The organism is Corynebacterium doosanense CAU 212 = DSM 45436 (assembly GCF_000767055.1).
GTDB lineage: Bacteria > Actinomycetota > Actinomycetes > Mycobacteriales > Mycobacteriaceae > Corynebacterium > Corynebacterium doosanense.
In genome coordinates this window covers 1-56,537 of the sequence record NZ_CP006764.1, presented here as the reverse complement: position 1 = coordinate 56,537, position 56,537 = coordinate 1, and the positions used below count along the sequence as shown (strand labels likewise).

Here is a 56,537-nt window from a genome sequence, read left to right as displayed (position 1 = left end):
GGTAGACGAGTGGGTACGCACCGGCGCCGCTGCCAGCGACAGACCACACGCGAATGATGGTGGTTCCCTCACTCCTCAGCCGGAAAGTACCCAGTCAAATCGGAAGGAAAGATGATGAGCGCCAGAGAGACCGAACGCCTGGTCAAGTCCAAGCAGCGCGTCGCCGACCATGGCGAGGTCTTCACCCCCTCCTGGATGGTCGAGGACATGCTCAACCTCGTTCGGGAGGAGTCCGAGCGCATCGACTCTCGAGTGCTGGAACCCGCGTGCGGGTCAGGGAACTTTCTCATCCCCGTGCTTACCCGCAAACTCCTGACCGTGGCCGCCAGGCACGGAAAGAGCTACTTCGAGAAGCACCACTACGCACTGTTCGCCCTGATGTGCACCTACGGCATCGAACTCCTGCCCGACAACGCCGCGGAGTGCCGCGACAACCTCGCCACCCTCTTCAACGCCTTCCTCGGTATCGACGTGGACGACGACTGGGCGCGCGCTGCACAGGCAGTGTTGAAGGTGAACATCGTCCAAGGTGACGCTCTGACCATGACCATCCCCAGCGGCAAGCCGATCACGTTCGCCGAATGGGGGTACCTGGGCAAGGGGAAGTTCCAGCGTCGCGACTTCCGCTACGACGAGTTGACCCAACGCTCCGCATGGGGGGCCGAGGGGTCCCTGTTCGGCGACATGGGCACCGACCTCTTCTCCCCCCAGGTGACCTACCCAACAATGACCGTGTCAGACCTGGCCGAGCAGGAGCACACCGCATGAGTAACACCCAGGCCTCATTCGCACTGCGCGGGCACAATCCCGACGTACTGACATGTATCGCAAACCTGTCCAACGACGAGGTCTTCACCCCACCCGAGATGGCCAACGCCATGCTCGACCTGCTCGCCGAACGCTGGTCTGACGCCCACAACGGCGCCGACATCTGGGCCGACCCGAAAGTCACGTTCCTGGACCCGTTCACCAAGTCCGGTGTGTTCCTGCGCGAGATCACCCGCCGCCTCACCGCCGGCCTGGCAGACGTCTTCCCCGACCGGACGGATCGAGTCGACCACATCCTCACCAGACAGGTCTACGGCATCGGCATCACCCAGCTCACCGCGCTGCTGGCCCGTCGGTCCGTGTACTGCTCCAAGTACGCCAACGGCCCACATTCGATCGCCAAGTCCTTCGAGAGCGAGGACGGAAACATCTGGTTCCAGCGCACCGAACACACCTGGGTTAGCGGCCAGCGCGAATACCGCGTCGACCCACTCACCGGAGACGAGCAAGTCGTCCGCACGCACCGCAAGTGCCGCTACTGCAGGGCCGACGAGAACGACTACGGGCGCGGCGACGACCTGGAGACCCACGCCTACGCCTTCATCCACACTGACGACATCAAAGCCCGCATCTGCGAGCTGTTCGGAGACACCATGCTGCAGTTCGACGTCATCATCGGCAACCCGCCCTACCAGCTCTCCGACGGTGGGCACGGAGCTTCAGCCGCCCCGATCTACCAGCACTTCGTGGAGAAGGGTCTCGGCCTTGACCCACGGTTTGCAGTGTTCGTCACCCCCTCTCGCTGGATGGCAGGCGGCAAGGGGCTGGACGAGTACCGCAAGACCATGCTCTCCGACCACCGGATGCACGACATCGTCGACTACCCCAAGCTCTATGAAGCCTTCCCCGGAGTGAAGATCCGCGGCGGCGTCTCCTACTTCCTGTGGGACCGCGACTACAACGGCCCCTGCACCGTTCAGACCATGTGGGACGGGCAGCCCGTCGGTGAACCCGTCGCCCGCTACCTCGACGCCTACGACATCCTCGTCCGGTGGAACGCAGCCGTCCCCATCCTCGACAAGGTGCGAACCAAGCACGATCCAACGCTCGACGCCCGAGTCTCTAGCCGTAAACCATTCGGCTTGGCCACTAACTTCAAAGGCAAGAAGACTTCAGGGCGCATGTCTGATCCCGTGCAGCTGTTTGCTAACCAGCGAACTGAGTGGACGGAACGCTCCGAACTTCCGATCAATGAGTCCTGGGTGGACGACTGGAAGGTCTTGATGACCGCAGTCCAGGGCACCAGTGCAGCAGTGGAGACCAAGTTCCTGTCCAAGCCGATCGTCGCTGGCCCCGGGACGGCCTGCACCGAGACTTACCTGGTCGCAGGCAAGTTCGCCACTGAACTGGAGGCCAAGAGATACGCGATGTACCTGAGTTCTCGGTTCGCACGGTTCCTCGTGTCGTTGCGTAAGTCCACCCAGCACGCCACCCGCGATGTCTACGCGTTCGTTCCTGATGTCCCACTCGATCGGAGCTGGACTGACCAGATGCTTTACGAGCGCTACGGGTTGACTGATGCGGAGATCCAGTTCATCGAGTCCCAAGTCGCACCACACGACAGCACCTTGTTCGACGAGCTCGAGGCCAGCGACACCGATGAGTAGACCTGACGAAGCACTGTTCCCGGAGAAGCTTGCCGCCCGGCTACGGATCTACGCGTGGACCCCGAACGATCCGCCGGCCAACTATGTGGGGTTGATCAAGGTCGGCCAGACGACGAAGTCGGACGTCAACGAACGTATCCGCAAGTCGCAGGGTCAGATGCAGCAGGCCTACACCCTCCATATCGACGAGCCTGCCGAACGCGACGACGGCTCGATCTTCCGTGACAGCGACGTCCGGCGTCGCTTGGTCGCCAAGGGGTTCGTGAACCCGATCTTCGGTTCTGCCCGAGAATGGATGCGCTGCACGCCCGACGACGTGCGCACGGCGATCACGGAGCTGCGCACCGGTACCCGGTTGACCGGGACGCAACACGAGACGTTCGCGATGCGCCCCGAGCAGGCTGAAGCAGTGGAGAAAACGGCCGAGTACTACGACTCGATCTGGGCCGAGGATGCTGACGCGGTGCCGAGGTTTTTGTGGAACGCGAAGATGCGGTTCGGCAAGACCTTCGCTTCCTACCAGTTGGCCAAGAAGATGGGGGCCCGCCGAGTCCTGGTGGTGACGTTCAAGCCTGCCGTGGAGGACGCCTGGCAGACAGACCTTGAATCCCACGCGGACTTCGATGGCTGGCAGTACCTGTCCAAGGCCACCGGCGGCACTCCCGACGAGATGGACCGTGAGCGCCCGCTCGTGTACTTCGGCTCGTTCCAGGACCTGCTGGGCCGAGACAAGAAGACCGGGCTGATCAAAGCAAAGAACGAGTGGGTCCACACCACCCCGTGGGACCTGGTGATCTTCGACGAGTACCACTTCGGGGCTTGGCGGGAGTCGGCGAAGGAACTGTTCGAGGGCGAGGACGAGAAGGTCGCCAAGAAGGAGCTGGCCGCCGAGTACCACGACGGACTCGTCGCGTTCGATGAGGAACTCGACGAGCTGGGCAATGATGAGGACAAGTTCCTGCCCATCACAACCATCGCCTACCTGTACCTGTCGGGTACCCCGTTCAAGGCCCTGGCGACCGGCGAGTTCATTGAGGAGCAGATCTTCAACTGGACCTACACCGACGAGCAACACGCCAAACAGCAGTACACGGCGGATCATCCGGGCGCGTGGAACCCGTACGGGGCGTTGCCGGAGATGCGGCTGTTCACATACCAGATGCCCGATGAGCTGATCTCAGTGGCGAGCCAGGGCGAGTTCGACGAGTTCGACCTGAACGCGTTCTTCGAGGCGACCGGCACCGGTATCATGGCGGAGTTCGTACACAAGACGGACGTGCAGAAGTGGTTGGACATCATCCGTGGCGCCCACATGCCCACGCAGCTCGACGCGATGCGGATGGGCTCCCGCCCGCCGTTCCCGTACTCGGATACCCGGCTGCTGTCCTACCTTCAGCACTCATTCTGGTTCCTGCCCACAGTTGCGTCCTGCCAGGCCATGGAGAACCTGCTGGCCGAGCGTCAGAACGTGTACTGGCAGGACTACACAGTGCTCACCGTCGCCGGCCCCGACGCTGGCATCGGACTGGATGCGCTGCCGCCGGTGCGCGAGGCGATCAAAGATGGGCACGACACAAAGACGATCACCCTGTCGTGCGGAAAGCTGACCACCGGAGTGACGGTCAAGCAGTGGTCGTCGATCCTCATGCTGCGCAACCTCAACTCTCCCGAGACTTACTTCCAGGCCGCGTTCCGCGTCCAGTCCCCGTGGTCGATCAAGAACCCCGACGGAGACGACCCGAGTCAGGAACTGATCCTCAAGCCCGCCTGCTTCGTCTTCGACTTCGCCCCTACCCGGGCGCTGCGGCAGATCTCGGACTACGGGATCGGCCTGTCGCCGGAAGCCGCCAACCCTGAGCATGCCGTCGAGGAGCTGGTGAAGTTCCTGCCGGTGCTGGCCTATGACGGGTCGAACATGACCCAGGTCGATGCGGGCGGCATCCTCGACATCGCCATGTCCGGCACTTCGGCTACCCTTCTGGCCCGTAAGTGGGAGTCTGCGATCCTCGTCAACGTCGATAACGACACGCTTCGCCGCATCATGGGCGACGAGAAGGCCATGAACGCCGTCATGAACATCGAAGGCTTCCGGGCGCTCGGCTCGGCGATCTTCGAGACCGTGGTCAACAAGTCCGATCAGGTCAAAGCCACGAAGAAGGACCGGGGCGAGGATCTCACCCCGAAGGAGAAGAAGGAACTCTCCGCCGAGGAGAAGGAGTACAAGTCCAAGCGGAAGCAGATCCAGGAGAAGCTGATCAAGTTCGCGACCCGCATCCCCGCGTTCATGTACCTGACCGACTTCCGGGAGAACACCCTCCACGACGTCATCACCAAGCTGGAGCCCGACCTGTTCAAGGCGGTCACCGGCCTGACCGTGGCCGATTTCAACCTGCTGGTCAACCTCGGAGTGTTCAACGCCACCCACATGAACCAGGCTGTCTTCGCCTTCCGCCGCTACGAGGACTCCTCCCTGTCCTACACCGGCATCGACTCCCACGAGGGTCTGCGCCACTACGGCCTCTACGACACCGTCATCGCCATCGACCAGGAATGACACCGATGCCTCACACCACCTTCGACAACACCGTGAAGCAGATGCTCGAAGACCTCTTCGGGATGTCAAGCGGCTACGTCATGGACTTCAGCAACGCGAGCTTCGCCTCGTTCGTCGAGCAGTGGATCGGAGTCGATCCCTACGACAGATACCAGGGCTCGAAGGCCGCAATACTGCGCCAGATCTGGACCAACGAGCCTTCCGGAGTCATCGCGCAACTCAACCTGGACCTCGTGGAGCATTGGCAGATCATCGCGCGCCGAGATGGAAGAACGCCGACTGCCTACGAGCAAGAGGCAATCGACACCGCCGCCTCCGTCTTTCAGTCAGCCAGCGTCCCGGTACTGTCCGAAGAGGACGTTGCCTTCCTCAACAAGGACCTCGGCTCTCTCAACCTTGATGCGCTCCCATCCGAACTGACAGCTGGGAAGGTCATCGCCGACCGGATGGGCGAGATCGACCGAGCTCTGGAAGCCGATGCACCGCTGGCTGTGATCTTCCTTGTCGGCAGCACCGTCGAGGGTCTGCTTTCTGAACTCGCGATGAGTCACGGAACCGAGTTCCTCGCATCCCCAGCGTCACCCACGATCAAGGGCAGGACCAAGCCGCTGGACCAATGGAGACTGTCGGAGTTGATCGCCGTCGCGCGGGAACGTGGTGTCCTGAGCGAAGACGTCGCCAGGCACGCCGACCAAGTCCGAAGCTTCCGCAACTACATCCACCCCCGACAACAGCTCAAAGAGGGCTTCGTACCCCGGATCGAGACGGCACGGATCGCCCAACAGGTCCTCAAAGGCGTCCTCGCTGACCTCGAACGACTGAACACCAACCCCACGTCCTGAGCCCCCTCCCCGCTGGACGCCCCAACGCACCGGCCGAGCGCGGGCCGCGAGCCCGCCCCGACAGTTCGTGACCCCCACCGCCCGAAAATCCTCGGGACTCCCGCGCTTCCCCGCCCCAGACGCCGCCGCACGGGACTTCGCCCCGCAACTCCCCCACTGTCAGTTCCCACACCACCCCTCCCCCAACACACGCAAAACCGGAGGTCACAAACCCTTTCGAGTTTGTTACCTCCGGCCGGTTCAGTTCGTGAACCGCTCTCTGTGCCCGGGGGGGGACTTGAACCCCCACGCCCTTTCGGACACTGGCACCTGAAGCCAGCGCGTCTGCCATTCCGCCACCCGGGCTGGGTAACTAGGAAAATATAGCACGCAGCCATATGTCAACGACAAATTCGCAGCTCACACGCACTACAACCCGCTCACTTGCGCACATATCAACAGTCGTCGGCTACGGAAAACGTAGGAGCACCCCTTATACTGTCGACATTCGTACGTCAGTCGTTGCCGCCAGCGGCGCCGGGCGCTCGAAAGCACCTGCTTTTAGCTCACGCTCACGAACTCCTCAAGAAGGGAGGCACGACGATGTCGATCATGGATCGCTTCGCACGGATGGACAGTTCCCTGCAACGTGGCCTGGACAACGGTTTCGCGCTGATCTTCGGGGGCAAGGTCGTGCCGGCAGAGGTAGAGGAGCTGCTCAAGCAGGAGGCGCTGGACAATGTGTCGTCGACAGATGACGGCCGGCTGATCGCCCCCAACGTCTACGCCGTGGGGGTGTCGTCGAAGGATCTGGAGAACCTCTCCCGGGACCAGAACCTGCCGCAGCTCCTAGGCGAGCAGCAGAACCGTTTCGGCCGCAACCAGGGCTGGGACTTCGACGGCCCCGTGGTTGTGCGCATCGCCGAGGAGTCGGGCCTGCACACCGGCCAGCTCCGGGTGTCGTCCTACACCTGGGACGCACCGGAGGATGAGAGCGGCTTTGACGCGATCGACCATGAACCCGTCGCTGGCGGCGCTGATCAAGAGTCTGGAAAGGACATGATGGACGCACAGTATGACCAACACACGCCCACCACGGTGGCGCCCGCCGTCAATGCGGGGAGGGCGACGCCTCAGCAGGCCAACAAACCCAACTCCGACGTTCCGGCCGCCCGCTCGGTGAGCCTGCTGCTGCAGGACGGATCGTCGCGGACGTACCACGTCCACGACGGCTCCAACGTCATCGGACGCAGCAACGACGCGGACTTCCGCCTGCCCGACACGGGTGTCTCCCGCCAGCATGCGGAGATCACGTGGGACGGATCGGATGCGGTTCTCGTTGACCTGCAGTCGACCAACGGCACCATCGTCAACGACAACCCCATCGACAACTGGCTGCTGGCCGACGGCGATGTCATCACGGTCGGTCATTCGCACATTGAGGTGCGGATCATTGACCCGTCCAGGTAGTTACTGAGGAGAGTTCATGGACGCTGCGATCCTGACTTTTGTGCGCATCGCTCTGCTGGTGCTGCTGTGGGTGTTCATCCTGGTGGCGCTCATGGCCATGCGCGCGGACACCAACCGCGTCGCCGGCGTCGGCCGGGCCCGGCCCGGTACCGCCCGCCCCGCGCCGTCCGGCCCGCCGGTCAAGGCCCCCGTGGCCCGGCGCGAGCAGGCACGGGTGCTCACCGTCGTCGACGGGCCACTGACCGGGTCGCACATGGACGTCTCCCAGCTGGAATCGGTCATCCTCGGGCGGAGTCAGGACTGTGACTTCGTGCTTGGCGACGACTATGCGTCCTCCCACCACTCCCGACTCTTCCGGCGCGGCAGCGAATGGTTTGTCGAGGACCTGGAGTCCCGCAACGGCACCTACCTCGGCGGCTACCGCATCGACCAGCCGGAGCGTGTGCAGCTGGGCACCGACATCAAGATGGGCGGAACAACCGTGAGGCTGATGCCATAATGCTGCGTCTGAACTACACCATCGCCTCCGACCGGGGCCTGGTCCGCGGCAACAACGAGGATTCGGCGTACGCCGGGCCCTACCTGCTCGTCCTCGCCGACGGCATGGGCGGCCACGCGGCCGGCGAGGTCGCCAGCGCGCTCATGGTCGAGCACCTTGAGAAACTCGACCGCGATCCGGGCGACAACGACATGCTGGCCCTGCTGGGCGCCTTTGCCGACGACGCCAACGCCTCCATCAACGCCACCGTGGAGAAGAACCCTGAGACCCAGGGCATGGGCACGACGCTCACCGCCGTGATGTTCAACGGGGAGACCTTCGGGCTCATCCACGTGGGCGACTCCCGCGGCTACCGGCTGCGTGACGGCAAGCTGGAGCAGCTCACCATCGACGACACCTTCGTGCAGTCGCTGGTCAACGAGGGCAAGCTCGACCCCGAGGATGTCTCTTCGCACCCCAAGAAGTCGCTCATCCTCAAGGCGTACACAGGCATGCCCGTGGATCCGACCCTGGAGGTTCTCGACGCGCTGCCGGGCGACCGGCTGCTGCTCTGCTCCGACGGCCTCTCCGACCCCGTCACCGCCTCCACCATCGAGGCCGCGCTCGGCGAGGGCACGCCCGAGGTTGCCGCGGCGCGGCTCGTGGAGCTGGCCCTGCGCTCCGGCGGACCGGACAACGTCACCGTCGTTGTCGCTGATGTCCTCGACGAAGAGGCGCTGACGGGCGTCGACAAGCGTCACCTGCCCACCAAACCCGTCGTCGGTGGCGCGCTGGCCGGGGAGCTGGACTCCCAGACCCACCCCAACACCTCCGCCGGACGGGCCGCGGCGCTGCGCAAGATCGTCGCGCCGCAGGTCATCGCCCCCAACCAGCAGCCGCGGGAACCCGAGGCCGCCAAGACCGTTGCCGCCGAGGAAGAGTCCGACGACCGCCCACGACCAGGGCGCTGGATCGCGCTGGCCGTGGCGCTCGTGGTCATCCTCGGGCTCCTCGGTGCCGGCTGGTGGGCATACTCGCGCATCGACGACCAGTACTTCCTCCGCACCGGTGACCAGGAGCAGTTTGTCATCGAACAGGGCGTGGACTACTCCGTGTTCGGTCGCGACCTGCACCACCCCTTCCAGGAGGCCTGCATCAACGAGGCCGGGGAACTGCGGTTCATCGAACCCCGCGGGGCCGCGGCGGACTGCACGCTCTTCGGGTTGAAGGACATCCCCGAGGCGTCGCGAAGCTCCGTCTCCGCCCTGGATCACGGCAGCTACGAGGAGATCGCCGGCCAGCTCCAGCGCTTCGCCTCCGACGCACTCCCGGTGTGCCTGACGGTGGATAAGCCGACCGGAACAACCAACAAACCCAGCGGCGAGGGCGACCTCACCCAGCCGGGCGTCAACTGCCGGGAGGTGTGACTGACATGAAAAAGATCTTCGCCCGCAGCACGGAGCTGTTTTTCCTGCTGCTCGCCACCGCCATCCTCGCGGGCATGCTGGTCAGCCTCGAGCTGTCCCAGGGCAACACCCTGACCACGGAGATGGCCTATCTCATCGGCGGGTTCATCGGCGTCTTCGCCGTCGCCCACCTGGCCATCCGCTTCCTGGCTCCCTGGGCGGACCAGTTCATCCTGCCCATCGCCGCCACGCTTAACGCCATTGGTCTGGTGGTGATCTACCGCCTCGACCTCGCCAACGGCTCCGGCCTGGCCAACCGTCAGGTGCTGTGGACGCTGGTCGGCGTGGTGATGCTCGTGGCCACGCTGCTGGTCGTCCGCGACCATCGCTCGCTGACGCGCTACTCCTACATCCTCGGCCTGCTCGGCCTGGTGCTGCTGGCCATCCCCCTCGTCTGGCCGCAGCCGGCGGGCGCGGAGGCGCGCATCTGGATCTACCTCGGCCCGTTCTCAGTGCAGCCGGGTGAGTTCGCCAAGATCCTATTCATCATGTTCTTCGCCCAGCTGCTCGCGCAGAAGCGCGCGCTGTTCACGGTCGCGGGTTACCGCATTCTCGGCGTCGATCTGCCGCGCCTGCGGGATCTCGCACCCATCCTCGCGGTGTGGGCCATCGCCATCCTCATCATGGCGATCTCCAACGACTTCGGCCCGGCGCTGCTGCTCTTCGCCACCGTGCTGGCCATGCTCTTCATGTCCACGGGCAAGGTGTCCTGGCTGCTCATCGGCACGGTCCTCGTCGCCGTGGGCGGCACGGGCGTGTACATGATCTCCTCGAAGATCCAGGAGCGGGTGACCAACTTCCTCGATCCCATCGCCAACTACGACACCACCGGCTACCAGATCTCCCAGGGTCTGTTCGGCATGTCCTGGGGCGGCGTGACCGGCACCGGCCTGGGCAAGGGACACCCGGACCTCGTGCCCGTCGCCCACACCGACTTCATCCTCGCCGCCGTTGGCGAGGAGCTCGGCCTCATCGGCCTGGCCGGCGTGGTCGTGCTCTTCGGCCTGTTCGTCTCCCGCGGCTTCCGCGCAGCCCTCCAGGTCCGCGACAGCTACGGAAAGCTGCTGGCCGCGGGCCTGGCCACCAACATCATGGTGCAAGTGTTCGTCGTCCTCGGCGGCATCACGGCGCTCATGCCCATGACGGGCCTGACCACGCCGTTCATGTCCGCTGGCGGCTCCGCGCTCATGGCCAACTACATCCTCGTGGCGCTGTTGCTGCGGGTGTCCAACGCCGCCCGTCGCCCGTCCTCGCTTGACGACGCCGCGCCCGCAGCCAGCCTCACCCAGGGACGGCGCGGTGACCTCGCCCCGTCCGACACCGGCTACTTCGCGGTCCAGGAGGCACGCCGATGAACCGATCAATCCGCTGGGGTGCGATCTTCGCGATCCTCCTCACCCTCGTCCTGCTCATCCACATCACCGTGGTCCAGGCCTTCCGCGAAGACGAATACGCACAGAACCCGCTCAACGCGCGTGGCTTCCTCGAGGCGCAGCAGATCCCGCGCGGCAACATCTCCGCCGGCGGGCAGGTGCTCGCCGAGTCCTACCAGGACGCCGACGGCAACTTCCACCGCACGTACCCCAACATGCCCTTCTCCTTCGGGCCCGTGGTCGGCTACCTCTCCCCGCAGTACGGCGCCGCCGGCCTGGAACAGGGTTTCAACGGCGTGCTCTCCGGCACCCAGTCCGCCACCGGATCGCGGGGCCTTCCGATCATCGAGCAGGGTGACCAGCACGGCAACAACATCGAGCTGACCGTCGACCCCAACACGCAGGCCACGGCCTACGAGATGCTGTTCAACAACGGCTACACCGGCGCCGCGGTGGCCATCCGGCCGTCGACGGGCGAGGTACTGGCCATGGCCTCGAACCCGTCCTACGACCCGAACTCCATCGTCGATCCCGCCACCAGCGACGACGCCTGGGCCGCGCTGAGCAGCGACCCCACCCAGCCGCTGGTCAACGGGGCGACCCAGGAGACGCTGCCCCCCGGCTCGATCTTCAAGATCATCACCACCGCCGCGGGCATCCAGAACGGGTACACCCCGAACTCCACGCTCACTGGCGCCTCGGAGATCACGCTGCCCAACACCACAACCACCCTGACCAACTACGCTGGCCAGACCTGCGGCGGCCAGGAGCAGGTGACCCTCTCCACCGCGTTCTCCCTCTCCTGCAACACCGCCTTCGTGGAGATGGGCATCGACGTCGGTGCGGACGCCGTGCGCTCGGCGGCCGAAGCCTTCGGCGTCGGTGAGACTTACGACCTGGGCCTGCCCATGTCACCCGGCTCCCTCGGCGATCTCGCTGACGACGCCTCGCTCGGGCAGTCCGCCATCGGCCAGCGCGACGTCACCATGTCCGCACTCCAAGCCGCGATCATGGGCGCCACCGTCGCCAACGACGGCAAGCGCATGGATCCCTACCTCGTCTCCCGCGTCACCCGGGCCGACCTCACCGAGGTCAGCTCGACTGAGCCGACCCAGGTGACACAAGCCATCTCCCCCGAAGAGGCGGGCACCCTCGAGGGGCTCATGCTCGCCGCCGAGCGCAGCACCGCCACCTACGACGGCAACAACTTCGCCTCTAAGACCGGCACCGCCGAGCACGGAGAGGGCCTGCCCCCGCACGTCTGGTACGTCGCCTACGACCCGGACAACGACGTCGCCGTCGCGGTCGTGGTCGAGAACGGCGGCGGCTTCGGTGAATCCGCCACGGGCGGTCAGGTCGCCGGCCCCGTCGGCCGCGCCATCCTGCGGGCCGCACCCCAGGGAGGTGGGGCATAGATGAACAACGACAACAGAGAGCAGCTGCAGTCGCTCATCGGTGACGACTACGAGCTGCAGTGGACCATCGGCCATGGCGGAATGTCCACCGTGTGGCTCGCGGATGACGTGCGGGGGCGTCGAGAAGTGGCCATCAAGTTCCTCCGGCCGGAGTTCTCGAACAACGACGAGTTCCTCGAGCGCTTCCGCTATGAGGCCACCGCCGCGGAGGACATCGACTCCGACAACGTCGTGGCCACCTACGACTACCGCGAGATCCCCGACCCCGCCGGGCACACCAACTGCTTCATCGCCATGGAGTACGTGCGTGGCGAGTCCCTCGCTGACCTGCTCGCCCGCGAGGGCTCGCTCGGGGAGGACCTGGCCCTCGACGTTATCGAACAAGCGGCCCACGGGCTGTCCGTCATCCACCGCATGGGCCTGATCCACCGTGACATCAAACCCGGCAACCTGCTCATCACGCAGAATGGGCAGGTGAAGATCACCGACTTCGGTATCGCCAAGGCCGCGGCCGCCGTGCCGCTGACCCGCACCGGCATGGTCGTGGGCACCGCCCAGTACGTCTCCCCGGAGCAGGCGCAGGGATTCGAGGTGACCCCGTCCACGGACGTCTACTCCCTCGGCGTGGTCGGCTACGAGATGCTCGCCGGTCACCGGCCCTTCACCGGTGACTCCGGTGTCTCCGTGGCGTTGGCGCACGTCAACAACGCCCCGCCGCCGTTGTCCACCGAGATCAGCGCCGAGGCCCGCGAGCTCATCGGGATCGCCCTGCGCAAGAACGCCGACACCCGCTTCGCCGACGGCAACGAGTTCGCCATCGCGGCCTCGCGGGTCCGCTTCGGCGAGCGACCCCCGCAGCCCGCCTCCTCGGCGATGAACCAGCTGGCGCCGGAGCCCTCCCCCACGCAGTCGACCCAGATGCTCGGCCGGGTCGCCCAGCCCACCACCGTGCGCCCGGAACAGCGGGTGCCCCGCGCCGGCGCCGCTCCGGTGGCCCAGGCCGCGCCCCGCAAGCAGGGTAGCGGCGGCTTCGGCATCGGCATGCTCGTCGCCGGCATCGTCGTCGTCGGCGGTGGGATGGGTCTCTGGGGGCTCAACCAGGCCGGGGTGTTCGAGCCCGGGGGCAGCACCCCCACGACCTCGGAGACCCCGGCCATCGTGACGGAGTGGGTCACGCCGACGGAGGAGGAGCAGCCCACGACGGAGATCCTCACCACCACCGTCGAACCCTCGCCGGCGCAGAGGCCCACCTCCGAGCGCCAGACGCTCGAACCCACCGAGGCACCGAGCACCCCGGCACCGGCTCCGACCCCGGCTCCCGCGCCGGCGAGTACCCCGGCACCGGCACCGGTGCCGAGCACCGCGCCGCAGCCGGGAATCTCCCTGCCCCAACTCGACGGCTTGGACGCGCAGGCTCCCACCACCGTCGCCGAATCCCCCGGAGTAACCCCATGACGCTCATCGCGGACAGGTACCGGCTGGGCGCGCCCATCGGCACGGGAGGCATGTCCAACGTCTACGGCGCCGACGACGCCCTGCTCGGACGTGATGTGGCCGTGAAGATGCTCAAGCTCGACATGGCCCGCGACGACAACTTCCGCGAGCGTTTCCGCCGCGAGGCGCAGAACTCGGCCAAACTCAACCACCCCAACATCGTCTCGGTGTTCGACACCGGTGAAGCCGACGTCGAGGGAGTGTCGGTCCCGTACATCGTCATGGAGCGGATCTACGGACGCACCCTGCGCGACATCGTCCGCGAGGACGGCCCGCTGACCCCCGAGCAGGCCGCGGAGTTCATGATCCCGGTCAGCCACGCGCTGCAGGCCAGCCACGACGCCGGCATCATCCACCGCGACATCAAGCCGGCCAACATCATGGTCACCAACACCGGCTCGGTGAAGGTGATGGACTTCGGCATTGCCCGTGCGCTCGACGACTCCACCTCGGCGATGACCCAGACCTCCGCGGTCATCGGCACCGCCCAGTACCTCTCCCCCGAGCAGGCGCGGGGCAAACAGGCCGACGCCCGTTCCGACATCTACGCCGCCGGTTGTGTGCTCTACGAGGCCGTCACCGGCACCGCCCCCTTCGAGGGTGAGACCCCTTTCGCGGTCGCGTACCAGCACGTTCAGGAGGATCCGCAGCCGCCGTCCGAACGCATCACCACCCACGACCTCTCCCCCACGGAGGCGGTCAACATCGACGCGGTGGTGCTCACCGCCATGGCGAAACACCCGGCCGACCGGTACCAGACCGCCACGGAGCTTGCCGACGACCTCACGCTCCTCCAGCGCGGCTCCGTCACCTCCGCGGCCCGGGCCCACGTGCAGCCCGCCCGGCAGGAGTCCGTCCCCACGACGGCGACGCGGGTGGTCGCGGCAGACGCCACCCACGCGGCCCCGGCGCCTGCTCCTGCTCCCGCTCCGGTGCCGCAGTCCATCGGCGCCCACGCCGCCGCGCCCGCGAAGGGCAACAACCGCCTGGCCAAATGGCTGGCCGGCATCCTCGCCCTGCTCGTTCTGGCCGGGATCATCCTCTTTGCCACCCAGGTCCTGCGCGACACCTCGGGCACGACCGGCGCGCCCACGGACGAGGCCAGCGCCGCCCCGGAGGCCAGTGACATGGTCAGCGTCCCCGATCTCGCCGGCCAGCACCGCGACTCGGCGGCCAGCCAGCTGGAACAGCTCGGCCTGGTGGTGGAGCAGGACGAGACCCCTAACCCCGATGTTCCCGCCGACCACGTCATCAGCTCCAATCCGACGGCGGGTTCGCAGCTGCGCGCCGGCACGACCGTGCGTCTGAGCATTTCCACGGGTGAGGAACTGACCAAGGTCCCCGACGTCACCGGGGCGACCCCCTCGGCGGCCACGGACACCCTGACCCGCGCCGGCCTGCGGCTCAACCCCCAGGTGCAGCAGACCAGCTCGGACACCGTGCCGGAGGGTTCCATCGTCAGCCAGTCCCCGGCGGCCCAGTCCGAGGCTGCCCGGGGCACCGCCGTGACCATCACGGTCTCCACCGGCCCGGACCAGGTCCGGGTCCCGTCGCTGACGGGCATGAGCTGGGAGGAGGCCCGGGACACGCTCTCCTCGCTGGGCTTCACACCCACCCCTGACTACGTCGACTCCCTGGAGCCCGACGGCCAGGTCCTGGCCGTCGGCGGTTCCGGCACCGAGGCCGACCGCGGCACCGAGGTGGTCGTGCGGGTTTCCAACGGCATGCTCTTCACCATGCCCGACATCACCCGCATGGACCCCGCCGAGGCCAACAGCGCCCTGCACTCCGCCGGTTGGACCGGCTCGCAGGTGCGGGTCGCGCCGGAGCGCCCGGGCACGGGCGCGCTCATCGACAACGGTCTCATCGCCGCCACGGACCCCTCCCCGGGTGCCACGCTGCGTAAGGACGCGGAGGTCACCGTCTTCCTCTGGGAGTTCAGCCTCCGCAACCTGGCCCCCTAGATCCGCCCGTGCGGCTGCTACAGTCGTGCTCAACTACCACCCAACGAAGAAGGTTTCGTCTCATGCCTAAGGCAAAGGTCACGGACAATTCGGTGCCCACCACGAGCCCGTCGGTCAGCCGGACCCCGGTGAAGATCAACACCGGCGGCACCCCGACCTGGTACAAGGTCATCATGTTCGGGCTCATGCTGCTCGGCCTGGCCTGGATCGTCGTGTTCTACCTCGCCGCCAGCTACATCCCGTTCATGGTCGAGCTCGGCCCATGGAACTACGCCATCGGTTTCAGCCTGCTGGTCGTGGGCCTGCTCATGAGCATGGGCTGGCGCTAGCCGCCCAGCCGACCAAGCCGACAAAGCCCGGTACTCCCTCCCAGGGGTGCCGGGCTTCGTCGTGCCCACGGCCGCACGGGTACTGGTCCCCGTCCGGCACCATCTGCAGCGCGGCGCGCTTTAGGCTCAGACAGGTAGGTACCCCTCCCAGACATTAAGGATGTTTACCATGAACCGGGTTTCCCGACGCCTGATCGGCGCCACCTTCGCAGTTGCCGCCGCCACCGCCACCATCGGCGACGCCCCCGCGCAGGCCCAGGATCTCTCCTCCCAGCTCAGCTCCTCGTTCCTGTCCGGCTTGGGCACCCAGCCGGCGCCCTCGTAGCCGGGCACGGGCACCCAGGCGGACTACAGCGCGGACCTCACCGCGCAGGTCAACGCCCACCGCGCCGCCAACAACCTGCCGCCAGTCCAGCGCTCTGCGGCTCTCGACGCCAGCGCCCAGGAATGGGCGGACTACCTCGCCCGCACCGGCAAGTTCGAGCACGGTGAGATGACGTGCCAGAACGGCTCCTGCCTGTCCGAGAACATCGCCATCACCACCGGCAACCCGTCGCAGGCGTTCGGACTCTGGCGCAATTCCCCGGGCCACAACGCCAACATGTTGGGCGCGAACGCCGTCCGGGTCGGTCACGGATCCGCCATCATGCAGTCCGGCAAGTTCGCCGGTCAGCCCGTGGTGGTGCAGCAGTTCCACAACTTTTAACAGCCGCGGAGTTATCCACAACCTGGGGACAGGTCTGTGGACGACGGCGTGTCGCAGCCGCCTCCCCAGCCTGTGGACAACCGTGTTCCCCGGTCAGCCCGGGGTAGTGACTTTTCGAACCGCACCACCCTGAACGCCCGTATAGCCTGGTCGCAGCTGTTCGAACGCTATTGTGTACGGATAATTACACGAATGTGTTTATCCACACTGTGGATAACTCCTGTGCATAACTCGGGGCGGTGTATAACTGCCCCGATTTGTCCACCGGTTATCCCCAGCCGTGGGCGGCGAGCACGTTACGACGCGCCTCCACCATGTTCTCCAGGCTGGCCTTCGTCTCCTCGTAACCACGCGTCTTCAGCCCGCAGTCCGGGTTGATCCACAGCCGCTCGGCCGGAACATGGGTGAGCGCAGCCTCGATGAGCGAGGTGAGCTCCTCCACGGACGGGACTCGCGGGGAGTGGATGTCCCAGATGCCCGGGCCGATCTCCGAGTGGAAGTTCTCGTTGAGGTCCACGAGCAGCTCCATGCGCGAGCGGGCCGCCTCGATGGAGGTGACGTCGGCGTCCAGGGCGGCGACGGCGTCGATGATCTGGCCGAACTCCGAGTAGCAGAGGTGGGTGTGGATCTGCGTCTCCGGCTTCGCGTCCAGGGCGACGAGGCGGAAGGAACGGATGGACCAGTCGAGGTAGGCGGGGCGGTCGTCCTCGCGCAGCGGCAGCAGCTCGCGCAGGGCGGGCTCGTCGATCTGGATGATGGAGATGCCGGCCTCGGCGAGGTCGTTGACCTCGTCGGCAAGCGCCAGGGCGATCTGATCCGCGGAGACTGCGAGGGGGACGTCGTCACGCACGAAGGACCACGCGAGGATGGTCACCGGTCCGGTGAGCATGCCCTTGACCGGGCGGTCGGAGAGGGACTGCGCGTAGCGCGCCCACTCCACTGTCATGGCCTCGGGGCGGGAGACGTCGCCGACGACGATCGGCGGGCGGGTGCAGCGGGAGCCGTAGGACTGGACCCAGCCGTTCTGCGTGACCACGAACCCGTCGAGCAGTTCCGCGAAGTACTGCACCATGTCGTTGCGCTCGGGCTCGCCGTGCACGAGGACGTCGATGCCGAGCTCCTCCTGCAGGGTGATCACGTCGGCGACCTCCTGGCGAAGGGCCTCGGTGTACTGCTCGTCGGTGAGTGCACCGGAGCGGTGGTCGGCACGTGCCTTGCGGATCTCCGTGGTCTGGGGGAAGGAACCGATGGTGGTGGTCGGCAGCGTCGGCAGGCCGAGCGCCTTCTGGGCCTCCTGGCGGCCGGCGAAGTCCGGGGTGCGCGCGACCTCGCCGTCGGGAAGCGCGGCGGTGCGGTTCTGCACGGCCTCGACGCGGGTGCGGGCGGATTCGCGGCGGGTGCGCACGGCACGCTCCGAGCGCGCCGCGGCCTCCTCGTCGCCGCCCGCCAGGGCCGCGGCCTCGGCGATCTTCTCGTCCGCGAAGGCCAGCCAGGACACGACGTCCACGGGCAGGTCAGTCTCGGCGGCGACGGTGTGCGGGACGTGCTGGAGGGAGACCGAGGTGGAGACGGAGACCTCGCGGTCGCCGAGGCTGGACAGCACCTCGGAGCGCTCGGCGAGGTCGGCGGCCCAGACGTTTCGTCCGTCGATAAGCCCGGCGACCAGCTGGGTGTCGGCCGGGACGGCCGCGGCGACGCGCTGGGGGTAGTCGGAGTCGAGGACCAGGGTGGCCGGGGCGAGGTCGACGTGCAGGGCCTCGGGCGCGGCGGCGGCGAGGACATCCAGCCCGGCGCGCAGGGAGCCGTAGGGAGTGCTGACCAGGATGTTGGGGCGGGACTCACCGACGGCGGGCTCGAGCAGGCGGGTGTAGGTCTCGCGGGCGAGCTCGGCGAGGCGGGCGTCGCCCGGGCCGAGGTCGGCGACCAGGGCGGGCTCGGAGAGCTGGATCCAGTCGATGCCGGCCTCGGCGAGCTCGGTGAGGATGGCGGCGTAGGCGTCGGTGAGCTCGCTCAGGCGCTCGAGCGGGTCGCCGGCTCCCTCGGCGGCCTTGGCGAGGGCGAGCAGGGTGACGGGTCCGACGAGGTAGGGGCGCACGGTGTAACCGGCGTCGCGGGCCTCCTCGACGATGCGCAGGATGCGGGCGGCGCGGGGCGTGATGGCGTCGGTGCCGACCTCGGGTACAAGGTAGTGGTAGTTGGTGTCGAACCACTTGGTCATCTCGAGCGGGGCCTTCTCGGAGTTGCCGCGGGCGAGCGCGAACTCCTCGTCGAGGGAGATCTCGGAGCCGCCGCCGATGAGGCCGACGGTCAGGGCGGTCTCCAGCACCTGGTCGTAGTAGGCGACGTCGGCCGGGATGGCGTAGTCCTCGGAAAGGCCCAGGTCGCGCAGGCGGGCGTAGGTGTCCACGCGCAGGCTGTGGGCCGCGCTGGTGAAGTCGTCGGCGCTGATGCGACCGGCCCAGTAGGACTCGAGGGCTTTCTTCAGCTCTCGGTTGGCGCCGACGCGCGGGTAGCCCTCGATGGTGACGTGCGGGAAAGAAGACATGGTGAGTCCTTTGAGTTGGTGCGCTCAGGTCTCGGGGGCTCCCGGTTGAAGCGCAGAGAAAGGGAAGTTTTCAGGCTCTGCGGGGGTGTGGCGCGGCGGGCGTGACCCCGACCTGGTCGAGCAGGTCGCGGGTGACGTCCATGTCGTTGTGCGTGTACACGTGCAGCCCGCCCGCACCGCCGGCCAGGATGTCCCTGGTCAGCTGGGCGGTGAGCGCCAGTCCGGCCTCTCGCTCGGCGAGGGGTCCGTTCTCGGCGGCCTCCGCCATCTGGCGGCGGAGGTGCTCGGGCACGCTCAACCCGGCCAGCTTGCCCATGCGTTCCAGCCTGGCGGCCGAAGTCATGGGCATGATGCCCGGAATGAGCGGGATGGTGACGCCGGCCAGGCGTGCCTTCTCGGCGAAACGCAGGTAGTCGTCGGCGTCGAAGAAGAGCTGGGTGATGGCGAAGTCCGCCCCGAGGCGCTGCTTGGCCAGCAGGACGTCGTAGTCCTCGTCCTCGTTGGCTGCCTCGGCGTGGCCGGAGGGGTAACAGGCCACGCCCACGGCGAGAGATCCGGCGGCGAACCGCGCCGCCTGTCGCTTCTCGACGGCGCGGATCACCCGGATGAGGTCCGTGGCGTGCTGCAGGTAGCCACTGGGCAGCGATTGCTCCCCGGCCGGGAGGTCACCGCGCAGCGCCAGCAGGCCGCGCACGCCGGCGTCGACCAGCTGGTTGATGCCGCGCACGACCTCCTCCTCGGTGCCCGCGGTGCAGGCGAGGTGCGCCAGCGGGCGCAGGCGGGAGTTGTCGGTGATGTACTCGATGACGGCGGCCGTGCCGTCCAGCCACCCGGAGCGGGCGGAGGAGGTGACGGCGACGTAGTCGGGGCGGTAGGTCTGCACCTCGGCGAGCAGCGCGTCGAGTTTGTCACGGTCGCCGGCCTGGTTGATGCGCGGCGGGATGACCTCGAAGGAGAGCGCGAGGCGGTCCCAGGTGGGGTGGGGGGTGTCGGTCTGCTCCTGGGTGTCCACCGGTGCGGAGGCGGATAGACGCGGAGCAGCCTGCGAGCTGACGCTCATGGCGATCAGGTTCCTTTTCGATCAATCGGGGATCAGGACTTGGGTGCAGGGCTCTGCGTTGGTTTTTGAATGTAGGCCCATAACCCGAAATCTCTCATCACCCTCGAAAGATCATCCCATTTTACGCGCGTTGACCTCGTGCTTTAGCATGCGACCAGGTGAATAAAATTACCCTCTTCAGAGCAAACTAGACCGAGCAGTGCACTCAGCGCGACGGCCCCCAGAACCGCGCTCCACCGCACCCGCGGGTCCCCCGAAGTGACCGGCCCCGCGAGGAACAGACCCACCGCCAGACCCCCGAGATGACCCCACAGACTAATGCCCGGCACCAGGAGGGAGTAGGCCACGTTGGCCATCACGAGCACCACCGGAGCACGCAGATCCCCACCCCGGCGGGCCGTCACGCCGATGAGCACGGCCAGCAGGGCGTAGAGCGCGCCGCTCGCCCCCGCCGTGGGGGTCAGCGGGTTCATCCACAGCACCGTGGCCGCGGAACCCAGCAACCCGGCGAGGTAGATCCCCGCGTACAGCAGCGGCCCGGTGAACTTCTCGATCTCCCTGCCGATGAGCAGCAGCATGATCATGTTGATGGCCAGGTGTGTGATGTCCAGGTGCAGGAAACCCGACGTGACCAGGCGCCACGGCTGCTCGGCCGGGCCCCAGAGGATCAGTTCCCGGCCCAGGCGCGACTGCGCCCCGCCGGTGAGCAGGAAGACGATCAGGCACGCGACAATGACACCGAGGGTGACGGGAGCTTCTCGACGGTACTTTCCCAGCCACTGCTGCATCGCGGCCCATCCTCTCCCGGGGCGCTAGCCCCTACTTCTACTGCAATGGCAAAAGCCCGCTCACCCCGAGAGGGGAAAGCGGGCCGCGAGTCCAGGAGACTAGGAGATCTCGACCGACTCGATGACGACGTCCTCGACGGGACGGTCCATGGATCCGGTGCGGACCTGGGCGATCTCGTCGACGACCTTGCGCGACGCCTCGTCGGTGACCTCACCGAAGATGGTGTGGGCGTTGTTGAGGTGCGGGGTCGGGCCCGCGGTGATGAAGAACTGCGAGCCGTTGGTGCCCGGGCCGGCGTTGGCCATGGCCAGCAGGTAGGCGCGGTCGAAGCGCAGCTCGGGGTGGAACTCGTCGGCGAACTGGTAGCCCGGGCCGCCACGGCCGGTGCCGGTGGGGTCACCGCCCTGGATCATGAACCCGTCGATGATGCGGTGGAAGATCGAACCGTCGTAGAACGGGCCGGAGTTTTTGCCCTGGGCGTTCTCCGAGGAGTAGTCCTTCTCGCCGGTGGCGAGGCCGACGAAGTTCTCGACCGTCTTCGGCGCGTGGTTGCCGTAGAGGTCGATGACGACGTCGCCATGGTTGGTGTGCAGAGTTGCGGTAGCTGTCTTCTGGGTCATGGCCACGAGTATAGGAAAACTCCTCTCCGCATGGCCACGTGTTCGCTGTCGGCGTTCGCCCGCCTCAATCCCCGCCACCCCACTAGAGTGGAAGGAGACGCATATAACTTCTCCGTTTAGATGAAGGGCTCCACACACCATGAATCCCCTACTGATCATGCAGGGTCTGAAGATCGTCAACCAGCTCCGTGGCACGCTCTCCAAGGGCGGGAAGAAGCCGGCCGGCGGGTACGACGACCTCCGTGTCACCTCTGCCTCCATTTCCGATCTGCGCACGCAGCTGGAGAACCTGGACCGCAAGGAGCGGGTGAAGCTCTCCGACAAGGAGGCGGAGAAGCGCCGGGAAGCCCGCGCCGAGGCCGGCCCGGTCACGCAGGCGGCGCACGTGCGCCTGGAGAACCGCCGGGCCCGACTCGCCCAGCGCCTGGCCGCGGAGGACGCCTTCGACTTCGAGAAGGCCAAGGACCGCCTGACCGAGACCGCGCAGGAAGCCCGCCAGGGGCTGTTCCGCCGGACGAAGAAGCAGTCCGCCAAGGTGCAGAAGGCCGCGGAAAAGGCCCGGAAGCAGGCCGAGAAGAAGGCACGTCGCCGCCAGCAGAAGAAGGGTCTGCGCGGTGTGGGCATCGGCGCCGCCCTCCTCTCGCTGCTCGCCGCAATCGGCGCCGGCGTCTACTACTTCCTCTTCCTGCGCACGAAGGAGGAGCCGGCGACGACTCCCCCGCGCGTGGAGGAGCACTCCGGTGAGCAGGAGTCGAAGCTCGTCTACCAGACCTCCACGGACAAACCCGCCGGCGATCTGGCCGAGTACCCGGCCGTGCGCGACGAGGAGCTGCTGGGATCCATCGACTCTCAGCTGGAGTCGCACCGCCGTGGCCAGGAGGCCGTCGCCGAGGCCTCGGAAGGCGCCGATCAGGCCGCCGAGCGGCTCCGCCTAGAGCAGGAACGCGTGGAGCGCGAGTTCAACGAGACCCTTCGGCGCGAGGACAACAGCTAGGCACGCATGGCGACGCCGCGCTTCCAGTAGCCCATGAAGGCCACCTGGGAGCGGGCGACCGCCTTGTCCCTGGTCAACGACCTGCGCAGGCCGGTGACCAGGCCGCTCTCCCCCGCTATCCAGTAGTAGCGGGGGATTTCTGCTGCCTCCTCCCCGATCTCCTCTCCCGACCCGGAAAAGACGGGGGTTTCCCACACCAGCTCGGGCGTGGTGTCCACCACGAGCTCGGCGTCGGCGTCTCCCAGCACCGCCTCGCACAGCTGGGCGCCGAACTCCCGCTCGCCGCGGATGAAGTAACGCACCTCGACGCCCGCCGGGCCGTCGATGGGCAGGGCATCGGCCGCCTCGGGTACCTCGATGTACGCGGTGCCCGTGACGTCGGATCCGGCCACCCGCAGGTCCTCGAGGATCCTGGCGATGGCCGGCGCCGCGGTCTCGTCGCCCACCAGCACGATGTCCGTCGCCGCGCCGGGGCGGAACTCAATGCCGCCCATCGGCTCCTCATCCCGGAGCGGGGCGATGAGCAGCACCTCGTCGCCCGGTTGCGCAGCGGCGGCCCAGGTCGCGGCCGGGCCGGTCTCCCCGGGCACGAGGTGCAGCACGAAGTCGACGGCCAGGCGTGTGGAGCCCGGTGCCAGCTCCCACCAGCGGATGGAATACGTGCGCATGTGGCCACGCTCGTCGTCGGGAAGCTCCAGCCAGGAGGGGTAGAAGTTGGCCGGGTCGGCGACCTGCGGGAGACGGCCGCTCGGACCCGGGAAGATCAGCTTGATGCGCTGGTCGTAGGCGGGGGCGTCGGAGCCCACCCGAGCGAGCTCGGATCCGGTGAAGACGACGCGGAGGAAGTTGGGGCTGAGGTGCTCGGCGGATTCGACGACGGCGGTGACGGGGGTGAAGGGCATCAGTGTTCTTTCGCGAAGTGGCGGCCGATGGGCAGCACGAGTGGGGAGCCGGAGACGGGGTCCTCGATGACCCGGCAGTCGAGTCCGAAGACGTCGGACATGGTCTGCTCGGTGACCACCTGTGCGGGATCGCCCGCACTGTAGAGCTTCCCGTTCGAGATGGCCACCAGCTCATCGGAGTAGCGGGCGGCCAGGCCGATGTCGTGCAGCACCATGACGATGGTGGTTCCGTGCTCGCGGTTGAGGTCGATGAGCAGGTCGAGGATCTCCAGCTGGTTGGCGATGTCGAGGTAGGTGGTCGGTTCGTCGAGCAGCAGGATGTCGGTCTCCTGGGCCAGCGCCATGGCGATCCACACCCGCTGGCGCTGTCCGCCGGAGAGCTCGTCGATGCTGCGCTCGGCCAGCTCCGTGGTGTGGGTGAGCTCGAGGGAGCGGGCCACGACCTCGTAGTCGCGCGGGGACCAGCGGCCGGTGAATCCCTGGTGCGGGTGCCGGCCGCGGCCGACGAGGTCGGCGACGACGATGCCCTCCGGGGCGACCGGGGTCTGCGGGAGCAGTCCGACGATCCTGGCCAGCTCCTTGGACGGGCGCTCGTGCAGCGGGCGGGCGTCGAGAAGCACCTCCCCGCTGGTGGGTTTGAGCAGGCGGGACAGGGCACGCAGGAGCGTGGACTTGCCGCAGCCGTTGGGCCCGACGATCGAGGTGATCCTGCCCGGCGCGATGGTGAGGTCCAGGCCGGTGACGACCTGTCGCTCGCCGTATCCCAGGTGCAGGTCGTGGATATCGAGGGTGTGGTCGACGCTCATGCGAGCCTCCTGGTAAGCAGGTAGATGAGGAAGGGTGCACCGAGGGCGCCGGTGACGACACCGACGGGGTAACGCGTGCCCAGGAAGTACTGTCCGATGAGGTCCCCGCCGAGAACGAGGATGGCGCCGACCAGGGCGGAGGGCACGAGCAGCGCGCCGCCGGGGCCGACGATGCGCGCGGCGATCGGGCCCGCCATGAAGGCGACGAAGGCGATGGGCCCGCAGGCGGCGGTGGCCACGGCGACGAGCCCGACCGCGGCGATGACGGCGAGGACCCGCACGCCCTGGACCCGGACGCCGAGACCGGAGGCGGCGTCGTCACCCAGGCGCAGGACCTCCAGCTCGCGGGTGAGCAGCACCAGCAGCGGCAGGCCGAGGACGACGCCCACGGCCACCGGCAGCACCCGCTCCCACGTCGCTCCGTTGAGTGAACCCGTCAGCCAGCGGGTGGCGGTGGGCAGATCCCAGGAATCCGCCTTAGACAGGGCGTAGGTGACCACGGACTGCAGCATGGCGGCGATGCCGATGCCGATGAGGATCAACCGGGTGCCGGAGAAACCGCCGGTGGCCGACAACGCGTAGATGAGCACCGCCACCACCAGCGCGGCGACGAGCGCCAGCAGGGAGACCTGCGCCTGGCTGAGGTCGAAGATGACAATCCCGATCACTCCCGCTGCCGACGCACCGGCGGAGATACCGATGAGATCCGGTGAGGCGAGCTGGTTGCGCAGCATGGTCTGGAAGGTCACGCCCGCGGCCCCGAACGCCAGGCCGACGAGCAGGCCGAGGGTGGCACGCGGGAGGCGCAGCCCCGTGACGGCGTACTCCGCCCCGCCCGGTGCGTCGCCGCCGGTGAGCAGGGCGAAGAGCGCGGCGGGGCCGTAGAAGTGCTCGCCCCACATGAGTGCGAACAGATAGAGCGCGGCGACGATGACCGCCATCGCGGCGGTGACGAGGGCGCGGCGGCGTCGGCGCGCGGCGCGGGCCTGTCGGAGGGTATTCACAGTTCACGCACCTTGGCCCGGCGGACAATCCAGATGAACACCGGCGCGCCGATGAGCGGCATGATGATGCCCACGGCGATCTCGCTGGGGCGGGTGATCACCCGGCCGGCGGTGTCAGCCAGCAGGATGAGCGTGGCCCCGCCGATCGCGGTGGCCGGAACCAGCCAGCGGTGGTCCGGCCCGAAGAGCAGGCGCAGGGCGTGGGGCACGATGAGGCCGACGAAGCCGATGGGGCCGGCAAGGGCCGTCGATACGCCGCAGAGGATCACCGCGCCGATGGAAATGACGCCCCTGGTCAGCGGGACGTTGACGCCGAGGCCGGTGGCCACCTCGTCGCCGAGGGCCAGGGCGTTCATGCCGCGCGCAGAGACGACGCAGATGAGTGCGCCGAGCCCCAGGGCCGGGGCCCCGTAGGCGAGGGTGTGCCACTGCGCGCCGCCGACGCCGCCGATCTGCCAGAAGCGGAAGGAGTCCAGGACGTCCGTGCGCGGCAGGAGCACCGCGCTGACCAGCGACCCGAGGGCCGCGGAGGTGGCGGCGCCGGCCAGGGCGAGCTTGAGCGGGGTCGCCCCGCCGCGCCCGAGGGAGCCGACGGTGTAGACAAACACCGCGGCCAGAGCCGCGCCGAGAACGGCGAGCAGCATCGTGGGCACCGCAGAGGTCAGCCCGAAGAAGGCGATGCCCACGACCACAGCCAGCGACGCGCCGGAGAGCACCCCGAAGATGCCCGGGTCGGCGAGCGGGTTACGGGTCACCGCCTGCATGGCCAGGCCGGCCAGGGATAGCGAGGCGCCGACGAGGATGGCCAGCACGGTGCGCGGGATGCGCGCGGCCGCGGCGGCCTGCTCCGTGGTGTCGGTGTGCCCGAGCAGGGCCGCATAGGCGTCCGACCACTCGATGGAGCGCACGCCGAACATCACGGAGAACACGGCGGCCACGGCAGTCGACGCCAGCAGGACCAGGATCCACAGTGTTCTGGAGGCCTGGCGTGCCTTCGTCGATGGGGCTGACGGAGCGTCGGTACGCGTGGACACCTGTTCTAGAGCGCGTCGTTCAGACGGTCGAGGTACTTCTCGATGCCCCAGGGGATCCCCAGCGGCGCCGGGCTGGCAGCCGCGGAGAGCGGGCCGGTGCCGAGGAACGCGACGTGGCCCTCCTTGATGGCGGGGATGCGGCTGAGCAGCGGGTCGGCCTGCATGGCCTCGAGCGCCTTCTGGTTCTCGGCGTCGTCGTCCGAGCCGTAGGCGATGAAGAGGTCGACGTCGTCGAAGCGCCCCGGGTTCTCGGAGGACAGTTCGACGAAGAACTGATCAGTCTTGGCGGACTCCTCGGTGACCACGGTCGGGTTCTCAAAACCCGCCTCGAGCAGGAAATCCTGGCGGGTGTCGTGGTCGGTGTAGATGGTGATCTTGGACATGTCGGTCGGCTCGATGAAGGCGAAGGCGACCTTCTTGCCCTCGAGGTCGGGGTGAGCGGCCATGGCGTCGGCGACCTCCTTGTCCAGGTCGGAGGAGAGCTTCTCGCCCTCGTCGGCCTGACCCAGCGCGGTGGAGTTCATCTCCACCATCTCGTCGAGCGAGGTGCCCCACGCGGCGTTGGGGTAGGCGACCGTCGGGGCGATCTTGGAGAGCTCGTCGTACTGCTCCTGCGTCAGGCCGGAGTTAGCGGCGAGGATGACGTCGGGCTCGGTGGCAGCGATCTCCTCGTAGGGGATGGCGTCGGTGGTGTCGAAGAGAACCGGGGTCTCGCCACCGAGCTCGTCGATCTTGTACTTGACCCAGGGAAGGATGCCGTCGCCGTCGTCATCCCCAAAGGTGGCCTTGTCCATGCCGACGGGCACCACGCCGAGGGCCAGCGGGGTCTCCTGGTTGCTCCAGCCGACGGTGGCCACGCGCTCCGGGGTGCCCTCGATGACGGTCTCGCCGAAGGCGTGCGTGATGGTGATGGCGTCGGAGTTCTCGGAGGAGGCTGCTGCCGAGGTTCCCGAGGAGCTGGTGCCGGATTCGGAGCAGGCGGTGAGCCCGGTGACGAGGACGGTGGCGGCGACGATCGTGGCCGGAATGCGGCGAAGGCGCATGTGGGGATCTCCAAAGGTGAGGACGGGGGTGTGCCGAACAGCGATATTAGAACACCAATAGACTAAGGCCAGGCTTACCTACAAAGCAAGCGGGCCCCTCATCGTTCTGCACTCCTTCTATGACCGGACGATGGAAAACTCACCGAGATCATCACTGATATGACCGTGGGCCCCAACGACTCCGACTCCGGCCTCTCGGCGTCGGTCTGGGGCACTGACCTGGCCCAGACCCATGAGGTCGCCCGCAGGCTCAAAGCGGGCATGAGCTTCTTCAACGAGGTCTCGGTCACCGCCGCCGGCCTGCCCTTCGGTGGCATCGGGCGCCCCGGTTATGGCCGTGAGCTGGAGCGCTGGGGAGTCGGCGAGTTCGTCAACGACAAACTCATCCACGTCTCCGCCCAGTCCAGCGTTGGGCTGTCCCCGGTGAGGTAGAGTTCAGGCTGTGCCAGAACCGATAGAGGACTTCGGCCAGGCCGCCCATCACGCGGCCCGTCAGGTCATCGCCCAGTATTCCTCCAGCTTCTCGCTGGCCTCGCGCCTACTCACCGAGCCCGCGCGCACTGACATCCGCAATCTCTACGCGGTGGTGCGGATCGCGGATGAGATCGTCGACGGTGCCGCGTCTTCCACGGAGGCACCGACGCTTATCAACGACTATGAGCACCAGATCCGCACCGCCCACCTGCACCTTTTTCACACCGATCCAGTGATCCACGCCTTCGCCATCACGGCGCGCCGCTGCGGTTTTCAGGACGAGCACCTTGAGGCATTCTTCGCCTCCATGCGCCGCGACCTCGATCCCACCCCCCACGACCGAGCCAGCTTCGACCAGTACGTTTACGGCTCCGCCGAGGTCATCGGGCTCCTGTGCCTGGACGTGTTTCTCGCCGGTCAGCCGCGCACTGACCGCCCCGCCCTGGACAGCGCAGCCCAGCGCCTGGGCGCGGCTTTCCAGAAGATCAACTTCCTGCGCGACCGGGACGAGGACGCCGAACGTGGCCGCTCCTATCTGGTCGGCGACCTGCTCCCCGAAGCTCGCGCCGATCTCGCCGCCGCCCGTCAGGCGATTACGCTGCTTCCGCTCAGCGCCCGCGCTGGGGTGCTCGCTGCTACCGACCTGTTCGACGAGCTCATCGACCTGCTCGAACGACCCCATACCGGCCGGGTGAGCGTGCCGCGGCGTCGCAAGCTGGCCATCACTACCCGCGCCGCCGCCCGCGCCCTGCGCCCATGACCCGCACCGCGATTGTCATCGGCGCCGGGGCCGCGGGCCTCGCCACCGCCGGACTACTCGCCCGGGAGGGTTGCCAGGTCACCGTGCTGGAGAAGAACGCCGACTACGGCGGCCGCGCGGGGTCGCTGAGCTCAGGAGGTTTCCGCTGGGACACCGGCCCCTCCTGGTACCTCATGCCCGACGCCTTCGACCGTTTCTTCCAGCTCATGGGCACCTCCACGGCCGCCGAGCTCGACCTCATCCAGCTGAAAGACCCCGCCTACCGCGTCTTCCCCGAGCAACACTCGCCGGTGGACGTCCCCGCCGGCCGGGAAAACGTGGCACGGCTGTTCGAGTCCATCGAGCCCGGCGCGGGCGCCCGCCTGGAGCGCTACCTGGACAGCGCCGAGCTGACCTACCGCACCGCGTTGCGACACTTCCTCTACACCACCTTCTCCTCCCCGCGCCCCTTCCTGCACCGCGACGTCCTCTGCCACCTGGGAAAACTCGCGCGCCTGCTGACGATGTCGCTGGAGGGGTACGTCGAGAAGCGTTTTCACGACACCCGCCTGCGCCAACTCCTCTCCTACCCCGCGGTCTTCCTGTCCACCCGGCCGGAGTCAGCCCCGGCGCTCTATCACCTCATGAGCCACACCGACCTCACCCAGGGCGTCTTCTACCCCGTCGGCGGCTTCCGCGCGGTCATGGAAGCGCTCTACCGCCTGGCCGACGGCGCGGAATTTCGCTTCTCGACGCCCGTTTCAGCCATCACCGTCAAACACGGCCGAGCCGTCGGCGTGCGCATTCCCGGCGGCGAACTGCGCGCGGACCTCGTGGTCAGCTGCGCCGACCTGCACCACACGGAGACCCGGCTGCTGCCGCCCGAGCTGCGCACCTATCCCGAAAAGTGGTTCGCTAAGCGCGACCCCGGCCTGGGGACCGTGCTGGTCATGCTCGGCGTGCGCGGTGCGTTGCCGGAGCTCGCGCACCACAACCTGTTCTTCAGCGAGGACTGGACCCCGGACTTTGACGCGGTGTTCGGCGGGGGCCGGGCGTCCAGGTCGATCTACGTGTCCAAGCCCTCCGCCACCGACCCTTCTGTGGCTCCTGAGGGCTGCGAGAACCTGTTTGTCCTGGTCCCCGTGCAGGCCGATCCCGCCTTCTCGCAGGTAGAGGAGGTCGCCGACGCGGCGGTCGCGCTGGTGGCCGAGCGAGCCGGGATTGCGGACCTTTCCGAGCGGGTGGTGGAACGGCATGTCCGCGGTCCCGCCGATTTCACCGCCGACTTCAACGCCTGGAGCGGCGGGTCGATCGGGCCCGCGCACACGCTGAGACAGTCGGCGTTTCTGCGCGGGAGAAACAAATCCCGCAAGGTCGACGGCCTGTACTACGCCGGGGCGTCCACCGTTCCCGGGGTGGGGGTGCCGCTGTGTCTGATCTCGGCGGAGAATGTTCTCGCCCGACTTGCCCGTCCGGACACCTCCTTGTAGTCTTTGCAGCCGTCGCGCAATTTTGCGCACCCCGTGCAATTATGCGTTCGGCGGGGAAACGATCGTCGATACGCGTCTCTACTGAAAAGGGCTATCACAGTGGCAAAGTTCCTGTACAAGGTAGGTTCCACCGCCTACCGCCTGAAATGGCCGTTCCTGGCCTTCTGGCTCATCCTCCTCATCGCGCTCGGGTTCCTGGCCAGCGCATTCGCCAAGGAACCGTCCACCACTTTCTCCATCCCAGGCCTGCAGGCGATCGAGACGCAGGAGAAGATGCAGGAATTCTTCCCCGACTCCGAGGACGCGACCTCCGCGCCCACCGGCAGCGTCGTCGTCCAGGCGCCCGAGGGCAAGAAGCTCACGGACCCGGACGTCACCGCCGCTGTCGACGAGCTCGTCGCTGACCTGCAGGAACAGGACGTGCTGACGGACACCGAGGCGATCGCCAACCCCGTGCTCGCCGCGCAGGGTCTCGCCGGCCAGCTCACCGAGCAGCTGTCCGCCCAGGGCACGCCGCAGGAGCAGATCGACAAGGACATCGCGGAGATCAGCCCGCTCAGCGCAGACGAGACCACCGGCACGCTGACGCTGACCTTCGACGCCGAGACCGCCATGGACATCGCCGAGGAGGATCTCGACGCCGTCACCGGCACCCTCGAAGAGCACAACGACGACGACCTCACCATCGCCTACAACGGCAACGCGTTCGACTCCTCCTCAGAGATCGGCTTCACCTCTGAGCTCATCGGCCTGGCCGTCGCGGCCATCGTGCTGCTCATCACCTTCGGCTCCGCCGTCGCCGCCGGGCTGCCGCTGATCTCCGCCGTCATCGGCGTGGGCATCGGCCTCATGCTCGTGCAGCTGGGCACCCTCGTCTCCGACGACGTCAACGAGATGACCCCCATTCTCGCCTCGATGATCGGCCTCGCCGTGGGCATCGACTACGCGCTGTTCATCGTCGCCCGCTTCCGCAGTGAGCTGGTCAAACTCGCCTCCGGGCACAACCTCTCGCCCAGGGAGGTCGCGCAGGTGATCAAGGGGCTCTCGCGTGAGCAGCGCGCGCACGCCATGGGCATCGCCACCGGCACCGCCGGCTCCTCGGTCGTCTTCGCCGGCCTGACCGTGCTCATCGCGCTGACCGCGCTGTCGATCATCAACATCCCCTTCCTCACCCTCATGGCGCTCGCCGCCGCGCTCACCGTGGCGCTGGCCGTGCTCATCGCGCTGACCTTCCTCCCCGCGCTGCTCGGCCTGCTGGGCACCCGCGTCTTCGCCGGCCGCATCCCCGGCCCGAACGTTCCGGACCCGGAGGACGAGAAGCCGACCATGGGCCTGAAGTGGGTACGCCAGATCCGCAAGCGCCCCTGGCTCTACGTCCTCGTGCCCGTCATCCTGCTCGGACTGCTGGCCATCCCGGTGTCCAGCATGCGCCTGGCCATGCCCACCGACGGCTCCGCCAACCTCGGCTCCCCGCAGCGCACCGCCTATGAGATGACCTCCGACGCCTTCGGCCCGGGCCGTAACGCCCCGATGATCGCGCTGGTGGACAACACTTCCGTGGACGAGGCTGAGCGCCCGGCGGCCGTCGCCAAGGCCCTCGAGCAGTTCAACAACACCGAAGGCGTGGTCAACGCCCAGGTCGTCACCACCACCGACACGATGGACGCCGCCCAGGTGCTCATCACCCCGTCCGGCGGAGCGACCGACGAGGCCACCTCCGAGACGCTGACCCGCCTGCGCGACGACGTCGGATCCTTCGAGGACGAGACCGGCGCCAGCTACGGCATCACCGGCGTGACCCCGATCTTCGACGACATGTCCCAGCGGCTTGCCGACGTCCTCCCGCCCTACATCGCCATCGTCCTCATCCTCGCCTTCCTGGTGCTCATGCTGGCCTTCCGCTCCATCTGGGTCCCGCTCATCGCAGCCCTGGGATTCGGCCTCTCCGTCCTGGCCACCTTCGGCGTCACCGTGCTCTTCTTCCAGGAGGGCGCACTCGGCCTGGTCAACGACCCGCAGCCGCTGCTGAGCTTCCTGCCCATCATGCTCATCGGCCTCGTCTTCGGCCTGGCCATGGACTACGAGGTCTTCCTGGTCACCCGCATGCGCGAGGGTTTCAAGCACGGCAAGACCGCCGGCGACTCGACCTCCAACGGCTACAAGCACGGCGCCCGCGTGGTCACCGCTGCCGCGCTGATCATGATCTCCGTCTTCGCCGCGTTCACGCTGCAGGACCTGCAGTTCATCAAGACCATGGGCTTCGCCCTGGCCGCCGCGATCTTCTTCGACGCCTTCATCGTGCGCATGACCATCATCCCCGCGACCATGTTCCTCCTCGGCGACAAGGCTTGGTGGATGCCGAAGTGGCTGGATAAGATCCTGCCCAACGTCGACATCGAGGGAGAAGCACTGCAGCATGACCAGCCTGCGCGAGTCTAAGAAGGCCGCCACCCGCTCCGCCCTTGCGCGGGCGGCGGCGGAGCTCGTGCTTCGCGACGGCGCGGAAGGCCTCACCGTCCCCGCCATCACCGCGGCTGCAGGGGTCTCCCCGCGCACCTTCCACAACTACTTCGCCTCGCGCGAGGAGGCGCTGGTCGACTTCATCACGGGGCGCGTCGCCGAGCTCGTCGTCGACTTCGAGTCGTTGCCCGCGGAGCTTGACCTGCTCACCGCCGTCGAACGCATCGTCTCGCAGAACCTGCGCACCGGTGACCTGGAGCTCGACTCCTTCCCCACCCTGTTCAAGCTCTGCGAGGTGGTGGAATCCCTCGCTCCCCAGCACTCCGCCTGCGTCACCCAGCCGATCCTCGACCCGATGATCGTTTCCTTTCGCGAGCGCACGGAAGGCCTCTCCGACTTCCAGCTGTCGACCCTGGTGCGGATCATCGCCGCCGCCATAGGCTCCGCGTTGGAATGGCACTACCGCTCACCCGAGCCGCGCGACCCCGTCGAGGGCGAGAAGCTGCTGCGCGAGGCCGTGGAGCTGATCCGGCCGGTGTAGGTCTCACGCGATGACCCTTGCTGCGTGGTGGTCCAGGAGCGCGCGGGCCTTGACCACCACGCCGAACTCTCCATTGGAGTCCGGGAGCAGGTCCGCCATCCCTACCCGCAGAAACACGTAACCCTCGTTCTGCAGGTACTTCTCGCGCTCGCGCTCTGCGCGCAACACCTCGGCGGTGGTTTCCCCGAAGGTCTCGCCGTCGTATTTGACGGCACCATCGATCTCGATGATCAACCAGCCATCGATTAGCAAGTCAACCCGGTAGTACCTGGACCCATCCGTCCCGCGGATCTCCACCTGCGTCAGGATCTCAACGCCAACGCCGGCCTCAATGAGCAGCGCACGGGCCCAAGATTCCAACGGACTGTCAATGTCGGGTCGGGAGAGGTCGAGCACCCGCCGAACCAGAGCCCGGCCATGGAAGGGCCCCAACCCGAGTGCCGATTCGCGAAGCACAGCGAAGGAAACATTTTGATACCGGTGGCGGGCTGAATCAATGGCGATCACGCCGTCGACAAACCCGTGCCACCTGGTGATATCCGCAACCGTGCGCCCGAGCGTGGTCAGCCGCAGCCCGTTGTCCTCGATGAAGTCCCCAGGGTTGAGATGGGTGCTGCGGTAGCGGACGTTTGGCGGCCAATGTTTAGGTGACTGGGCCTTGGCCTTCATCGTGGTCAGATCCACCGTCGGGTCGTAACCCCGGACACCCAGTCCCCAGAGCCGCGCGGCTGCGACGCCGCTGACCACGGCTTTGTCAGCCGTAAGGCCGGCAGCGGCTGCCCGGGCAGCGAGCTGATCCCACCGTTTCAGCTTCCCGAACGCCACCCTGTCGACGGCCACTTCATCCGTCAGTTTGAGGTAGGTGCCGTTCCTGATTTTGGTGAGCTGTTCGACGTCGCTGAGCGGTAGCTTCCGGATCTCTACCAGGCCGTATCGTTTCGTCCATTTCGACATGACCTGATTGTGCGCGGAGAACCGAGACTGGGCCGGCCTTGAGCATTCCGCCTGTGGATAACCGCGCCGAGCGGGTGCGTTGTCCACAGCGTCTGTTGGTCTTAAGGACGGCTTCTGAAAGCACGCGGTCGTGAGAACGCGCCCTTAAGACCAACAGGCGCCATTTCGGCCACGCGTTGGTCTTGTCGAGACTCCGTGCTTTCAGAAGCCGTCCTTAAGACCAACACCAGCGCCAGGCGCAGACCTACCGCCCGAGCTCGTGCTCCAGCGCGTCGAGCTCCCCGCCGCCCGCCATCTGCAGCGTCAGCTCCTCCAGCGTCACCGCCGAGCGCGGGGCGTCGAGCACCGTGCGCCCCAGCCCGAGCAGGATGAAGTGGTCGCCGACCAGGTAGGCGTGGTGCGGGTTGTGGGTGATGAAGATAACGCCCAGGCCACGGTCGCGGGCCGCGGCGATGAAGCGCAGCACCATGCCGGACTGTTTGACTCCCAGGGCGGCGGTCGGCTCGTCGAGGATGAGCACCTTCGCGCCGAAGTACATGGCACGCGCGATGGCCACCACCTGGCGCTGGCCACCGGAGAGGGATTCCACGTCGACGTCGACGCTGCGCAGCTCGATGCCCATCCCCCGCAGCTCGGCATCAGCCACGCGGCGCATCTCGTCCGCCTTAAGCACCCCGAACGGCCCGGTGATCTCCTGGCCGAGGAAGAAGTTGCGCCACACACTCATCTTTCCCACGACGGCGAGGTCCTGGTAGACCGTGGCGATGCCGGCGTCCAACGCCTGACGCGGCGACCCGAAGGACACCTCCTCCCCATCCAGCAGAATCGACCCGGACGTCGGCGGATGCAGGCCCGCGAGCACCTTGATCAGCGTGGACTTGCCGGCGCCGTTGTCGCCGAGCACGCAGGTCACTTCGCCGGAACGGACTGAGAGGGAGACGTCGTCAAGCGCCGTAAAAGCACCGTATTTTTTGGTGATGTTCTCGAGCTGGATCATGAACGTTCCTTTGCATAGCTTTCGAACCGCATGTTGAACACCACGGCCGCGAGCAGGACCGCGCCGAGGAAGAACTTGAACCAGTCGGGGTTCCAGCCGGCGTAGACGATGCCCTGGTTGGTCATGCCGAAGATGAACGCGCCGATGGCCGTGCCCACGACAGTGCCGCGGCCACCCTTCATGGAACAGCCGCCGATGACGGCCGCGATGATGAAGAGGAACTCGTTGCCCACGCCCTGGCCGGCCTGGATGGAGTCGAAGTTGAAGAGGTTGTGCATGCCCACGAACCAGGCGGCGAGGCCGACGAACATGAAGAGGATGATCTTCACGCGACGCACCGGCACACCCACCGCGCGGGAGGCGTCCTGGTTACCGCCGACGGCGAAGATCCAGTTGCCGAACCGGGTCTTGTACAGCAGCCACGAGCCCACGGCCACGAAGAACAGCCACCAGAACACGGTGATCTGGATGTGCACGCCGAAGATGGGCACGGACGAGGCGAAGACCGCGTGCGCGGAGCCGAAGCCCTCCATGTCGGAGATGATCGGCGTGGCCACCTGGCCGGTGACCAGGCGGGTAATCGCCAGGTTGAGGCCCTGGAGCATGAGGAACATGGCCAGGGTGATGAGGAAGGACGAGATGCGCGTGCGGGTGACCAGGAAGCCGTTGATCGCCCCGATGGCCAGCGAGATCAGCAGCGCCAGCAGCGCGCCGACCCAGGAGTTGAGCCAGAGGTTGTAGTTGAGCATCGTCGCGGCGAGCGCGGCGGTGGTGACGGCGACGCCCGCCGAGAGGTCGTATTCGTCGCCGATCATGAGCAGGCCAACGGCGATGGCCATGATGCCGATCGTCGAGCTGGCGTAGAGCACCGTGGCGAACGCGTCGAAAGACCTGAACGACGGCGCGACCGCGAAGAACAGGGCGAAGACCAGCACTGCGCCGATCGCGCTGGTCAGCTCCGGACGGCGCAGCAACCCGCTCATCGCAATCCCGCCTGGGCGGCGTCGGCAATGCTGTCCACGTTGGACTTGTCGACGAACGCCGGCCCGGTCAGTACCGGCTGGCCGCCACCGATGGTGGAGCCGTTGCGGTGCGCGAGCCACAGCGCGTCGACGGCGAGGTATCCCTGCAGGTAGGGTTGCTGGTCGATGGCCCACTGAATATCGCCGCTGCGGATCGCCTCGACGAGCTGGGCGTTGGTGTCGAACGTCGAGATCTTCGCCTCCGAACCTGCGGCCTTCGCGGAGTCCACGGCCGCGAGCGAGACCGGCGCGACCAGGCCCATGACCCAGTCAATGGACGGATCCTGGGCGAGCTTGGCCTCCAGGGTCGACTGCACCGAGGTGAGGTCCATGCCGTTGACGTAGATGGTGTCCACCTTGCCGGACATGCCCTCGGCCACGCCCTCGCAGCGCGACTCCTGCGAGGAGTTGCCCTGCTCGTGGATGACACAGAGGGCGTGTGTGGCTCCGTCGGCGGCCAGTCGCTCGCCGGCGGACACACCGGCGATGTGCTCGTCCTGGCCGAAGTACCCGGTCAGGCCGTAATCCCGATAGCGGTCCATGCCACCGTTGAGGCCGACGGTGGGGATGCCGGCGTCGACGGCCCGCTGGGCGGCCGGACCGATGGCATCGGGGTTGGGCATGGTCACGGCGAGCCCGTCGACGTCGGAGTCGATGGCGTTCTGGATGAGGTTGGCCTGGTCAGGGGCCTGCGGGGCGGAGGAGTAACGCAGCTCGATGTTGTCTTTCTTCGCGGCGTCCTCGGCACCGCGGCGCACGAGGTCCCAGAAGGTGTCGCCCGGCGCGCCGTGCGAGACCATGGCGACGGTCATGCGCGGCGTATCGACGCCGCCCCCACCCTCTCCGCCTTCGGTGGAGCGCGGCGCTCCCCCGGTGGAGGAACATCCGGCGAGGGCGAACACAGCAGCCGCAGCGGTGGCGGCGACAATCTTTTTAAGTTTCACGTAATACAGTCAACGCAGGTCAGAGGCCTAAGTCAAACCTCTTTATCCATTAAGACCTCATATGCAGGACGTTTCTGTCACCCCCTCGATACACTTCGGTCATGGAAACTGATGCCATCGTCGTGGGCGCCGGCCTCGCCGGGCTCACCGCCGCCGCAGAACTCATCGACGCCGGCAAGAGCGTCACCATCGTCGACCAGGAGAACGAGGCCAACCTCGGCGGCCAGGCCTGGTGGTCCTTCGGCGGCCTGTTCATGGTGGACACCCCGGAGCAGCGCCGGATGGGGGTCAAGGACTCCGTCGAGCTGGCCTGGCAGGACTGGCAGGGCAGCGCGGGCTGGGACCGCACCGACGACGAGGACTCCTGGGCCGAGAAATGGGGCCGGGCGTACGTCGAGTGGGCGGCGGGCGAGAAACGTTCCTGGCTGCGGGAACAGGGCGTGAAGTTCACCCCCATGGTCGGCTGGGCCGAGCGTGGCGACGGCCGCGCGCAAGGCCACGGCAACTCCGTTCCCCGCTTCCACATCGCCTGGGGCACCGGCACCGGCGTGGTGAAACCCTTCGCGGACAAGGCCCGTGCCTCCGCCACACTCAAGTTCCGCCACCGCGTGGATGAGCTCATCGTCGAGGGCGGCGCGGTCGTCGGCGTGCGCGGCAGCATGCTCGCCCCCGAGACCGCCGGCCGGGGCGAGCCCTCCAACAACGAGGTCACCGGGGACTTCGAGCTGCGCGCGCAGGCCGTGATCGTCTCCACCGGCGGCATCGGCGGCAACCACGAGCTGGTGCGCGAGTTCTGGCCGGAGCGCCTCGGCCAGCCGCCGCGCTCGATGATTACCGGGGTGCCCGAATACGTCGACGGCCGCGGCATCGTCATCGCCGAGAACGCCGGCGCGCGACTGGTCAACCGCGACCGCATGTGGCACTACGTGGAGGGCATCCAGAACTGGGATCCGGTGTGGCCGAAACACGCGATCCGTATCCTGCCGGGCCCGTCTCCGTTGTGGTTCGACGCCCTGGGTCGCCTGCTGCCCACGCCGTTCCACCCGGGTCGCGACACCCTGGGCACGCTGAAGTACCTGCGCACGACCCCGGACATCGCGGAGTACGACCACTCCTGGTTCATCGTCACGCAGAAGATGATCGAGAAGGAGTTCGCCCTGTCCGGGTCGGAGCAGAACCCGGACATCACCGGGCGCGATTTCAAGTTGCTGGCCCAGGCCCGACTGGGCAAGGGCGCCCCCGGCCCCGTCGAAGCTTTCAAGCAGCACGGGGCGGACTTTGTGGTGGCAGACGACGTCGAGACGCTCGTGGCAAAGATGAACGAGCTCACCGATACTCCGCTGCTCGACCCCGCCGAGATCACCGCGCAGATCGTCGCCCGCGACCGGGAGATGGACAACCCCTTCACCAAGGACGACCAGATCCAGCTCATCCACAACGCCCGGCGCTACCGCGGTGACCGGTTGGTGCGGGTCGCGTCCCCCCACAAGGTGCTCGACCCCAAGGCCGGCCCGCTCATCGGCGTGAAGCTGCACGTGCTCACCCGAAAATCGCTCGGGGGAATCCAGACCAACCTCGACTCGCAGGCGCTCAATTCCGCAGGTCAACCGATCCCCGGGCTCTTTGCCGCGGGCGAGGCCGCTGGGTTCGGCGGCGGCGGGGTGCACGGGTACAACTCGCTGGAGGGCACGTTCCTCGGGGGGTGCCTGTTCTCCGGGCGGGGGGCCGGAAGGGCTGTCGCCAAACAGATTTAGTTCTACACTCGGACGCATGAGTAGCCACGAGAAAAGCCAGAACCTCACCCGCCTCGCCCTCGGCGCGTTCATGACCTACGCCGGCGTCAGCCACCTGACCACCAACCGCAAAGAGTTCCGGGCCCAGGTGCCCGACTGGTTCCCCGCCAACACCGACCTGGTGGTTCTCGGCTCCGGTGTCGCCGAGATCGCCTTGGGTGCCGGACTGCTGACACTGCCCAAGCACCGCAAGGTCACCGGCACGGCGCTGGCCGCGTTCTACACCGCCATCTTCCCGGGCAACATCGCCCAGTACGCCGAGCGCACTGACGGCTTCGGCCTGAACACCGACGGCAAGCGCCTGGCCCGCCTCTTCGGCCAGCCCCTGCTCATCGGTGCAGCTCTGTGGGCCGCCGGGATCCCGAAGCGCTAATTCCTCCCTACACTCGGGTGGCATGAACACCTACGCCATTGTCGCCACCCGCACCGACACCCAGCACGGCGCCGAGCCCGGCCCGGGCCTCGCGGTCTACGACACCAACGGCTGGAGCCGCGTCAGCGAGCTGCAGACCGAGGGTGTCAGCTACCTCGCCCTGCGCGACGGCCTCCTCATCGGCGGGCACTCCGGCGTCTCGAAGGTGTCCTCGTACCGCTTCGCCGACGGCCAGCTCACCCACCTGAGCACCGTCGACGGCGGCGGCGAAAACCCCGTCTACCTGGTGTTCAGCCCCGACGGCCGCCACGTACTCACGGCGAACTACTCCTCCGGCAGCGTCTCCGTCCTCCCTATTTCGGACGGCGTTCTCGGCGAACCCACCCAGGTGCTCGAACTGCCCGGTGAGCCCGGCCAGCACAAGGGCGACCAGGACGCCTCCCACCCGCACCAAATCCGCTTCGGCCCCGACGGCCTCGTCTACGTCGCCGACAAGGGCCTGGACACCATCTTCCGCTTCGAGCTCAGCAACGAAGGAACGCTTATCGACGCCGGTTCCACCCGTCTGCGTCAAATGAACGGCCCCCGTCACCTGGGCTTTTCCGGGGGCTCGGTGTTCTGTGCGAATGAGCTGAGCAACAGCGTCGTCACGCTCCATGAGATGGAACCCGTGCAGTACCTCCCCACCCTCGCGCCGGAGGACGTCCGCGAGTCCCGCGCGGGCGGCATTGTCGTCACCGGCGAGTACGTCATCGTGTCCAACCGCACCGGCGCGGGTGACGACACCCCACCCGGTCCCGGCACCGACACGCTCGCGGCGTTCCGCATCCGCGATGGACTCCTGGAACCCGTCGGCGTCGTGGATACCGGCTACCTGCGCCCCCGCTTCATCGGCCTCGACCCTAGCGGCGGACTCATCGTCGCGCACGACCACTCCGGCGTGATCCAGCGCTTCACGCTTTCCGACGGCCTCCCCACCTCCCCCGAGGTGATCGCCGAGATCGGGTCGCCGATGTGTGTGGTGTTTGGGTGAGCGGCTAAGGCAAACTACGTCTCCACGAGCGAAAGACCACAGAATGAAACCCCGTTCCATCCTCCTCACCCTCGGCTGCGCATCGACCATTGCTCTCGCAGGATGCAGCGCCGGAGACTACGACAGCACACCGACGGTCACAACCGATGCTGCGACCAGCTCCAGGGAAACCACCACCGAGCCCAGCACACCCAGCTCCTCCCCGGCACCTATCGGTGCAGATACGGCAGAACCAGCTACCGAACCTCAGATTGCATCCCCCGCCGCGCCTACTTTCGTTAGCTGCTGGGAGAACAACGCCGCGCTCATGTCAGACGGTAGCGTGATCGTCGACACCATTAATTGCAGTTTTAGCTCTACTTCGGAGAACGCCCCGGTTGACTACGGTCCTGGGAACCTCCCGCCCACCACCGATCCCTCAGGTCTGCTCGACGGGACCATCAACGGCCAGGTCCACCCGCAGATGTGGTGGAGCCAATGCCTTGCTGTAAATACGCTCGAATACTGCGGGGCAAACGACCCGTATTAACCGGGTTCGACCTCGCTCCGATAGACCGCTCGTCTAGTGCCGGCTGGGAAGAGAAAACGGATCTCCCACGCTTTTGGGGCGGATCTGCGAAACTGTTCAACATGAACCGTATTTGCGCAGGGGTTATCGCGCTTCCCCTCATCCTCGGGCTTGCTGCCTGCTCCCCCGAAAGCTCTGAGGGGGCAGGCGCGGCCAACTCGTCCACGTCCACCTCCGAAGCAACGGACCTCCCTGGGCTCGGCGAGGAGGTCACCGCCCGCGGTGCCACCATGGTTCTCCATGACCTCACGCGCGCTGATGAGATCGAATTCTGTGCCCCTGACTACCAGTGCGGCACCCAGCCCAATGTCATGCGCCAAGCTGACCAGGGCGGAGAGTTCCTCGTCATCAACTCCACGGTCACGAATAACAGCAAAAGCCCGATGGATCTCACATGCTCGGCGCCGATCATCGCCGAAGTTGTGAATAAGAAAGACCAGACCTATTCCACCATCGACTCCCTTTACGAAATCCCCGGGAATCCCGAATGCAACGAAGAGCTACAACCAGGGTTCAGCGACGAGATGCGCTGGGTCTACCTGATCCCTAAGGATTCGGAAATCACCCGCTTCCAATTCAAGGAGATCAACGACGACTTCGACGGCGAGTACAGCTACATCGATCTGTCCAAGGCCACCGCACAGACTTCTGCAGCCCAACCGTCGCCCAGTGACTCCGAACCGACCAACGCAACCGCTGAGCCCGGTTCGAACAATGCTGCCCCGGTTTCGAGCGTTGCACCCACGCCTGCTCCGGCACCTGCGCCCGCGCCCGCACCAGCGCCCGCACCAGCGCCACAGACCCCCGCGCCCGCTGCGCCTGCCGCGCCGGTGATCGGCTACACGGAAGCTCCGGGGATTGCGCAGCCCACCGCTATGAATAAGACCATCCAGTCCTGCGGTGACCCCACCATCCACCAAACAGGCACCACCTTCTTCACCGATGGAACGAGCGGCTGGACTCAGCAGTGCTCGGCGCAGATGGGCGGCTAGCCGACCCATAGGGCGAGGGCCCAACCTCACCCCGCACCGGCGCCACGTTCTACGCACTCACAAACCCCGCAGAAACCCCCCTGATAGCCCCGGGTTGTGAGTGCATAGAACGCCCAGCCACGCACCCACCCAAACAAAAAGACCGCCTCCCCCGGAAACCCGCGGGAAGCGGTCTATCTGTGGAGCATAGGAGAATCGAACTCCTGACCTTCTGCTTGCAAAGCAGATGCTCTACCAATTGAGCTAATGCCCCATGTCCCAAATGGTGGGCCTAGCAAGAATCGAACTTGCGACCTCATCGTTATCAGCGATGCGCTCTAACCGACTGAGCTATAGGCCCTTGGAACGATTGGTAACTTTACCCAGCACCCCGATGACCACCAAATCGCCTGGTCACCGGGGAAACCGGCCAAAGTAGCTCTAGTCCTGGACCACGACCTCGAGGCCGCCGAAGAGGTCAGTCACGCCGTTGTAGATCACGGCCGCCAGCGGCGCCAGGATGGACAGCAGGACCGACATGATCGCGCCCAGGAGAGCCGCGAGCGCCATGACCACACCGAAGGTGATGGCTTGGTCCCCGCCGACGCCGCCGATGAGTTCGTTGACCGAGGCCCACACCCCGGCGACCTGCATGCCGAAGTAGAGCACGGCGACAGCGATGATCCACGCGACCAGCCCGATCAGCGACATCGCCAGTGCGATCTTGAACGCGGAGACCGGGGAGACGTGGCGGACGTTCACGAAACGGCCTTCGCTTGCACTACTCGTCGTCATCGGTGTCCTCTTCGTTCGGCTCGACGAAAGTTTCATCAGACTTTACGCCAGGGAGCTCGGCCATGGCTTCCTCAAGCGTTCTTTCCCCGCGGGCGACGGCGTTGGCCTCGTCCTCACCCTCGTCCTCGACGTTGACGTCGATGGCGAGCAGCTCATTGCCCTCGGCGAGGTCCACGAGGCGCACACCCATGGTCGCGCGTGACGACGGCCGGATCTGGTTGACCTCGGTACGGATCACCCCACCGGCTGCAGTGATGGCGAAGATCTGGTCGTCCTCGTCCACAGCCAGGGCGCCGATAAGTTTGCCGCGCTTGGGTGAGTACTTGAACGTCATCACGCCGAGGCCGCCGCGGCCCTGGGTGGCGTACTCGCCGATCGGGGTGCGTTTGCCGTAACCACCGGAGGTGGCCACAAGCAGGAACTCGCCGTCGCGCACGACGGTCATGGCCAGGAGCTGGTCGTCGTCGCGGAATCGCATGCCCTTGACGCCGGCCGTGGCGCGGCCCATGGGACGGAGCTGTTCGTCGTCCGCCGTGAAGCGGATGGCCTGGCCCTTCTCGGAGACAAGGAGGACGTCGTCGCCGTCGTCGACAAGCTGGGCGCCGATGAGCGCGTCACCCTCGTTGAGGTTGATGGCGATGAGCCCGGCCTGGCGGGCGGATTCGTAGTCCGTCAGGCGGGACTTCTTCACGCGGCCGTCCTTGGTGGCCAGCACCAGGTAGGGCGCATCCTCGTAGGTGCGGATCTGGATGACCTGCGTAATGCGCTCCTCGGGCTGGAGCTCGAGGAGGTTGGCCACGTGCTGGCCGCGCGCGGTGCGCGACGCCTCGGGCAGCTGGTATGTCTTCAGGCGGTAGACGCGGCCGAAGTTGGTGAAGAACAGGATCCAGTCGTGGGTGGAACAGATGAAGAAGTTCTTCACCACGTCGTCTTGCTTGAGCTCCGCGCCGCGCACACCCTTGCCCCCGCGCTTCTGCGACTTGTAGGCATCGACCTTGGTGCGCTTGGCGTAGCCGGTCTGGGTGATGGTGACCACGACGTTCTCGCGTGCGATGAGGTCCTCGGCGTTGACGTCGCCGGTGTCGGCGATCAAGGTGGTGCGGCGTTCGTCGCCGTACTTGTCGACGATCTCCTTCAGCTCATCGCGGACGATCTGGCGCTGGCGCTCCGGGTTGGAGAGGATGTCCTTGAGGTCGGCGATCTCCAGCTCGATCTCGGCGAGCTCGTCGATGATCTTCTGGCGCTCGAGGGCTGCCAAGCGGCGCAGCTGCATCGCCAGGATGGCGTCGGCCTGGATCTCGTCGACGTCGAGAAGCTCCATCAGGCCGGTGCGAGCCTCGTCGACCGTGGGCGAGCGGCGGATGAGAGCGATGACCTCGTCGAGCATATCCAGGGCCTTGACCAGGCCGCGGAGGATGTGGGCGCGCTTCTCGGCCTCGTCGAGGCGGTACTGGGTGCGCCGGACGATGACCTCGATCTGGTGCAGCACGTAGAACGTGAGCATCTGGTCCAGGCGCAGGGTGCGCGGTACGCCGTCGACGATGGAAAGCATGTTCGCGGAGAAGTTCGACTCCAGCTGCGAGTGCTTGTACAGGTTGTTGAGCACCACGCGGGGCACGGCGTCGCGCTTGAGGGTGACCACGATGCGCATGCCGACCCGGTCGGAGGATTCGTCGTCAATCTTGGAGATGCCGGCGAGCTTGCCGTTGGCGACCTGGTCCGCGATGTTGGTGATGAGGTTGTCCGGGTTGACCGCGTAGGGCAGCTCCGTGATGACGATGGTCTGGCGGTTGCCCACCTCCTCCATCTCGGCGATGCCGCGCATGCGGATGGAGCCGCGGCCGGTGGTGTACGCGTCGCGGATACCCTGGGTGCCCACGATCTGCGCCGCAGTGGGGAAGTCGGGTCCCTTGACGAACTTCATGCACGCCTCGAGGCGCTCCTCGTCGCTGGAGGTGAAGTTGTCCAGGATCCAGAAGATGGCGTCGGCCAGCTCCGTGAGGTTGTGCGGCGGGATGTTGGTGGCCATGCCCACGGCGATGCCGTTGGAGCCGTTCATCAGCAGGTTGGGCACACGCGAGGGCAGGACGTCCGGCTCGCGGTTCTTGCCGTCGTAGTTCGGGGAGAAGTCGACGGCGTTCTCACGGATGTCACGCACGAGTTCCATGGCGATCGGGGTGAGCTTGCACTCCGTGTAACGCATGGCGGCCGCACCGTCGTTGCCGCGCGAGCCAAAGTTACCCTGACCGTCGATGAGCGGGTAACGCATGTTCCACGGCTGGGCCAGGCGCACGAGGGTGTCGTAGATGGCCGTGTCGCCGTGCGGGTGATAGTGGCCCATGGTGTCGGCGACGGGGCGCGCGGACTTCACATAGCTGCGCTCGGGGCGGTAGCCGGAGTCGTACATCGCGTAGATGATGCGGCGGTGCACGGGTTTCATGCCGTCGCGCACCTCGGGCAGCGCGCGCCCGACGATCACGCTCATGGCGTAATCGATGTAGGAGGTCTGCATCTCCTGGTTGATGTCGATCGGCTGGATGCGGTCGTAACCGCCGCCGTCTCCGGTTCCGACGCCGGATCCTGGGGTCTCGTCGCTCATGCGTTCCTTCTTCTTCGGGAGCGGGGGGTTTCCCGGCCACTCTACCTGCCCCGATGCGTCTTAAGGGCGTTCAGGGCCCCGATGTCGCGCACGCTGGTATCAGAGTGGTATCACTGGGGGCATGGCCATGACTCTCCGACTCACCGACGACCAGGATCACGCCCTCACGCTGCTTGCGGCCTCCCAGGGCAGGAGCAAACACGACGCCGCGGTGCGTGCCATCGTCACGGCCGCCGCGCGGATGCTTGACGACGCCCGGGTCGACGCCCTCGCCCGCGACCTGGTCGATGACTACGCGGCCGCCGAGGCACGCCTGCGCCGGGCCCGCGGATGACCCGCCCGCTGACCCCGGAGCAGCTCCTCGCGGTCGCCGACACCTACTGCGGACGGTTTCCCGTGCGGGTGCGCAGCTTCCCGGCCCTGGCCGCGGCGGCGGCCGTTCCCGGGGCCCGCTTCCACGGGGTGGCGGTACATGACTCCCCCGCCGCGGCCGCGGACGCGCTGCGGGACGTTCTCGAACACCTGGATCCGCTGACCGGGGGAAACAAGCAGTTCGCCCGGCTGTGCGCGCAGGTGTACCGACGGTTGGCGGAGGACTAGCGGTTGGCCACGTCGACACCGAGCCGCTGCAGCGCGGGCACGACCCCCTCGCCTACCTGGAAGGTCTCCTCGAGGTTCGGGTAACCGGAGAGGATGAAGTGCTCGAACCCGGCCTCGCGGTATTCGGCGATGCGCTGGGCGACCTCCTCGTAGGAGCCCACCAGTGCGGTACCCGCGCCGCCGCGGATGAGACCTACGCCGGCCCAGAGGTTCGGGGCGATCTCGAGCGAGCGGGCGTCGGTGCCTGCCTCGAACTCGCTGCCCTGCTGGTGCAGCTCGGTCATCCGGCGCTGGCCCTCGGACTGCGACCTGGCCAGACCCTCCTGGATCCGCCTCACCTCGGCCGGGTCGATGCTGTCGAGCTGGCCCTGCGCGGCGGCCCAGGCCTCGGCGGACGTGGGCCGGGCGATGATGTGGAAGCGGATGCCGTACTCCAGCTCCCGGCCCTCGGCCGCGGCGGCCTCCGAGACCCGGTCGATCTTCGCCTTGGCCTGCGCCGGAGGCTCGCCCCAGGTGAGATAGACGTCGGCACGCCGGGCCGCGACCTCGATGCCCGGCTGAGAGGAGCCGCCGAAGAAGATCTGGGGTGAAACCTCGGGACGCACCCGAAGCACCACCTTCTCCACCCAGGTGTGCTCGCCGCGGAAGGTCACCTCTTCGGCCGAGTTCCACAACTGGTCAGTGATCTCCAGGACCTCGGCTGCCCGGCGGTAACGCTGCTCCTTGGTGGAGTCGTCACCGAAGGCGCGCTGCTCGTGGTCCTCGCCGCCGACGACGACATTGAGCAGCAGGCGGTTGCCGGACAGCTGCTGGAACGTGGCCGCCTGCTGGGCGATGATCGTCGGGCTCACCAGGCCCGGTCGGATGGCGATGAGAAACTTCAGCCGCGTGGTCTGCGGGATCAGTGCGGCGGCGGCGAGCCAGGCGTCCTCGCACGACAGGCCGGTGGGCACCAGCATCGATTCCATGCCCTGGGACTCCGCGGCCAGTGCCATCTGCGTGAGGTACGCCAGCGTCCCCTCCCGCTCCCCCGTCTCGTGCCCCGACCCGTGACCTCCCGACATGATCGCTCGGGAATCGCCGTAGGTGGGCAGGAACCAGTGGAGGGTGACATGAGGATTCATGCCTCCCAGTAGGCCATGCGGTCTGTTGGCCTGCCACCTTTTTATTTACCACCCCCTCAACTGGCGTTCCCCGCCGACGGCATGTAAATTCTGTTCCTGTTGTGGCTGCAGAGGTCTATGAGGTTGATGTGAACTCTGTGGCGGAAGAGCTACAACTACCGATCGCCGTCGTTGGTGGCATACGCCGTGCCACCAACCATGGCGATCGATGGATAAGCTGGGCGCGTCACCTCACCCAGCTCTCGGAAAGGGTCAAGAAATGTCAGACCTCTCCACCCTCCTCGATACGGAGAACCGACCCGTCGTGGTCGCCGACATCACCTCGCTTGTCGACGGCGCCATTACCGACCTGTCCGGCATCACCGGAATGACCGTCAGGGGTGCGCTCTCCGCAGCCCGCAAGACCAACGGCGACCTCATCCCCACGGCCGTGGACAACCTGCTGCCCGACATCCTCGGCGACCTGCAGTCCCACTGGGAGGACTACCAGCAGTCCGGCCGGCAGGACTTCGGCGCCTTCCTGGAGTCGCGCGCCGATGACGTCAGCGAATCCCTGCTCAGCACCGCCGACCGGGCCGTGGAGCAGAAGGGTGGCGGCGCAGTGGCCAAGGTGTATAACTCCCTGCGTGGCCGGGGCACCAAACTGATGGCGCCGCACATCCCAGCGCTGGGCAGGATCATCGACAACCACATGCGTTAGGCCCCCGACGAGTATGCGGCCGCATACTCCTCGGGCTGGTCCGCAAACCGGAATCCGTCCCGGCCGATGCGCATCGGTGTCGAACGGTTCTCCGACGCAAACGCCACTCCCCCGGGGAACCGGAAGAGCAACCGGTCCCCGTCGAGGTCGATCCGCAGCACTCCCACCGTCACCAGGGAGTGGCAGGAGGAACACAGCGGTACAAGGTTCCACAGGGCCGTCGGCCCGCCCTCCGCGTGCGCCACTATGTGGTGGAACTCAATGAACCGGGCGTGATTACACCCCGGCGTCGCGCACTGGAAGTGCCACTGCGCCATGAGCGCGGTGACCTGCGCGTCGCTGACCAGGCGCCTGCTCTCCGACACGTGGATCTGAATGCCCTTCTGGTTGAGCAGGTGCGCCCGCATGTCCCCGTTGAGCGCGGCGGCCACCAGATCGCTGGTTCTCGCCCCGGGCTGGGACGGCAGGATCGCCTGCCCCGTCTCCCCCACCAGCAGGTTCACCTGGGCTCCGGGTGTCCGCAGTTTGTTGGTCGGCCGGCTTCTGGTCATGTTGACCATGGAGAGGAACGAGGACAGCAGGTTATCGCGCACCGGTACGCCGAAGCCGGTCGAACTGCGCGGATCCTTCTCTCCGGACACCAGTTCGGCCTCCACGACCACGGGTTCCTGCTCGGCCTCCGCCAGCGCCGCATCCAGCGCATTCTCCTCGAGGCCCACGAGGTCATCGACCCCGCGCAGGCTCGCCAGCTCGGCCATCTTCAGCGCCGACAACAGCCGCGCACCGTTCTCGGGGCTGAGCCGGCCGTGGAAACGCAGCCAGCCGGTCTCCTCGTCGACGTGGAAGGACAGGTCCTCCGTCGGCGGGCGATCGGGGCGATCGGCGGTGCCGGCCAGCTCACGTTCCAGCTCGGACAGCGTCATCCTCGTAGCCAGCGAGAGCAGCGCCTCCTCATCGGCCGGAGTCAGCCGGGGCAGCAGAAGCCGGACGACGGAATAGGAGATCTCCCCGGCAAGGAACGCCGCCGCTACCAGGGCGAACTGTCTCAGGGCCTGACCCACCCGGAGGTACTCGAACGCGGTTGACTTGGCTACACCGAGATGTCGCATCACCCAGACCGCGGCGCTGGGTGCGCCCAGCGAACGGGCGAGGCCGGCGGCCTCGAAACGCGCGAGCGCGAGGATGAAGGCCGCCTTGAATCTGGTCATCTCCCCGTGGGCGGTGTGCAGCGTGCGCACCAGCTGGCGGGTGCTCATTGTGTCGAAATCGTCGATCGTGTACATGGTCTCTCCCCCGAGTGCCGAACATATGTGTGCCTGTCGGACACAGCATAAAACTCGGGATGGACACGACCCGGAAACCAGCTATGAGCTGGGCAAACGCTCGTCGATAAGCGAAGCAAGAGTATGCGGCTGCATACTCGAACTAGACGTCGAGGAAACGCACGTCCTTGGCCTTGCGGGTGATGAAGGAGCGGCGAGCGGCGACGTCGTCACCCATGAGGATGCTGAAGAGCTCGTCGGCGCGCTGGGCGTCGGTCATCTCCACCTGGCGCAGGATGCGGGTCTCCGGGTCGAGGGTGGTCTCCCACAGCTCGTTGGGGTTCATCTCACCCAGACCCTTGTAGCGCTGGATGCCGTCGTCCGTGTTGATCTTGCGGCCGGCCTCGATGCCGGCCTTGAGCAGCTCGTCACGCTCGTCGTCCGAGTACGCGTAGCCCGGCTCACCCTTGCCCCACTTGAGTTTGTACAGCGGCGGGTTGGCCAGGTAGACGTGGCCGTGCTCAATGAGATCCGGCATGAAGCGGAAGACCAGGGTCAACAGCAGGGTGGCGATGTGCTGGCCGTCGACATCGGCATCGGCCATGAGCACAAACTTGTGGTAGCGCAGCTTGGCAATATCGAACTCTTCGTTGATGCCCGTACCCAGCGCGGTGATGATCGCCTGGACCTCGGCGTTCTTCAGCACCTTGTCCAGCCGGGCCTTCTCCACGTTGAGGATCTTGCCGCGGATGGGCAGGATCGCCTGGTACATGGAGTCGCGGCCCTGCTTGGCGGAACCACCTGCGGAGTCACCCTCCACGATGAACAGCTCGGACAGCTTGGGATCCTTGGTGCGGCAGTCGGCGAGCTTGCCGGGCAGGCCGCCCATGTCGTTGGCGGACTTGCGACGCACCAGGTCACGAGCCTTGCGCGCGGCGATGCGCGCCTGCGAGGACGCGACCGCCTTGTTGATCACGGCCTTGGCCTCGGCCGGGTTGGCGTCGAACCAGAACGCCAGGTGCTCGTTGACCGCACGCTGCACAAAACCCTTGATCTCGGTGTTGCCCAGCTTGGTCTTCGTCTGTCCCTCGAACTGGGGATCAGAGACACGCACGGAGATGACGGCGGCCAGGCCCTCGCGGCAGTCGTCGCCGGTGAGGTTGGTGTCCTTCTCCTTGATGAGCTTGTGCTCACGCGCGTAGCGGTTCATCAGCGAGGTCAGCGCTGAGCGGAAGCCCTCCTCGTGGGTGCCGCCCTCGTGGGTGTTGATGGTGTTGGCGAAGGTGTGCACCGACTCCTTGAAGCTGGTGTTCCACTGCATGGCCAGCTCGAGCTCGTGGTTCTCGCCCTTGACGTCGAGGTCGATGATCGACGGGTGGACCGGGGTCTTGCCCTTATTGAGGTGGTTGACGTAGTCCACCAGCCCCTCCGGGTAGTGGAAGGTGACCGTGCGCTCGCGCTTCTTCTTCGGGGTCTCCAGCTCCTCGTCCACCGGCTCGGCGGTGTCGTCGGACAGCGCGTCGTCGTCGAAGGAGTCGCCGTCGAGAAGCTGGGCGGTGTCGCCCTCCTCGGCGATCTTCTCCAGTTCGAGTTCCTCTTCGGTGACCCGCTCGTCGCGAAGCGTGATGGTCAGGCCCTTGTTGAGGAAGGCCATCTCCTGGAGGCGCTTGGAGATGGTGTCGTAGTTGTAGGTGGTGGTCTCAAAGATCTCGGGATCGGCCCAGAAACGCTGCGACGTGCCGGTGCCGCGCGCGTTGTCGCCCTCGACGAGCTCCTCCGGAACGGAGTTGTTGAAGTTCTGGTACCAGTGCTTGCCGTCGCGTTTGATGTGCGTCTCGACGCGCGTCGACAGTGCGTTGACCACCGAGATACCCACGCCGTGCAGACCGCCGGACACCGCATAGGAGTCGGAGTCGAACTTGCCGCCGGCGTGCAGCTGGGTCATGACCACCTGGACGGTGGGGATGCCGGTCGAGTGCATCGCCACGGGAATGCCACGGCCGTTGTCCACGACCTCGACGCCGCCGTCCTCGAGCAGCGTGACGGTCACCTTGTCGGCGTACCCGGCCATCGCTTCATCGACGGAGTTGTCCACGACCTCCCACACCAGGTGGTGAAGGCCGCGCTCGCCGGTGGAGCCGATGTACATGCCGGGGCGCTTACGGACAGCCTCGAGGCCCTCAAGAATAGTGATCGATGAAGCGTCGTACTGGGGTTCAGTGGTTGCCACGTGGCGTGCACTCCCTAAAAGTGTTTTATGAGAAAGCGTATAGACCTGTTCAGTCTACACACCCGGACCCAACCCTAGAATGGGCCTCGCGCGCGTCTACGGCCCCAATTTTCGCCCCTGACGGCGTTTTCCCAGGTGGCGATTTATCCGTACGTGTCCCTGGGACCGCGGCCCTTGATGTGCAGCGGGCCCTTGCGCCAACTCGGGACCTTCGGCCCAAAAATCTTTAGCCCGGTGATGACGTCCGGGCCGACCTTCTCGGCGATCTTCTGCAGAATCGTGTGCTGCATGTACTTCAGGTTCGTGGCCCAGGCGGTGGACGTGCACGTGATGAACAACTGCCCGTCCTTGATCATCTCCACGCGCGTGTGCTCCGCGATCTGCTCCCCGACCAGGTATTCCCAGTGCCCCGTCACCCAGCCGGACGCGAGCTCGTGCTGCCAGCCCCGCCGGGTGATCTCCCTGCCCACCACCGATCCGAGTTGGGGAACGTCGAGCGGGCGCCGCGGCCTGCGCCCGTCCGGACCCGACGGTCGACCCGGACCACGGTAATAGGATCGCTTCTCGACGCCCGGGACCTCCACACCAGGAATCACCGGCGCTTCGCCCGGAACCTGATTCGCGGATCGCCTGGGCTGAGCCGTGGTGCCCTGCGCCGAGAGATTCGGCAATGGTCCGCCACGGCGCCTGGCCACCTCGCGGATTTTGTCAAAGGCCGCTTCGACGGCGTCGTCGCGCTGCTTATCGTCCATCGGCGATCCTCGAGATTCTCCCGTTCTCGGTGTCCTCGGTGACCACCGAGAACCGCTGCACTACCGTGCCCCCGAGGTTCTCCGGCAGATCCTCATCCACTGCCGCCGTGATGATGACCTGTTCCGCGGCCGCCGCGACCTCGACGAGCCGCCGGCGGCGTTCGGCGTCGAGCTCCGCGAAGACGTCGTCGAGGATGAGAACCGGGTCACTCCCGGCCGAGTCCCGGAGCAGGTTGAACTCGGCCAGCCGCAGGGAAATGGCGTAGGACCAGGTTTCCCCGTGACTGGCGAACCCCTTCGCTGGCTGCTGCCCCAGATGCAGGATGAGGTCATCGCGGTGCGGGCCGACCAGGGAGGTGCCACGTTCGATCTCGCGCTGGCGAACCTTGCCCAGGTCTGCGAGGATGGCGGCCTCGAGAATCTCCGTGGTCACGGGCTCGTCATCCCCCACCAGGGAGTTGACGGTCTTCTCCACGGTCGAGTGATAGGTGACCTTCGCGGGCCGGGATTCCGGGGCGATGGCCGAGTAGGCGTCGACGACGTACTTCTCCAGATCGGCTAGCAATTCTAGGCGGGCCGAGGTCACCTGCGCGCCCAGGGCCGCGAGCTGGGAGTCCCACACGTCGAGAGTGGCCAGGGCCGAGGCGCCGTCGTCGTCCGAGTAACCCCGGCGCAGGGTCTGGGAGGCGTTCTTCAGCAGCGCACCACGCTGCTTGAGCACCTTGTCGTACTCGGCCTTCACGCCGGCCAGGCGCGGGGTGCGCGCTGCGATGAGGTCATCCAGATAGCGGCGCCGCTCCGCGGGCTCGCCGCGGACCAGGGAGAGATCCTCGGGCGCGAAGAGCACGGAATGGGTAATGCCCAGCAGCTCACGGGGGGTTTTCAGCCGCGTGCGGTTGATCTGCGCGAGGTTGGCGGCGTGCGGTTTGATGAGCAGGTGGCTGGTCAGCTCCCGGCCCTGGTTGACGGTGGTCACGGAGATCCGTGCGTCGGCCGCTCCCGCGCGCACGAGCGGCGCGTCGTGGTTGACCCGGTGCGAGGAGAGGTGCGCCAGGTAACCCACGGCCTCGACGATGTTGGTCTTGCCGAAACCGTTGCGCCCCACGATGAGATTGACCCCGCGCTCGAGGCCGAGTTCGAGCTTCGGCCAGGAGCGGAAGTCCCGGAGTTCCAGTTGCCGGACGTACACCGTCTAACCGGGCAGGCGCACGGGCATGAGGAGGTAGGTGAAGTTCGTCTGCGGAGTCGGGAAGTTTCCGTCCGCATCCGCCTCCGGAAGCTCGTCGGGTTCGGGGATGAGAATGGCTGGACGGGAGGGCTCCGTGAATCCGAAGACCACCCGCTCGGTGCGCACGACGCCTAGACCGTCCTTGAGGTAGCCCGGGTTGAAGGCGATGATGAGCGAGTCCCGTCCGGAGAAGGCGCAGGGAATGGCCTCCTCGGCGTGGCCGGAATCGTTTCCGCCGGCGGAGAGCACCACCTGGCCGTCGGAGAACTCCATGCGGATCTGCGCGTTGCGGTCGGTGACCAGGCTGACGCGGCGGATGGCGTCCTGGAGCGGGGCGATCTCCACGGAGGCCAGCGACGTGTGGGTCTTCGGCAGCAGCGGCTGGATGTTCGGGAACTCGGCGTCGAGCATGCGGGTGGTGGTCTCGCGCGAGGCGGAATGCAGGCCGAAGAGGCCCTCACCGCCGATGTTGTCGCCGGCGCCCACGGCGATCTCGACGGGATCGCCGAGACTGGTGTCCAGTGTGCGGGCGTTATCCTGCAGGGACTTGGCCGGGACCAGGAGCTTCGCCCGGGTTTGCGCCCCAGCGGGGTTCCACTCCAGGGTGCGCATGGCCAGGCGGAAGCGGTCGGTGGCCGCGAGTTTGACGTTCTCGCCGTCGATCTCGATGTGCACGCCGGTGAGCATGGGCAGCGTGTCGTCGCGGCCGGCCGCGGAGGCTACCTGCGTGACCGCGTCGACGAACAGGGACGGATCGATGGTGCCGGTGACCTCAGGGAGGCTCGGCAGCTGCGGGTAGTCGTCCAACGGGATCAGGGGCAGCTCGAAGCGGGAGGATCCGCAGGCCAGCAGCAGCTTCGTGCCGTCGACCTGGAGATCGACGGGTTTGTTGGGCAGCGTGTTGACGATCTCCGACATGAGCTTGCCGGCCACGGCGATCCGGCCCGACTCGGCGATCTCTGCCGGGATGCGGACGCGGGTGGAGATTTCGTAGTCGAACCCGGCGAGCTCGAGGCCGTCGTCACCGGCGGTGATGACCATCGCGCGCAGAACCGGCTGCGTGGCCTTGGTGGGCAGACTGCGGGCAACCCAGGCGACGGCATTGCCCAGGTCGTCGCGGGCGACGCGGAATGACACCGCTTGTGAATCCATGATCTCCTCGGCTTCCACCTAGAACGTCTTGCAGCTTGATCGTCGGACCGTTCGAGTCCGAGGATGACAAAAACCAACCTACCGGAGCACCGGGCCGTCCCTCGACTCGGATCTCCTGTCATTCGTCTCCGCCGACACGGCCCCCGAGGCGGTCGGATCCGAGGTTTTCCCCACACCCTCTTTCTCTTGGATCAATTTCAGGGAAAGAATTGGTAGTAACAGTAGGGCCTGTTCACTCTGTGGATGAGGGCCTGAATCACAAGCTAGCACCCGGTTTCCGGGATGTGCGCCGGGGTGTGGCATTCCTGTGGATAACTCGAGTCCCCTGTGGATGATTTTTCGGAGTGCCGGGTTGTGCACAATCGCGATGATGTTCTCCACCGTCTCTGCACAGGTATTTCCGGGTTGTGCACAGGTCTCCGGGGCGACATCCAGGCAGGCACCGGTTCGACTGTGAGTGACCAAGGTCACTAATTACAGGACTGTAATTACACAGGTGTGCATAGACCTGTGGATGAACCGGAGATGATTTTTTGGTGTCCCGCAGGAATTGTCTTCACAGACTGCTTCCTGACGACTCTCAGCGGATTAGAATCTATTGTGCAGTCAACTTCTTCATCATCCGCTCACGTAAGGAGAAAGACAATGGAAATCATCGGTTCCGCCGTCGGCCTCGGCCTCAGCTCCGTCTTCTGGGCAGGCGCCTACATCCTCGGTCTCCAGGCCGGCATCGTCAACCACATCCCCGCCCTCGATGGCATCATCGGCCAGGTTCTGGGCATGATCTGATCACCCTCCTCTCGCACGCATTCCCCGGCACCACCTTCATGAAAGGTGGTGCCGGGGAATGCATTTGTCCGTGCCTCTACCTGCGGTGACGGTTCTTGATCTCCGCGGTGAGCAGCTGGATCTCGTCGTAGGTGTCGCGCTTTTCGGTCATTTCCTTGCGGATCTTCTTGTCCGCGTACATCACGGTGGTGTGATCCTTGCCGCCGAACTCCGAACCGATCTTCGGCAGTGACAGGTCGGTGAGCTCGCGGCAGAGGTACATGGCCAGCTGACGGGCGTGGGCGACCGCCCGGGTCTTGCCGGTGCCGGTGAGGGTTCCCATGTCGATCTTGAAGTGCTCCGCCGTCACCTCCTTGATGGCAGCGGCGGTCACCTCCATGTCGTCACGGTCCGGGAGGATGTCGCGCAGCGCCACCTCTGCGATCTCCATGGTGATGGGCTCGTTGACCAGCGAGGAATAGGCGGTGACACGGATGAGCGCGCCCTCGAGCTCGCGGATGGAGGTCTCGAACTGGGAGGCGATGAGTTCCAGTACCTGGCGGTCAACCCTGTTGCCGTCGGCCGTGGCCTTCTTCTCCAGGATGGCGATGCGTGTCTCCAGGTCGGGGGGCTGGACGTCGGTGATGAGCCCACCCTCGAAGCGGGTGCGCAGGCGATCCTCCAACGTGGTCAGCTCCTTGGGCGGACGGTCGGAGGAGAGGATGATCTGTTTGTTGGCCTGGTGCAGCGCGTTGAAGGTGTGGAAGAACTCCTCCTGGGTCCCCTCCTTGCCCTCGAGAAACTGGATGTCATCGACCATGAGGATGTCCAGATTGCGGTAATTACGTTTGAAGGACTCCTGGCGGTCGTCGCGGACCGAGTTGATGTAGTCGTTGGTGAATTCTTCCGAGGAGACGTATTTCACCCGCAGTCCCGGCTGCAGGACCTGCGCATACATGCCCGCGGCGTGCAGGAGGTGTGTCTTTCCCAGGCCCGATCCGCCCCAGATGAAGAGCGGGTTGTAGGCCTTGGCGGGCGCCTCGGCCACGGCGACGGCAGCGCCGTTGGCGAAGCGGTTAGACGAACCGACGACGAAGGTGTCGAACGTGTACTTGGGATTGAGCGAGGTTTCGCGTGTCGGGTCGTGGGCCGGGGTTTCGCGCGGCAGCCGCTGCGGGGTGTGCACCGTGGGATGGGAACGCCGGTTGGTGGGCTCGTGGCCGCGGCGGTGCGCATTCGCCAGCTCGTCCAGGTCCATGGGGATCTGTGCACCGACCGTCGGCTCGGGGACGTGGTCGGCCTTCCACGACGAGGGCTCGGGCTGGGGTTTTTGTGGTTCAGCGTTCGCGGGCTGCGCGGGGGAACCCGCGGCCACCGTGTCCGGATCGACGGAGACCGCGACGATGGTCGGGGTGCCGGTCTGCCGGGTGAGAGCGTCGGCGATGTAGGAGCTCAGCTCCTGCTCCACCACCGTCTTGATGTGGGTGTCCGGTGCCGCGAGCACCACGTACCCGCCGGCCATGAGCACCGGGCGCACCAGCTTGAGGTACGTCTGCTGCATGAAGGTGAAGGTGGGGACGGCCGAATCGGGGCGGTTCGACTGGGTGAGCAGGTCGTCGACCACCTGTGCCCAGGTGCCCTCCAGTTGTGTGTCCTGATTCGCCAC

General features: G+C 66.6%; 50 protein-coding genes, 3 tRNA genes and 1 pseudogene (1 of these 54 running past the window's edge). 29 read left to right on the top strand and 25 right to left on the bottom strand.

The features are described from left to right. The 5 genes in view from CDOO_RS13415 to CDOO_RS00240 are tightly spaced (at most 5 nt apart) and all read left to right on the top strand, a layout consistent with a single transcriptional unit that may run on beyond the window. Positions 1-115, top strand: the 3' end of a protein-coding gene (locus CDOO_RS13415) for a helix-turn-helix domain-containing protein (RefSeq protein ID WP_020384648.1). 137 nt of this gene lie to the left of the window's left edge; 115 of the gene's 252 nt are visible here — the last part of the coding sequence; the start codon falls outside the window, past its left edge; the stop codon is at positions 113-115. Next, positions 112-768 carry an N-6 DNA methylase gene (locus CDOO_RS00255; protein ID WP_018022326.1) on the top strand — a complete coding sequence of 219 codons (657 nt, stop codon included), beginning with the start codon at positions 112-114 and terminating at the stop codon, positions 766-768. Before CDOO_RS13415 ends, CDOO_RS00255 begins: the two co-directional genes overlap by 4 nt. Further along, on the top strand, positions 765-2,435 hold the full coding sequence (locus CDOO_RS00250; protein ID WP_018022327.1) for an Eco57I restriction-modification methylase domain-containing protein: 1,671 nt from the start codon (positions 765-767) through the stop codon (positions 2,433-2,435). The genes CDOO_RS00255 and CDOO_RS00250 overlap by 4 nt, the downstream gene beginning before the upstream one ends. Beyond that, positions 2,428-4,989, top strand: coding sequence for a DEAD/DEAH box helicase family protein (locus tag CDOO_RS00245; protein WP_026159421.1), 2,562 nt, complete (start codon positions 2,428-2,430; stop codon positions 4,987-4,989). Before CDOO_RS00250 ends, CDOO_RS00245 begins: the two co-directional genes overlap by 8 nt. A gap of 5 nt (positions 4,990-4,994) precedes the next feature. Continuing rightward, positions 4,995-5,831 (top strand): hypothetical protein, encoded by an 837-nt coding sequence (locus tag CDOO_RS00240; protein ID WP_018022329.1) that lies wholly within the window; start codon positions 4,995-4,997, stop codon positions 5,829-5,831. Positions 5,832-6,093: 262 nt separating this feature from the next. On the opposite strand, the gene CDOO_RS00235 is transcribed toward CDOO_RS00240, so the two are convergent. After that, a tRNA-Leu gene (locus CDOO_RS00235) sits at positions 6,094-6,176 on the bottom strand. A gap of 237 nt (positions 6,177-6,413) precedes the next feature. On the opposite strand from CDOO_RS00235, the gene CDOO_RS00230 reads away from it, so the two are divergent. From CDOO_RS00230 to CDOO_RS00190, 10 genes are all read left to right on the top strand, one after another. Further along, positions 6,414-7,280 (top strand): FHA domain-containing protein, encoded by an 867-nt coding sequence (locus CDOO_RS00230; protein ID WP_018022330.1) that lies wholly within the window; start codon positions 6,414-6,416, stop codon positions 7,278-7,280. A gap of 16 nt (positions 7,281-7,296) precedes the next feature. Next, complete coding sequence (locus CDOO_RS00225) at positions 7,297-7,779, top strand: FHA domain-containing protein FhaB/FipA (protein ID WP_018022331.1); 483 nt, start codon at positions 7,297-7,299, stop codon at positions 7,777-7,779. Beyond that, positions 7,779-9,185: a PP2C family protein-serine/threonine phosphatase gene (locus CDOO_RS00220; protein WP_018022332.1), complete on the top strand. Its 1,407-nt coding sequence runs from the start codon at positions 7,779-7,781 to the stop codon at positions 9,183-9,185. Before CDOO_RS00225 ends, CDOO_RS00220 begins: the two co-directional genes overlap by 1 nt. Before the next feature lie 5 nt (positions 9,186-9,190). Beyond that, positions 9,191-10,579, top strand: a complete 1,389-nt coding sequence (locus tag CDOO_RS00215) for an FtsW/RodA/SpoVE family cell cycle protein (protein WP_018022333.1) — start codon at positions 9,191-9,193, stop codon at positions 10,577-10,579. Next, positions 10,576-12,012 carry a penicillin-binding transpeptidase domain-containing protein gene (locus tag CDOO_RS00210; protein WP_018022334.1) on the top strand — a complete coding sequence of 479 codons (1,437 nt, stop codon included), beginning with the start codon at positions 10,576-10,578 and terminating at the stop codon, positions 12,010-12,012. The genes CDOO_RS00215 and CDOO_RS00210 overlap by 4 nt, the downstream gene beginning before the upstream one ends. Next, positions 12,013-13,467 carry a serine/threonine-protein kinase gene (locus CDOO_RS00205; RefSeq protein WP_018022335.1) on the top strand — a complete coding sequence of 485 codons (1,455 nt, stop codon included), beginning with the start codon at positions 12,013-12,015 and terminating at the stop codon, positions 13,465-13,467. Continuing rightward, positions 13,464-15,470, top strand: coding sequence for a Stk1 family PASTA domain-containing Ser/Thr kinase (gene pknB / locus CDOO_RS00200; protein WP_018022336.1), 2,007 nt, complete (start codon positions 13,464-13,466; stop codon positions 15,468-15,470). Before CDOO_RS00205 ends, pknB begins: the two co-directional genes overlap by 4 nt. A 62-nt stretch (positions 15,471-15,532) precedes the next feature. Next, on the top strand, positions 15,533-15,799 hold the full coding sequence (gene crgA, locus CDOO_RS00195; RefSeq protein WP_018022337.1) for a cell division protein CrgA: 267 nt from the start codon (positions 15,533-15,535) through the stop codon (positions 15,797-15,799). Positions 15,800-15,968: 169 nt separating this feature from the next. Continuing rightward, positions 15,969-16,124: a hypothetical protein gene (locus CDOO_RS13755; RefSeq protein ID WP_018022338.1), complete on the top strand. Its 156-nt coding sequence runs from the start codon at positions 15,969-15,971 to the stop codon at positions 16,122-16,124. A 75-nt stretch (positions 16,125-16,199) separates the two neighbouring features. Continuing rightward, positions 16,200-16,505: a CAP domain-containing protein gene (locus CDOO_RS00190; RefSeq protein ID WP_081610370.1), complete on the top strand. Its 306-nt coding sequence runs from the start codon at positions 16,200-16,202 to the stop codon at positions 16,503-16,505. 268 nt (positions 16,506-16,773) lie between these two features. Here the strand turns inward: CDOO_RS00190 and metE are convergent, their stop codons facing one another. From metE to CDOO_RS00170, 4 genes are all read right to left on the bottom strand, one after another. Next, the gene (metE, locus tag CDOO_RS00185; RefSeq protein WP_018022340.1) at positions 16,774-19,050 is read right to left on the bottom strand and encodes a 5-methyltetrahydropteroyltriglutamate--homocysteine S-methyltransferase; all 2,277 of its coding nucleotides are present in this window, start codon (positions 19,048-19,050) and stop codon (positions 16,774-16,776) included. Positions 19,051-19,120: 70 nt separating this feature from the next. Then, positions 19,121-20,110, bottom strand: coding sequence for a methylenetetrahydrofolate reductase (locus CDOO_RS00180; protein ID WP_018022341.1), 990 nt, complete (start codon positions 20,108-20,110; stop codon positions 19,121-19,123). Positions 20,111-20,253: 143 nt separating this feature from the next. After that, positions 20,254-20,898, bottom strand: a complete 645-nt coding sequence (locus CDOO_RS00175; protein WP_018022342.1) for a rhomboid family intramembrane serine protease — start codon at positions 20,896-20,898, stop codon at positions 20,254-20,256. Between the two features lie 99 nt (positions 20,899-20,997). Next, a complete protein-coding gene (locus CDOO_RS00170) occupies positions 20,998-21,519 on the bottom strand; it encodes a peptidylprolyl isomerase (RefSeq protein WP_018022343.1) in 522 nt (173 codons plus the stop codon). A gap of 139 nt (positions 21,520-21,658) precedes the next feature. Here CDOO_RS00170 and CDOO_RS00165 point away from each other — a divergent pair, with 139 nt between their 5' ends. Beyond that, on the top strand, positions 21,659-22,513 hold the full coding sequence (locus CDOO_RS00165; protein WP_018022344.1) for a hypothetical protein: 855 nt from the start codon (positions 21,659-21,661) through the stop codon (positions 22,511-22,513). On the opposite strand, the gene CDOO_RS00160 is transcribed toward CDOO_RS00165, so the two are convergent. The 5 genes from CDOO_RS00160 to CDOO_RS00140 all read right to left on the bottom strand — a co-directional run bounded on the left by CDOO_RS00160 (position 22,510) and on the right by CDOO_RS00140 (position 27,302). Then, positions 22,510-23,415 (bottom strand): siderophore-interacting protein, encoded by a 906-nt coding sequence (locus CDOO_RS00160; RefSeq protein ID WP_018022345.1) that lies wholly within the window; start codon positions 23,413-23,415, stop codon positions 22,510-22,512. The genes CDOO_RS00165 and CDOO_RS00160 overlap by 4 nt on opposite strands. After that, the gene (locus CDOO_RS00155; RefSeq protein WP_018022346.1) at positions 23,415-24,221 is read right to left on the bottom strand and encodes an ABC transporter ATP-binding protein; all 807 of its coding nucleotides are present in this window, start codon (positions 24,219-24,221) and stop codon (positions 23,415-23,417) included. Before CDOO_RS00155 ends, CDOO_RS00160 begins: the two co-directional genes overlap by 1 nt. After that, positions 24,218-25,225 (bottom strand): FecCD family ABC transporter permease, encoded by a 1,008-nt coding sequence (locus CDOO_RS00150; protein WP_018022347.1) that lies wholly within the window; start codon positions 25,223-25,225, stop codon positions 24,218-24,220. Before CDOO_RS00150 ends, CDOO_RS00155 begins: the two co-directional genes overlap by 4 nt. Then, positions 25,222-26,142 carry a FecCD family ABC transporter permease gene (locus CDOO_RS00145; protein ID WP_155861363.1) on the bottom strand — a complete coding sequence of 307 codons (921 nt, stop codon included), beginning with the start codon at positions 26,140-26,142 and terminating at the stop codon, positions 25,222-25,224. Before CDOO_RS00145 ends, CDOO_RS00150 begins: the two co-directional genes overlap by 4 nt. A gap of 122 nt (positions 26,143-26,264) precedes the next feature. Then, the gene (locus CDOO_RS00140; RefSeq protein ID WP_018022349.1) at positions 26,265-27,302 is read right to left on the bottom strand and encodes an iron-siderophore ABC transporter substrate-binding protein; all 1,038 of its coding nucleotides are present in this window, start codon (positions 27,300-27,302) and stop codon (positions 26,265-26,267) included. A gap of 174 nt (positions 27,303-27,476) precedes the next feature. Between CDOO_RS00140 and CDOO_RS00135 the strand changes: the two are divergent. From CDOO_RS00135 to CDOO_RS00115, 5 genes and pseudogenes are all read left to right on the top strand, one after another. Then, positions 27,477-27,734, top strand: a pseudogene (locus CDOO_RS00135) (aldehyde dehydrogenase family protein); the annotation flags it as partial. 10 nt (positions 27,735-27,744) lie between these two features. Further along, positions 27,745-28,536 (top strand): phytoene/squalene synthase family protein, encoded by a 792-nt coding sequence (locus tag CDOO_RS00130; protein WP_018022351.1) that lies wholly within the window; start codon positions 27,745-27,747, stop codon positions 28,534-28,536. Then, positions 28,533-30,005, top strand: coding sequence for a phytoene desaturase family protein (gene crtI, locus CDOO_RS00125; RefSeq protein WP_018022352.1), 1,473 nt, complete (start codon positions 28,533-28,535; stop codon positions 30,003-30,005). The genes CDOO_RS00130 and crtI overlap by 4 nt, the downstream gene beginning before the upstream one ends. 99 nt (positions 30,006-30,104) lie before the next feature. Continuing rightward, on the top strand, positions 30,105-32,444 hold the full coding sequence (locus CDOO_RS00120; protein WP_018022353.1) for an MMPL family transporter: 2,340 nt from the start codon (positions 30,105-30,107) through the stop codon (positions 32,442-32,444). Beyond that, positions 32,422-33,006 carry a TetR/AcrR family transcriptional regulator gene (locus CDOO_RS00115; protein WP_018022354.1) on the top strand — a complete coding sequence of 195 codons (585 nt, stop codon included), beginning with the start codon at positions 32,422-32,424 and terminating at the stop codon, positions 33,004-33,006. Before CDOO_RS00120 ends, CDOO_RS00115 begins: the two co-directional genes overlap by 23 nt. 3 nt (positions 33,007-33,009) lie before the next feature. On the opposite strand, the gene CDOO_RS00110 is transcribed toward CDOO_RS00115, so the two are convergent. From CDOO_RS00110 to CDOO_RS00095, 4 genes are all read right to left on the bottom strand, one after another. Next, entirely contained in the window at positions 33,010-33,960 is a 951-nt protein-coding gene (locus CDOO_RS00110) for a hypothetical protein (RefSeq protein ID WP_018022355.1), read from the bottom strand. Between the two features lie 244 nt (positions 33,961-34,204). Beyond that, positions 34,205-34,957, bottom strand: a complete 753-nt coding sequence (locus CDOO_RS00105; RefSeq protein WP_018022356.1) for an ATP-binding cassette domain-containing protein — start codon at positions 34,955-34,957, stop codon at positions 34,205-34,207. Continuing rightward, positions 34,954-35,940, bottom strand: coding sequence for an ABC transporter permease (locus CDOO_RS00100; protein WP_051064083.1), 987 nt, complete (start codon positions 35,938-35,940; stop codon positions 34,954-34,956). Before CDOO_RS00100 ends, CDOO_RS00105 begins: the two co-directional genes overlap by 4 nt. Further along, on the bottom strand, positions 35,937-36,923 hold the full coding sequence (locus CDOO_RS00095) for a sugar ABC transporter substrate-binding protein (protein ID WP_026159425.1): 987 nt from the start codon (positions 36,921-36,923) through the stop codon (positions 35,937-35,939). Before CDOO_RS00095 ends, CDOO_RS00100 begins: the two co-directional genes overlap by 4 nt. Positions 36,924-37,024: 101 nt before the next feature. On the opposite strand from CDOO_RS00095, the gene CDOO_RS00090 reads away from it, so the two are divergent. The 4 genes from CDOO_RS00090 (at position 37,025) to CDOO_RS13105 (ending at position 41,682) form a co-directional block, all read left to right on the top strand. Next, entirely contained in the window at positions 37,025-38,677 is a 1,653-nt protein-coding gene (locus CDOO_RS00090; protein WP_018022359.1) for an FAD-binding dehydrogenase, read from the top strand. Positions 38,678-38,693: 16 nt separating this feature from the next. Further along, entirely contained in the window at positions 38,694-39,089 is a 396-nt protein-coding gene (locus CDOO_RS00085) for a DoxX family protein (protein WP_018022360.1), read from the top strand. Positions 39,090-39,111: 22 nt separating this feature from the next. Next, positions 39,112-40,122 carry a lactonase family protein gene (locus tag CDOO_RS00080; protein WP_018022361.1) on the top strand — a complete coding sequence of 337 codons (1,011 nt, stop codon included), beginning with the start codon at positions 39,112-39,114 and terminating at the stop codon, positions 40,120-40,122. Between the two features lie 630 nt (positions 40,123-40,752). After that, the gene (locus tag CDOO_RS13105; protein WP_018022362.1) at positions 40,753-41,682 is read left to right on the top strand and encodes a DUF4352 domain-containing protein; all 930 of its coding nucleotides are present in this window, start codon (positions 40,753-40,755) and stop codon (positions 41,680-41,682) included. Positions 41,683-41,862: 180 nt separating this feature from the next. Here CDOO_RS13105 and CDOO_RS00070 read toward each other — a convergent pair. From CDOO_RS00070 to gyrA, 4 genes are all read right to left on the bottom strand, one after another. Beyond that, a tRNA-Ala gene (locus tag CDOO_RS00070) sits at positions 41,863-41,935 on the bottom strand. Positions 41,936-41,945: 10 nt separating this feature from the next. Beyond that, a tRNA-Ile gene (locus tag CDOO_RS00065) sits at positions 41,946-42,022 on the bottom strand. 80 nt (positions 42,023-42,102) lie between these two features. Beyond that, the gene (locus CDOO_RS00060; RefSeq protein WP_038573115.1) at positions 42,103-42,456 is read right to left on the bottom strand and encodes a DUF3566 domain-containing protein; all 354 of its coding nucleotides are present in this window, start codon (positions 42,454-42,456) and stop codon (positions 42,103-42,105) included. Next, a complete protein-coding gene (gyrA, locus tag CDOO_RS00055) occupies positions 42,443-45,055 on the bottom strand; it encodes a DNA gyrase subunit A (RefSeq protein ID WP_018022364.1) in 2,613 nt (870 codons plus the stop codon). The genes CDOO_RS00060 and gyrA overlap by 14 nt, the downstream gene beginning before the upstream one ends. Positions 45,056-45,176: 121 nt before the next feature. Here gyrA and CDOO_RS00050 point away from each other — a divergent pair, with 121 nt between their 5' ends. Together CDOO_RS00050 and CDOO_RS00045 are read left to right on the top strand one after the other, a co-directional pair. Then, positions 45,177-45,389, top strand: coding sequence for a hypothetical protein (locus tag CDOO_RS00050; RefSeq protein ID WP_018022365.1), 213 nt, complete (start codon positions 45,177-45,179; stop codon positions 45,387-45,389). Continuing rightward, positions 45,386-45,655, top strand: coding sequence for a hypothetical protein (locus tag CDOO_RS00045; protein WP_018022366.1), 270 nt, complete (start codon positions 45,386-45,388; stop codon positions 45,653-45,655). The genes CDOO_RS00050 and CDOO_RS00045 overlap by 4 nt, the downstream gene beginning before the upstream one ends. Here CDOO_RS00045 and CDOO_RS00040 read toward each other — a convergent pair. Beyond that, positions 45,652-46,779, bottom strand: coding sequence for an LLM class flavin-dependent oxidoreductase (locus CDOO_RS00040; RefSeq protein WP_018022367.1), 1,128 nt, complete (start codon positions 46,777-46,779; stop codon positions 45,652-45,654). The two genes, CDOO_RS00045 and CDOO_RS00040, sit on opposite strands and share 4 nt — an antisense overlap. 259 nt (positions 46,780-47,038) lie before the next feature. On the opposite strand from CDOO_RS00040, the gene CDOO_RS00035 reads away from it, so the two are divergent. Further along, positions 47,039-47,479 carry a DUF6918 family protein gene (locus CDOO_RS00035; protein ID WP_018022368.1) on the top strand — a complete coding sequence of 147 codons (441 nt, stop codon included), beginning with the start codon at positions 47,039-47,041 and terminating at the stop codon, positions 47,477-47,479. On the opposite strand, the gene CDOO_RS00030 is transcribed toward CDOO_RS00035, so the two are convergent. From CDOO_RS00030 to dnaN, 5 genes are all read right to left on the bottom strand, one after another. Beyond that, the gene (locus CDOO_RS00030) at positions 47,476-48,762 is read right to left on the bottom strand and encodes an HNH endonuclease signature motif containing protein (protein WP_018022369.1); all 1,287 of its coding nucleotides are present in this window, start codon (positions 48,760-48,762) and stop codon (positions 47,476-47,478) included. The genes CDOO_RS00035 and CDOO_RS00030 overlap by 4 nt on opposite strands. Before the next feature lie 142 nt (positions 48,763-48,904). Beyond that, positions 48,905-50,971 (bottom strand): DNA topoisomerase (ATP-hydrolyzing) subunit B, encoded by a 2,067-nt coding sequence (gene gyrB, locus CDOO_RS00025; RefSeq protein WP_026159426.1) that lies wholly within the window; start codon positions 50,969-50,971, stop codon positions 48,905-48,907. A 143-nt stretch (positions 50,972-51,114) separates the two neighbouring features. Then, positions 51,115-51,723: a DciA family protein gene (locus CDOO_RS00020; protein WP_018022371.1), complete on the bottom strand. Its 609-nt coding sequence runs from the start codon at positions 51,721-51,723 to the stop codon at positions 51,115-51,117. Next, on the bottom strand, positions 51,713-52,912 hold the full coding sequence (gene recF / locus CDOO_RS00015; protein ID WP_018022372.1) for a DNA replication/repair protein RecF: 1,200 nt from the start codon (positions 52,910-52,912) through the stop codon (positions 51,713-51,715). Before recF ends, CDOO_RS00020 begins: the two co-directional genes overlap by 11 nt. 3 nt (positions 52,913-52,915) lie before the next feature. After that, positions 52,916-54,103, bottom strand: coding sequence for a DNA polymerase III subunit beta (gene dnaN / locus CDOO_RS00010; protein ID WP_026159427.1), 1,188 nt, complete (start codon positions 54,101-54,103; stop codon positions 52,916-52,918). Positions 54,104-54,748: 645 nt separating this feature from the next. On the opposite strand from dnaN, the gene CDOO_RS13750 reads away from it, so the two are divergent. Next, entirely contained in the window at positions 54,749-54,892 is a 144-nt protein-coding gene (locus tag CDOO_RS13750; protein WP_018022374.1) for a hypothetical protein, read from the top strand. A 76-nt stretch (positions 54,893-54,968) separates the two neighbouring features. Here CDOO_RS13750 and dnaA read toward each other — a convergent pair whose 3' ends face one another. Continuing rightward, positions 54,969-56,537: a chromosomal replication initiator protein DnaA gene (dnaA, locus tag CDOO_RS00005; protein WP_018022375.1), complete on the bottom strand. Its 1,569-nt coding sequence runs from the start codon at positions 56,535-56,537 to the stop codon at positions 54,969-54,971.

What these genes read in the sequence shown, in the direction of transcription:
- CDOO_RS00175 (WP_018022342.1), bottom strand. Translation starts at nt 20,898, where the DNA reads ATGCAGCAGTGGCTGGGAAAGTACCGTCGAGAAGCTCCCGTCACCCTC.
- CDOO_RS00220 (WP_018022332.1), top strand. Translation starts at nt 7,779, where the DNA reads ATGCTGCGTCTGAACTACACCATCGCCTCCGACCGGGGCCTGGTCCGC.
- CDOO_RS00110 (WP_018022355.1), bottom strand. Translation starts at nt 33,960, where the DNA reads ATGTCGAAATGGACGAAACGATACGGCCTGGTAGAGATCCGGAAGCTA.
- pknB (WP_018022336.1), top strand. Translation starts at nt 13,464, where the DNA reads ATGACGCTCATCGCGGACAGGTACCGGCTGGGCGCGCCCATCGGCACG.
- CDOO_RS13105 (WP_018022362.1), top strand. Translation starts at nt 40,753, where the DNA reads ATGAACCGTATTTGCGCAGGGGTTATCGCGCTTCCCCTCATCCTCGGG.
- CDOO_RS00035 (WP_018022368.1), top strand. Translation starts at nt 47,039, where the DNA reads ATGTCAGACCTCTCCACCCTCCTCGATACGGAGAACCGACCCGTCGTG.
- CDOO_RS00085 (WP_018022360.1), top strand. Translation starts at nt 38,694, where the DNA reads ATGAGTAGCCACGAGAAAAGCCAGAACCTCACCCGCCTCGCCCTCGGC.
- CDOO_RS00080 (WP_018022361.1), top strand. Translation starts at nt 39,112, where the DNA reads ATGAACACCTACGCCATTGTCGCCACCCGCACCGACACCCAGCACGGC.
- CDOO_RS00030 (WP_018022369.1), bottom strand. Translation starts at nt 48,762, where the DNA reads ATGTACACGATCGACGATTTCGACACAATGAGCACCCGCCAGCTGGTG.
- metE (WP_018022340.1), bottom strand. Translation starts at nt 19,050, where the DNA reads ATGTCTTCTTTCCCGCACGTCACCATCGAGGGCTACCCGCGCGTCGGC.
- CDOO_RS00060 (WP_038573115.1), bottom strand. Translation starts at nt 42,456, where the DNA reads ATGACGACGAGTAGTGCAAGCGAAGGCCGTTTCGTGAACGTCCGCCAC.
- CDOO_RS00230 (WP_018022330.1), top strand. Translation starts at nt 6,414, where the DNA reads ATGTCGATCATGGATCGCTTCGCACGGATGGACAGTTCCCTGCAACGT.
- CDOO_RS00180 (WP_018022341.1), bottom strand. Translation starts at nt 20,110, where the DNA reads ATGAGCGTCAGCTCGCAGGCTGCTCCGCGTCTATCCGCCTCCGCACCG.
- CDOO_RS00090 (WP_018022359.1), top strand. Translation starts at nt 37,025, where the DNA reads ATGGAAACTGATGCCATCGTCGTGGGCGCCGGCCTCGCCGGGCTCACC.
- CDOO_RS00145 (WP_155861363.1), bottom strand. Translation starts at nt 26,142, where the DNA reads ATGTTCGGCGTGCGCTCCATCGAGTGGTCGGACGCCTATGCGGCCCTG.
- CDOO_RS00105 (WP_018022356.1), bottom strand. Translation starts at nt 34,957, where the DNA reads ATGATCCAGCTCGAGAACATCACCAAAAAATACGGTGCTTTTACGGCG.
- CDOO_RS00045 (WP_018022366.1), top strand. Translation starts at nt 45,386, where the DNA reads ATGACCCGCCCGCTGACCCCGGAGCAGCTCCTCGCGGTCGCCGACACC.
- CDOO_RS00050 (WP_018022365.1), top strand. Translation starts at nt 45,177, where the DNA reads ATGGCCATGACTCTCCGACTCACCGACGACCAGGATCACGCCCTCACG.
- CDOO_RS00115 (WP_018022354.1), top strand. Translation starts at nt 32,422, where the DNA reads ATGACCAGCCTGCGCGAGTCTAAGAAGGCCGCCACCCGCTCCGCCCTT.
- CDOO_RS00245 (WP_026159421.1), top strand. Translation starts at nt 2,428, where the DNA reads ATGAGTAGACCTGACGAAGCACTGTTCCCGGAGAAGCTTGCCGCCCGG.
- crtI (WP_018022352.1), top strand. Translation starts at nt 28,533, where the DNA reads ATGACCCGCACCGCGATTGTCATCGGCGCCGGGGCCGCGGGCCTCGCC.
- CDOO_RS00040 (WP_018022367.1), bottom strand. Translation starts at nt 46,779, where the DNA reads ATGAATCCTCATGTCACCCTCCACTGGTTCCTGCCCACCTACGGCGAT.
- CDOO_RS00020 (WP_018022371.1), bottom strand. Translation starts at nt 51,723, where the DNA reads ATGGACGATAAGCAGCGCGACGACGCCGTCGAAGCGGCCTTTGACAAA.
- CDOO_RS13750 (WP_018022374.1), top strand. Translation starts at nt 54,749, where the DNA reads ATGGAAATCATCGGTTCCGCCGTCGGCCTCGGCCTCAGCTCCGTCTTC.
- dnaN (WP_026159427.1), bottom strand. Translation starts at nt 54,103, where the DNA reads ATGGATTCACAAGCGGTGTCATTCCGCGTCGCCCGCGACGACCTGGGC.
- crgA (WP_018022337.1), top strand. Translation starts at nt 15,533, where the DNA reads ATGCCTAAGGCAAAGGTCACGGACAATTCGGTGCCCACCACGAGCCCG.
- CDOO_RS00250 (WP_018022327.1), top strand. Translation starts at nt 765, where the DNA reads ATGAGTAACACCCAGGCCTCATTCGCACTGCGCGGGCACAATCCCGAC.
- CDOO_RS00240 (WP_018022329.1), top strand. Translation starts at nt 4,995, where the DNA reads ATGCCTCACACCACCTTCGACAACACCGTGAAGCAGATGCTCGAAGAC.
- CDOO_RS00170 (WP_018022343.1), bottom strand. Translation starts at nt 21,519, where the DNA reads ATGACCCAGAAGACAGCTACCGCAACTCTGCACACCAACCATGGCGAC.
- CDOO_RS00205 (WP_018022335.1), top strand. Translation starts at nt 12,013, where the DNA reads ATGAACAACGACAACAGAGAGCAGCTGCAGTCGCTCATCGGTGACGAC.
- CDOO_RS13755 (WP_018022338.1), top strand. Translation starts at nt 15,969, where the DNA reads ATGAACCGGGTTTCCCGACGCCTGATCGGCGCCACCTTCGCAGTTGCC.
- CDOO_RS00155 (WP_018022346.1), bottom strand. Translation starts at nt 24,221, where the DNA reads ATGAGCGTCGACCACACCCTCGATATCCACGACCTGCACCTGGGATAC.
- CDOO_RS00225 (WP_018022331.1), top strand. Translation starts at nt 7,297, where the DNA reads ATGGACGCTGCGATCCTGACTTTTGTGCGCATCGCTCTGCTGGTGCTG.
- CDOO_RS00100 (WP_051064083.1), bottom strand. Translation starts at nt 35,940, where the DNA reads ATGAGCGGGTTGCTGCGCCGTCCGGAGCTGACCAGCGCGATCGGCGCA.
- gyrA (WP_018022364.1), bottom strand. Translation starts at nt 45,055, where the DNA reads ATGAGCGACGAGACCCCAGGATCCGGCGTCGGAACCGGAGACGGCGGC.
- CDOO_RS00215 (WP_018022333.1), top strand. Translation starts at nt 9,191, where the DNA reads ATGAAAAAGATCTTCGCCCGCAGCACGGAGCTGTTTTTCCTGCTGCTC.
- CDOO_RS00210 (WP_018022334.1), top strand. Translation starts at nt 10,576, where the DNA reads ATGAACCGATCAATCCGCTGGGGTGCGATCTTCGCGATCCTCCTCACC.
- CDOO_RS00160 (WP_018022345.1), bottom strand. Translation starts at nt 23,415, where the DNA reads ATGCCCTTCACCCCCGTCACCGCCGTCGTCGAATCCGCCGAGCACCTC.
- CDOO_RS00140 (WP_018022349.1), bottom strand. Translation starts at nt 27,302, where the DNA reads ATGCGCCTTCGCCGCATTCCGGCCACGATCGTCGCCGCCACCGTCCTC.
- CDOO_RS00165 (WP_018022344.1), top strand. Translation starts at nt 21,659, where the DNA reads ATGAATCCCCTACTGATCATGCAGGGTCTGAAGATCGTCAACCAGCTC.
- CDOO_RS00255 (WP_018022326.1), top strand. Translation starts at nt 112, where the DNA reads ATGATGAGCGCCAGAGAGACCGAACGCCTGGTCAAGTCCAAGCAGCGC.